The 57,671-nt window shown below is 51.6% G+C and carries 53 protein-coding genes (1 of these 53 running past the window's edge); 9 read left to right on the plus strand and 44 right to left on the minus strand.

All coding sequences use genetic code 11. The features are described from left to right. Positions 1-104 precede the first annotated feature (104 nt). From AWJ19_RS18805 to AWJ19_RS18835, 7 genes are all read right to left on the minus strand, one after another. Positions 105-4,586, minus strand: a complete 4,482-nt coding sequence (locus AWJ19_RS18805) for a hypothetical protein (protein ID WP_068726047.1) — start codon at positions 4,584-4,586, stop codon at positions 105-107. Beyond that, positions 4,573-5,331, minus strand: a complete 759-nt coding sequence (locus AWJ19_RS18810) for a DUF6063 family protein (RefSeq protein WP_068726048.1) — start codon at positions 5,329-5,331, stop codon at positions 4,573-4,575. Before AWJ19_RS18810 ends, AWJ19_RS18805 begins: the two co-directional genes overlap by 14 nt. 11 nt (positions 5,332-5,342) lie before the next feature. Next, on the minus strand, positions 5,343-6,851 hold the full coding sequence (locus AWJ19_RS18815; RefSeq protein WP_068726050.1) for a hypothetical protein: 1,509 nt from the start codon (positions 6,849-6,851) through the stop codon (positions 5,343-5,345). Positions 6,852-7,073: 222 nt separating this feature from the next. Beyond that, on the minus strand, positions 7,074-7,709 hold the full coding sequence (locus tag AWJ19_RS18820; RefSeq protein WP_198536600.1) for a hypothetical protein: 636 nt from the start codon (positions 7,707-7,709) through the stop codon (positions 7,074-7,076). Between the two features lie 174 nt (positions 7,710-7,883). Then, positions 7,884-8,480, minus strand: a complete 597-nt coding sequence (locus tag AWJ19_RS18825; RefSeq protein ID WP_128083647.1) for a GNAT family N-acetyltransferase — start codon at positions 8,478-8,480, stop codon at positions 7,884-7,886. A gap of 205 nt (positions 8,481-8,685) precedes the next feature. Next, complete coding sequence (gene thrS, locus AWJ19_RS18830) at positions 8,686-10,599, minus strand: threonine--tRNA ligase (protein WP_068726053.1); 1,914 nt, start codon at positions 10,597-10,599, stop codon at positions 8,686-8,688. Between the two features lie 436 nt (positions 10,600-11,035). Further along, on the minus strand, positions 11,036-11,710 hold the full coding sequence (locus tag AWJ19_RS18835; protein ID WP_068726055.1) for an HAD family hydrolase: 675 nt from the start codon (positions 11,708-11,710) through the stop codon (positions 11,036-11,038). 142 nt (positions 11,711-11,852) lie between these two features. Between AWJ19_RS18835 and AWJ19_RS18840 the strand changes: the two genes are divergently transcribed. After that, positions 11,853-12,338: a DUF6803 family protein gene (locus tag AWJ19_RS18840; protein ID WP_068726057.1), complete on the plus strand. Its 486-nt coding sequence runs from the start codon at positions 11,853-11,855 to the stop codon at positions 12,336-12,338. Positions 12,339-12,440: 102 nt separating this feature from the next. On the opposite strand, the gene AWJ19_RS18845 is transcribed toward AWJ19_RS18840, so the two are convergent. From AWJ19_RS18845 to AWJ19_RS18875, 7 genes are all read right to left on the minus strand, one after another. Beyond that, the gene (locus AWJ19_RS18845; protein WP_068726059.1) at positions 12,441-12,866 is read right to left on the minus strand and encodes a MaoC family dehydratase; all 426 of its coding nucleotides are present in this window, start codon (positions 12,864-12,866) and stop codon (positions 12,441-12,443) included. Positions 12,867-12,942: 76 nt separating this feature from the next. Continuing rightward, the gene (locus tag AWJ19_RS18850; RefSeq protein ID WP_068726060.1) at positions 12,943-14,301 is read right to left on the minus strand and encodes a glycoside hydrolase family 64 protein; all 1,359 of its coding nucleotides are present in this window, start codon (positions 14,299-14,301) and stop codon (positions 12,943-12,945) included. 239 nt (positions 14,302-14,540) lie between these two features. Then, a complete protein-coding gene (gene msrA / locus AWJ19_RS18855) occupies positions 14,541-15,053 on the minus strand; it encodes a peptide-methionine (S)-S-oxide reductase MsrA (protein WP_068726061.1) in 513 nt (170 codons plus the stop codon). A gap of 82 nt (positions 15,054-15,135) precedes the next feature. Further along, the gene (locus tag AWJ19_RS18860; RefSeq protein ID WP_068726062.1) at positions 15,136-16,170 is read right to left on the minus strand and encodes a Gfo/Idh/MocA family oxidoreductase; all 1,035 of its coding nucleotides are present in this window, start codon (positions 16,168-16,170) and stop codon (positions 15,136-15,138) included. 40 nt (positions 16,171-16,210) lie between these two features. Further along, on the minus strand, positions 16,211-17,299 hold the full coding sequence (locus tag AWJ19_RS18865; RefSeq protein ID WP_068726064.1) for a Gfo/Idh/MocA family oxidoreductase: 1,089 nt from the start codon (positions 17,297-17,299) through the stop codon (positions 16,211-16,213). A gap of 19 nt (positions 17,300-17,318) precedes the next feature. Continuing rightward, the gene (locus AWJ19_RS18870; RefSeq protein ID WP_068726065.1) at positions 17,319-18,083 is read right to left on the minus strand and encodes a sugar phosphate isomerase/epimerase; all 765 of its coding nucleotides are present in this window, start codon (positions 18,081-18,083) and stop codon (positions 17,319-17,321) included. A 26-nt stretch (positions 18,084-18,109) separates the two neighbouring features. After that, positions 18,110-19,273 (minus strand): Gfo/Idh/MocA family oxidoreductase, encoded by a 1,164-nt coding sequence (locus AWJ19_RS18875; protein WP_068726067.1) that lies wholly within the window; start codon positions 19,271-19,273, stop codon positions 18,110-18,112. Between the two features lie 377 nt (positions 19,274-19,650). Between AWJ19_RS18875 and AWJ19_RS18880 the strand changes: the two genes are divergently transcribed. Continuing rightward, entirely contained in the window at positions 19,651-20,604 is a 954-nt protein-coding gene (locus tag AWJ19_RS18880; RefSeq protein ID WP_241781804.1) for an AraC family transcriptional regulator, read from the plus strand. 30 nt (positions 20,605-20,634) lie between these two features. On the opposite strand, the gene AWJ19_RS18885 is transcribed toward AWJ19_RS18880, so the two are convergent. Then, complete coding sequence (locus AWJ19_RS18885) at positions 20,635-21,750, minus strand: YeiH family protein (RefSeq protein ID WP_068726070.1); 1,116 nt, start codon at positions 21,748-21,750, stop codon at positions 20,635-20,637. A gap of 176 nt (positions 21,751-21,926) precedes the next feature. On the opposite strand from AWJ19_RS18885, the gene AWJ19_RS18890 reads away from it, so the two are divergent. Continuing rightward, on the plus strand, positions 21,927-22,814 hold the full coding sequence (locus AWJ19_RS18890; protein ID WP_068726072.1) for a LysR substrate-binding domain-containing protein: 888 nt from the start codon (positions 21,927-21,929) through the stop codon (positions 22,812-22,814). A gap of 36 nt (positions 22,815-22,850) precedes the next feature. On the opposite strand, the gene AWJ19_RS18895 is transcribed toward AWJ19_RS18890, so the two are convergent. From AWJ19_RS18895 to AWJ19_RS18955, 13 genes are all read right to left on the minus strand, one after another. After that, positions 22,851-23,531, minus strand: coding sequence for an ABC transporter ATP-binding protein (locus AWJ19_RS18895; protein ID WP_068726073.1), 681 nt, complete (start codon positions 23,529-23,531; stop codon positions 22,851-22,853). Continuing rightward, positions 23,528-24,646 carry an ABC transporter permease gene (locus AWJ19_RS18900; RefSeq protein WP_068726075.1) on the minus strand — a complete coding sequence of 373 codons (1,119 nt, stop codon included), beginning with the start codon at positions 24,644-24,646 and terminating at the stop codon, positions 23,528-23,530. The genes AWJ19_RS18895 and AWJ19_RS18900 overlap by 4 nt, the downstream gene beginning before the upstream one ends. A 69-nt stretch (positions 24,647-24,715) precedes the next feature. Next, positions 24,716-26,092, minus strand: a complete 1,377-nt coding sequence (locus AWJ19_RS18905) for a HAMP domain-containing sensor histidine kinase (protein ID WP_068726076.1) — start codon at positions 26,090-26,092, stop codon at positions 24,716-24,718. Further along, a complete protein-coding gene (locus AWJ19_RS18910; RefSeq protein WP_068726077.1) occupies positions 26,089-26,766 on the minus strand; it encodes a response regulator transcription factor in 678 nt (225 codons plus the stop codon). Before AWJ19_RS18910 ends, AWJ19_RS18905 begins: the two co-directional genes overlap by 4 nt. Before the next feature lie 101 nt (positions 26,767-26,867). Beyond that, entirely contained in the window at positions 26,868-27,677 is an 810-nt protein-coding gene (locus tag AWJ19_RS18915) for an SDR family oxidoreductase (protein WP_068726079.1), read from the minus strand. Between the two features lie 105 nt (positions 27,678-27,782). Continuing rightward, a complete protein-coding gene (locus AWJ19_RS18920; protein ID WP_068726190.1) occupies positions 27,783-28,232 on the minus strand; it encodes a MarR family transcriptional regulator in 450 nt (149 codons plus the stop codon). A 77-nt stretch (positions 28,233-28,309) separates the two neighbouring features. After that, positions 28,310-28,552 carry a DUF3977 family protein gene (locus AWJ19_RS18925; protein WP_068726081.1) on the minus strand — a complete coding sequence of 81 codons (243 nt, stop codon included), beginning with the start codon at positions 28,550-28,552 and terminating at the stop codon, positions 28,310-28,312. A 73-nt stretch (positions 28,553-28,625) separates the two neighbouring features. Next, a complete protein-coding gene (locus AWJ19_RS18930; RefSeq protein WP_068726083.1) occupies positions 28,626-29,816 on the minus strand; it encodes a metallophosphoesterase in 1,191 nt (396 codons plus the stop codon). A gap of 176 nt (positions 29,817-29,992) precedes the next feature. Beyond that, complete coding sequence (locus AWJ19_RS18935; protein WP_082707992.1) at positions 29,993-30,403, minus strand: hemerythrin family protein; 411 nt, start codon at positions 30,401-30,403, stop codon at positions 29,993-29,995. 200 nt (positions 30,404-30,603) lie between these two features. Beyond that, a complete protein-coding gene (locus AWJ19_RS18940; protein WP_068726085.1) occupies positions 30,604-31,467 on the minus strand; it encodes a TIGR02452 family protein in 864 nt (287 codons plus the stop codon). Positions 31,468-31,486: 19 nt separating this feature from the next. Further along, on the minus strand, positions 31,487-32,386 hold the full coding sequence (locus AWJ19_RS18945; RefSeq protein WP_068726087.1) for an NUDIX domain-containing protein: 900 nt from the start codon (positions 32,384-32,386) through the stop codon (positions 31,487-31,489). A gap of 170 nt (positions 32,387-32,556) precedes the next feature. Then, positions 32,557-33,420 carry a cation diffusion facilitator family transporter gene (locus AWJ19_RS18950; RefSeq protein ID WP_082707993.1) on the minus strand — a complete coding sequence of 288 codons (864 nt, stop codon included), beginning with the start codon at positions 33,418-33,420 and terminating at the stop codon, positions 32,557-32,559. Between the two features lie 325 nt (positions 33,421-33,745). Beyond that, complete coding sequence (locus AWJ19_RS18955) at positions 33,746-34,249, minus strand: ferritin (RefSeq protein ID WP_068726194.1); 504 nt, start codon at positions 34,247-34,249, stop codon at positions 33,746-33,748. A gap of 116 nt (positions 34,250-34,365) precedes the next feature. On the opposite strand from AWJ19_RS18955, the gene nagZ reads away from it, so the two are divergent. Next, entirely contained in the window at positions 34,366-35,721 is a 1,356-nt protein-coding gene (gene nagZ, locus AWJ19_RS18960; RefSeq protein ID WP_068726091.1) for a beta-N-acetylhexosaminidase, read from the plus strand. A 76-nt stretch (positions 35,722-35,797) separates the two neighbouring features. On the opposite strand, the gene AWJ19_RS18965 is transcribed toward nagZ, so the two are convergent. The 6 genes from AWJ19_RS18965 to AWJ19_RS18990 all read right to left on the minus strand — a co-directional run bounded on the left by AWJ19_RS18965 (position 35,798) and on the right by AWJ19_RS18990 (position 42,667). Then, positions 35,798-36,895 (minus strand): efflux RND transporter periplasmic adaptor subunit, encoded by a 1,098-nt coding sequence (locus tag AWJ19_RS18965; protein WP_198536601.1) that lies wholly within the window; start codon positions 36,893-36,895, stop codon positions 35,798-35,800. Between the two features lie 51 nt (positions 36,896-36,946). After that, entirely contained in the window at positions 36,947-38,326 is a 1,380-nt protein-coding gene (locus tag AWJ19_RS18970) for an FtsX-like permease family protein (protein ID WP_068726093.1), read from the minus strand. Continuing rightward, a complete protein-coding gene (locus AWJ19_RS18975; RefSeq protein WP_068726094.1) occupies positions 38,323-39,036 on the minus strand; it encodes an ABC transporter ATP-binding protein in 714 nt (237 codons plus the stop codon). The genes AWJ19_RS18970 and AWJ19_RS18975 overlap by 4 nt, the downstream gene beginning before the upstream one ends. A 35-nt stretch (positions 39,037-39,071) precedes the next feature. After that, entirely contained in the window at positions 39,072-41,462 is a 2,391-nt protein-coding gene (locus AWJ19_RS18980; RefSeq protein WP_157890048.1) for a hypothetical protein, read from the minus strand. Further along, positions 41,435-41,650, minus strand: a complete 216-nt coding sequence (locus AWJ19_RS18985) for a hypothetical protein (RefSeq protein ID WP_068726097.1) — start codon at positions 41,648-41,650, stop codon at positions 41,435-41,437. Before AWJ19_RS18985 ends, AWJ19_RS18980 begins: the two co-directional genes overlap by 28 nt. Positions 41,651-41,833: 183 nt before the next feature. Further along, complete coding sequence (locus AWJ19_RS18990; RefSeq protein WP_068726098.1) at positions 41,834-42,667, minus strand: AraC family transcriptional regulator; 834 nt, start codon at positions 42,665-42,667, stop codon at positions 41,834-41,836. 143 nt (positions 42,668-42,810) lie between these two features. Between AWJ19_RS18990 and AWJ19_RS18995 the strand changes: the two genes are divergently transcribed. The 3 genes from AWJ19_RS18995 (at position 42,811) to AWJ19_RS19005 (ending at position 46,834) form a co-directional block, all read left to right on the plus strand. Next, positions 42,811-44,865, plus strand: a complete 2,055-nt coding sequence (locus AWJ19_RS18995; protein WP_068726100.1) for a beta-galactosidase — start codon at positions 42,811-42,813, stop codon at positions 44,863-44,865. Between the two features lie 914 nt (positions 44,866-45,779). Next, the gene (locus AWJ19_RS19000) at positions 45,780-46,517 is read left to right on the plus strand and encodes an AzlC family ABC transporter permease (protein WP_068726101.1); all 738 of its coding nucleotides are present in this window, start codon (positions 45,780-45,782) and stop codon (positions 46,515-46,517) included. Next, positions 46,508-46,834 carry an AzlD domain-containing protein gene (locus AWJ19_RS19005; RefSeq protein WP_068726103.1) on the plus strand — a complete coding sequence of 109 codons (327 nt, stop codon included), beginning with the start codon at positions 46,508-46,510 and terminating at the stop codon, positions 46,832-46,834. Before AWJ19_RS19000 ends, AWJ19_RS19005 begins: the two co-directional genes overlap by 10 nt. Positions 46,835-46,891: 57 nt before the next feature. On the opposite strand, the gene AWJ19_RS19010 is transcribed toward AWJ19_RS19005, so the two are convergent. The 8 genes from AWJ19_RS19010 to AWJ19_RS19040 form a co-directional block, all read right to left on the minus strand. Further along, a complete protein-coding gene (locus AWJ19_RS19010) occupies positions 46,892-48,049 on the minus strand; it encodes a DUF4129 domain-containing protein (protein ID WP_157890049.1) in 1,158 nt (385 codons plus the stop codon). 182 nt (positions 48,050-48,231) lie between these two features. Next, positions 48,232-48,942, minus strand: a complete 711-nt coding sequence (locus AWJ19_RS19015) for a DUF58 domain-containing protein (RefSeq protein WP_241781805.1) — start codon at positions 48,940-48,942, stop codon at positions 48,232-48,234. Between the two features lie 2 nt (positions 48,943-48,944). Then, a complete protein-coding gene (locus AWJ19_RS36775) occupies positions 48,945-49,313 on the minus strand; it encodes a hypothetical protein (protein ID WP_241781806.1) in 369 nt (122 codons plus the stop codon). Between the two features lie 3 nt (positions 49,314-49,316). After that, positions 49,317-50,294 (minus strand): MoxR family ATPase, encoded by a 978-nt coding sequence (locus tag AWJ19_RS19020; protein WP_068726110.1) that lies wholly within the window; start codon positions 50,292-50,294, stop codon positions 49,317-49,319. Between the two features lie 94 nt (positions 50,295-50,388). Next, complete coding sequence (locus tag AWJ19_RS19025) at positions 50,389-51,480, minus strand: GerAB/ArcD/ProY family transporter (RefSeq protein ID WP_068726114.1); 1,092 nt, start codon at positions 51,478-51,480, stop codon at positions 50,389-50,391. Between the two features lie 22 nt (positions 51,481-51,502). Continuing rightward, the gene (locus tag AWJ19_RS19030) at positions 51,503-52,654 is read right to left on the minus strand and encodes a Ger(x)C family spore germination protein (protein ID WP_068726116.1); all 1,152 of its coding nucleotides are present in this window, start codon (positions 52,652-52,654) and stop codon (positions 51,503-51,505) included. Then, positions 52,651-54,099, minus strand: a complete 1,449-nt coding sequence (locus tag AWJ19_RS19035) for a spore germination protein (RefSeq protein ID WP_068726118.1) — start codon at positions 54,097-54,099, stop codon at positions 52,651-52,653. The genes AWJ19_RS19030 and AWJ19_RS19035 overlap by 4 nt, the downstream gene beginning before the upstream one ends. Before the next feature lie 37 nt (positions 54,100-54,136). Then, positions 54,137-55,000 (minus strand): DUF421 domain-containing protein, encoded by an 864-nt coding sequence (locus AWJ19_RS19040; protein WP_068726119.1) that lies wholly within the window; start codon positions 54,998-55,000, stop codon positions 54,137-54,139. 203 nt (positions 55,001-55,203) lie between these two features. On the opposite strand from AWJ19_RS19040, the gene AWJ19_RS19045 reads away from it, so the two are divergent. Next, positions 55,204-55,410: a DUF1657 domain-containing protein gene (locus AWJ19_RS19045; protein ID WP_068726121.1), complete on the plus strand. Its 207-nt coding sequence runs from the start codon at positions 55,204-55,206 to the stop codon at positions 55,408-55,410. An 86-nt stretch (positions 55,411-55,496) separates the two neighbouring features. Here the strand turns inward: AWJ19_RS19045 and AWJ19_RS19050 are convergent, their stop codons facing one another. Further along, a complete protein-coding gene (locus AWJ19_RS19050) occupies positions 55,497-56,570 on the minus strand; it encodes a Gfo/Idh/MocA family oxidoreductase (RefSeq protein ID WP_068726123.1) in 1,074 nt (357 codons plus the stop codon). 12 nt (positions 56,571-56,582) lie between these two features. Beyond that, the gene (locus AWJ19_RS19055) at positions 56,583-57,470 is read right to left on the minus strand and encodes a sugar phosphate isomerase/epimerase (protein WP_068726125.1); all 888 of its coding nucleotides are present in this window, start codon (positions 57,468-57,470) and stop codon (positions 56,583-56,585) included. A gap of 124 nt (positions 57,471-57,594) precedes the next feature. On the opposite strand from AWJ19_RS19055, the gene AWJ19_RS19060 reads away from it, so the two are divergent. After that, positions 57,595-57,671: the beginning of an AraC family transcriptional regulator gene (locus AWJ19_RS19060; protein ID WP_068726127.1), read on the plus strand. The gene runs 811 nt beyond the window's last position; 77 of the gene's 888 nt are visible here — the first part of the coding sequence; its start codon is at positions 57,595-57,597; the stop codon falls past the right edge of the window.

Raw genomic sequence — 57,671 nt, forward strand, 5'->3', positions numbered from 1 at the left:
CTCCGGTAGAATACCGGAAGCAGCTTATAGCCTAGGGTCTTTTTTCAGTGTCTATAAAACAGGGGCTTGACCAATCTGCCAGACGGGTCTTATTTCGGTTACTGCTAGAATAGCGACGCCGGGATCATCTTTCTGCCGCCTTTTACCAAAGTAGACTCCAGCATTTCTCCCTTATCACCGCCAAAATAGAGCTGCCAGTAGACGCCGAACCGCACACTGACATCATTCTTCACCAGCTCCGGCGGTGTCACGATCAGCCACTGGAACCTTAACGCCTTGGAAATCTCAAAGACGGGATCAAGCACGTTGTTGGAGACCATCTCGCCGAACGGGTTGTCGTACAGGAAAACGGTCCAGCCCTTGTTCTCACGGTTGACCCGCTTATGGGTCATGATCATCATCGCCACCAGCAACTGCACTGACTGGCGCTGGCCGCCGCTGCCGACTGCTTCGTCAAGTGCACCGCGGTTGATGACCTCCCAATCAGAGTAGTGGAATTCCTCCGGTGCCGCATACAGGAAGTAATTCTCTGTAACCGGCTTGTATACCTGAAGCACAGGGAAGCGGTTCTGCATGGCTGCGTAGACGAGTTTTCCGTCATTGATCAGCTCCTTAACCGCAGCCGCCGGAACCTGCTCGATCTTCGGATATTTCTCCAGAAGGCTGCTGATGCAGCGGTTGAAATAGTCGCTGACCAGCGGCTCGATGTCATCGGTTGTCTTGGGCACGGTGATATGCTTATAATTCAGCCGCACCAGCGGAAAAGCGTGGCCGTTCTCGTTGTGAATAATCATCCGCCGCTCCATGCGCTTCAGGATATCTGTAATCTGTACGACCCGCTTGGCCGCGCGTCCGACCCACAGCTTGCGCGAGAGCTCCATGCTCTCTTTATCGCTGCGGATGCTCTCAATCTGGTCGCGTGAGCTCTGCAGCATCGAATCCAGCACCTGCCCGGCAATATAGAAGTCCTCCCAGTGGACTGTGTTCAGCCGCTCCTGGATTTTGGTCTCCAGCTCACTGTTCCAGCCGCACTTGGCCAGCTTGGCACTCAAGTCATTTTTCTCTTCCTTCACTTTACGGGTAAGCTCTGTCCGCTGTGCACGGCTCTCTTTACTCTGAAGCAGCCAGTCAGCGACCGTACGTTCACAGCTTTCCCTCACCTGAAGCTGTACTTCCTCCGGTACATCACGGAGCTGAACTCGGCCCTCAACATGCGTGTCCAGAATCTGTCTCTGATTGCCCAGAGTCTGCAGCCATTGATCCACAGCAGAGAGCCGTTGTTTGCATAAATTTAACTGCCGTTCATTCTCACGGGTATCCTCCGTAATCTCCTGCTCCTTGACAGAGAGCGTGTCAGTCCATATTTCAACGGGCCGTTCATGCTTCTCTTTAATCGTCTTTTCCGTTTTGCGCAGTTCCTTCTGCAGGTTCTCAAGGATCGTCTGGCAGCGGATGTAGGATTCGCGGACGCTCTGGTAATCCTCCTCCAGATAAACCGTCTCATTCTTTTGCCGCGCACGCGCTGCAGCTATTGCTTCTGGTGAATCCTGCGGCTCAGGTGCTTGTTGCCAGTCGCGGTCCACCTGATAGACAGCAGCTTCAAGCTCACTAAGCTGTTCGCCTGCACGCTTGATGTTCCCCTGCCGCGTACGGATTTCCAGCTCATTGTGGGTCAGGGATTGCTGAAGGCTCTCCACTGTACTTAGCAGCTGCAGCATTTTATTCTGTGCATCGGGGTTAAGCTCAGCCTCAGCCCAGTCCGTTTCAGCCTTGCGGTCATTAGGGAAAACAAGCTCCGGGAACCAGCTCTGCAGCCTTGGAAACAGCGAATAACGGGTATCCCCAATCCATTGCTCCCGCTGCTCTACGGTGCTGTCCATTTCTGCTTTCAGCTGAACTAGCCCCTGGTCTTTAACGGAGATTTCCTTATTCAGCGTCTGCCTGCGTTCTACTGCTCTCTGCTTGTCCTTGTAATCCTGCTCCTGCTTACGGGTCCGTTCTTCCCACTGCTGCAAGGCCTGGGCTCTTTGCTCCAGTCCGGTCTTTTCCAGTTCGTATTCATTAAGCTCCTTCTGAATGGAAGCAAGCAGTTCTTCATTCTCACTGATCTCTGTCTTTAGACCGGCCACCGCTGTATCCAGCTCATTCACGACCAGCTCCAGCTCACGGAGCTTGGCTTTTAAGCTTACCGTATGCTCACCCTGGAATAGCCGCTCGAACTCCTGCCGGGCTGTCTTCAGCTTCGACAAATAATTCTCCGCGTCCTGAAGCTCTACTTCCCGCTCTTTCAGCCGGGAGGCAATACCGCGCTTCCAGTCCTGAAACTGCTCCGGCTGCAGAACCATCTGCGGTCCCTGATTCGCCAGCAGCAGGAACGGTTCCGCAGCAGCTACGCCCATTTCTTCGCGGATAAAGACCGGCACGGCCGATTTGAGGATGACATTCCTTAATGCATCCGGTGGTATTTTATCTGCTTCACGCTGAGTAACAATTAGCCCGTAAGGGAGCAGCGGATGACGCCCGAGCTCTTCTTCACGGTGCAGATAACTCAGGTCATTCAGGTAAGAGCTGCCGGGCATGGAGCTGATTTTGAGTGCATCCAGTCTGTCCTTGACTGTAAGCACATCTGCATTAGGCAGCCAATAAGCTTCCTGCTGCAGCTCTACGTCCAGCTGCTGGTGATAGAACTCCCTGCGCAGCCGCTTGGTCTGCTGCTCTGTATCTTCCAGCCTGCGGATGAACCGCTCCTGAATCAAGGCTTTTGCTTCAAACAGAGCTGTTGCCCCCAGCACCTGATGCTCTTCGTACAGCTCAAGCAGTACAACAAGCTGGGACCACAGCTGCGATTCCCGGCCCATCTGCGCTTCCAGCTGATTGTGCAGCCCGTCCGTTTGGCGCTGTTCAGCGGCAAGCTTAGCCTGAAGCTCCGCCAGGTTTGTGCGCAGACTGAGCTTGCGGGCTTCAGCCAGCAGACGCTGGCCGCTGCGTTCAGCAATCGAATCAGCTATAGCAGTTGTAGCCATAAGCGTACGCTGCAACGCCGGCCCAGGCGCGCTGGCCGCTTCCTGGCCATGCCGCGAGGCAACTACACCCGCTTCCTCGCTATACTGCCGGATGTAACCCGTAAGCTCATTAATCCGGCTTTCCAGTCCCCCCAGCTCCAGAACATAGCTCTCCCGCTCTTTACGCAGCCCGGCTTCTTCAGCCGAAAGCGCCTGCTGACGGCTTGCGAAGCCGCAAAGCTGCTGCTGCCACAGCCGGAAGACCTGATCCCACTGCAGGCGCAGCTCTTCCTTGGCATTCTGGATAACCTCCTGGCGTTCCTTCATTTCAAGTGAGCCTTCAATGGCTTCAATTTCCTTCTGCCACTGGCCGATTTCCCGCTTATGCACCTGGCGTTTAGCCAGATATTGCGCTACTTCCAGACGTTTTTCCTGCTCTTTTGACTCATCAAGCCGCGAGCGCGCCCGCCCCTGATTATCGATGATGGCCTTGAACTCTTCCTGCTTCGTGTCATGCTCCTCTTTGCTGCGCAGGTAGCTCAGATTATCCGCCTCAAAGCGCAGCTGCCGTCCCTCAGACTGCAGCCGGACCAGCTCGTCGGCCTGTCTGCCCCGGTTGTCCTCGGCTGATCTCAGCTCGTCATAAATGACCGTGTAAATCTGCCGTCCAAGCAGCTCTGTCTCCTGAAAGCTTCGCTCCGCTTCAGCGCCCTGCTTGACCAGCTCATGCAGCGGCGCAGCCAGCGCCGTGAACTCGGCGAAAGCCTTCTCCCGCTGCTCCAGCATCGGAAGCCGCTGCGCAACCGTTGCTGTGTCGGTGAACATCCGCTGAAGCGATCCGTCCTCCTCACGCGCCCCGTCATTCAGGCTGGAGCCGATCTCAGGAATAATGAGCTTTTCGAACAGATTGTGGTTCGTGAAGGCATCATTTTTCTGAAAATAACCCTTGATCCCGCCCTCTTCACCGTTAATCTTCTTCATATTGCGCCATTCCCCGATGTGGATATCCCGTCCGGCCAGGAAAGCGTAATATTTCTTCAGCTCTGATTGGCTGCTGCCGTAGTAGATGATCTCGCTGCGCCGTTCCCTTACGAACTGCTGAATCGTCTCAAAGCTTGCAGGGCCGCCTTCATCTGCATTGTAAAGCGGCAAGGTGGATAGCGTAAGGTCAGCATGCTCATCGTATTCCGTCAGCGTGTACAGCAGGTAATCGACCTTAATCTCAAGCTGGTCTGCCGAGCTATTGGCGGTCATGGCGATCCCGGTGGTAATGTATTCATTACGGTCGCCGGAATCCAGCTTCCATTCAATGGCGACGTGGAAGGTGTAAGGCTTCAGCTGTTTTTTATGGTTATGGAAAAAGGCTTCAACCTGATTCTCATTGTCCTTCCCCCACGAAGTCTTTGGAATCAGCAGCTGAAAAATCGACTGCAGCAGCACCCCTTTTCCGCCGCCGTTCATAAGGGTAATCAGTGTATTGGCCGGGCCTTCCTCGTTGCACAGGTCAAGCACCATATCGTCGTATTTCTTGAGCATTTTCTCATATTTAAGTCCGGCGATCCGGATCCGTTCAATGCGCGGCATGGGCGTCACCCTCCTTCTCCGCCAGTGTGCTGCCAATAAGCGCCTTCAGTTCCTTGTAACGGTCTACATCATGGTACAGATAGCGCATCCGTTCGTACAATTCCTCCCGCGGGAAAATCCGTTTTTCACTCTCGGAAATGAATACCAGATGCTCGTCCTCCAGCAGCTTCATCCCTTCATGGATTAAGCCGATCCGTGAACCGGAGCCTCTGGAGAGTGTGTCGGCATCCTCCTGGCTTTTGGTCTGCATATACAGGCTGGCCCATACCTTGTACATCGCCTGAATATCGAGCCGCCACTGCTTGCTGAACTTGCCTTCCTCATCCATTTCATACCAGGCCTTCAGAACGGCGGATACCTGATCAGCCAGCTGGATATAAGACATACTGTCCTGTCCGGGTTTAAAATGCTGCTCGTCCTGATCCATTTCTGCCAAAAAAACTAGAATGATGACGTTGATAATATGTAAATGTGTCTTGCGCTCAATCCGTGAATATTTATTGCGCAGCTGCGTGAAGTTAGTCGCAAAGCCCGATCCCAGCGGATTAACCAGCAGATGCAGGCGGTGCCCGGAGTTCATGATCCGGCAGCCACCCTCTTTAGCCAGATATTGCAAAGCATCATAAGCGCCGTTATCCTGCAGGCACTCGGCCGCAGCCGGATCATCAAGCGAAATGACTTTCCGCCGCAGCAGGTCAAAAAACAGCCGTGACGCCTGCTGCAGTTGTTCCAATGTATAACTCATGTTCGGACCACTCATCTTTCTTCTATAATAATAGTGTATGGACTCATCTCTAGCCCCGGCCACTTGACCGCCGGCTGCTGCCCCGTACCGGTAATTTTAGTTCTTAATACTTTACCCCGCATAACCTCCAGTTCAGGGTGACTGTCCAGCAGGTATTGAATAAGCCTCTGACATTCGTCCGTTCCGGCCGGGCTCTCCGCACCAGACTCTTGTACCTTCACTTCAGCATGAAAAAACTGTGCCCACAAGTCCACCGCATTCTGGTTATTCGCCCAGCCAAGCTTTTCTTCTTCGGTAAAAGCTTCTGCAGCAAAGGTGAACCTGCCGTCCGCCGCAAGCCCCGTAAATACGGGAAGCCACAGCCGGGCAACCTCTGCCCAGGGTATCGTCTTGGGAATATAGGATACTTCCGGTTCTTCCCCGGTATCCTCCGGCTCATCCAGCCATTCTTCAGGCATAAATCCGGTTTCCTGCTCTTCCCATGCCCAGGCGAGCGGATATATGAAATCCTGCTGCGGTGCGAACAATCCGCCTACCAGCAGTTCAAGACTGTCACCGGCCGGCAGTCCGTCGCTTTTGACCCATTCCTCCCATACATTGGTCCGGAAGTTAAAGCCGGAAGCCCCCCAGAACAGCTCAGGGAAGTTCAGGCGCAGATTGGTTTCCGCCTCAAAAATGCCCAGGACCACCTCAGCCAGCTCATCATGAACTTTCCGCGACAGCTCCACCCGCTCAGACAGCAGCCGCAGCTCGTTGAAATCAATGAGATCCTTCTCATCATTGGCCAGGCGCGCCAGCGAGCGGTGAATATTATCAAAGTGTCTGCGTTCCTCGTCAAACTGCTGGTGAATCTCCTCCAGCCGCTGGTGGCGCATTACGCCGTATTCACTGAACATATGCTTCGGATTACGGCGCAGCGCGTTCCGGTATTCCTGCTGCTGCTGGGTCATTTTACGTACCCGGGAGATCAGCTCGTTCACATCCTGCAGCGCCCGCGTTACCCGGCCATGTTTGATATGCATCTGAATCTCCAGCAGCTTGATGCTGATCTGGAACTCCTCGATGATCTCATGGCTCATGAAGATCAGCTCCATCGCATACTCGGAGAGCCGGTAGACCGTCGTGCCGCTCTCTTCCCAGCTGCTGCGTGTGGCATCCTCATCCACGGTAAAATATTTATATTTCTGCATCGTCATCTGCCGCGTGTGATCATCATAATATACCGCCTCAAAATCACCGCCGTTGCCGCTCCAGAGCAGCCCGTCCACCAGCCGTTCCACCGATTCGGCAGTTCCCAGCCCGGTAATTCTGAAGCGTTCCAGCGAGCTCCATGCCAGACCGATAATATCCTCCTTGGACCGCTGCTCATTTGACTCCAGCTCCAGGTAATACACCTGAAGCAGCACACTCAGCGCAATCATTTCCTTATACGGCTGAAGCTCACCGAGATTCATCCCCGCGCCAAGGCTCCACAGCGGATTAAGCCGCTTGTTCCGTTCCCCAAAATCAGACCAGTTCATAATGTTTAAGCCAACCCCGCCATCACTTCGTAATTGGTGACAAAAAAACATAACCCATATCAGCCCCGGATAGGGAAATATGGGTTAGCAATCACAGATAACTAACATTTTCCTTGCGAATATATGTTTCTATTATAGCAATGAAATAAAGAGTTGGCTATGATCCTTACGGAGGATTCCCCGTTATGACAATAAGGCTACCACTTATAATATCTTTTTTTGTTATTGCATTACATAAAGAATTTTTATCTCATTAACAAGACCTTCTTTTACTTCAAATAGCAGGTACTCAACTTGTTCATTATTCAGTACATATGCACAATTATAAGGGTCATTTCTACCATCAAGAGCTAACTCTAAATCAGGATAAGAATTCTTTACTTCTTCAATTTTATCTCCAATTCTAACTCCCTTAGATGTTTTATAGTCTTTTTTGTTAACGACCATTTCCATGATCCAAAAATCTTTACCATTTTCTTTAGGAGAAAAAAGTTTGATTTGAAGTCCATCATATTCCAATGTTTTAATATAAGACCCTTTGAGTGTATCCGCCTCATTACCGAGTTCTTCAATATTCTGCGAAAGTGGTTCGCCTAATTTTTTTTGCAAATCAACTTTATTATCCCAGTCTTTAAGACTGATCATTGAATTATTAATAATTAATGAATAGTCATTAGTATCATTATCTTCAATTGATTGTTCTGTATTGTCCTCATTTGTCTCTTTAGGTGTCTCCTCTGATATATTATCGCTGGTACTGATTGCATTTTGATTGGGATTAGGTTCAGATACCGTACATCCTGTAAAAGCAGATGTGAGAATGATGAAAATCAAAGTTATCAAAATTCTTCTCATCATTATCCTCCTCGTAGTTAATGTATAGTTCTATACGCATTATCTACTTTTTTTGTTGCGTCAAACTGCTTGATAGCTGTTCCCGTTCTGAATGTGATAAATGTTAAGACATCGACGACATTAAAAAGGACACCGCTGGTAGCGGAGCCCGTTGTAGTCCATACTAGATTGACGGCTTTATTTATATTTCTCCTGCAAAAGATACTGCAAATTATCCTTTACCCCCGGCCATTCCTCATCAATAATGCTGTACAGCACATTGTCCACTGGAGTACCTTCTGAGGTAATCCGGTGTTTACGCAGAAGACCTTCTTTTGTGGCACCTATGCGTTCAATAGCTTTTTGTGATCTCAGGTTGCCGTGAGCAATCGTAAAATTCACCCGGATCAGGCCAAGCTCCTCGAAGCAGTGCTGCAGCAGCAAGGCTTTGCCTTCTGTATTCACCGGTGTTCTCCAGTATTCAGGCGCAATCCAGGTGCAGCCGATTTCTGCATTACGATGGGTATGGTCAATATGCATAATCCGCGAGGTCCCGGCTATCCGTCCGGTTGAACGGTCCAGAATGACAAACGGCAGATCATGACCCTTTTCTTTGTTCGTTAGCGCTGTATCAATGAGCTGCTCTACCTGTGCGGCGGAGGTGATTTTTCTCCAGGTAAATTCCCAGATTAACGGGTTGCTAAGAATTGCTGTGAGTTCCGCCCTATGCGCTGCTTCCATGGGAACCAGTTGAATGTACGTGCCGTTTAATGGTCTGATGTTCTCCGAGATCACACAATTGCCTCCTAAAATGCGGATAGGTTCAAAGCACGCTGCACAACTAAACACCGATCTCCTGTTAAGACCAGCTTCCTCTAAATTGTAAACGATCTGCCCGTCCTCGGTCTGTATGGTTTTGATAAAAAAAGAGCCCCGTTTATGTAAAAACGGAGCTCTTTTCTGGTCTGTCTCTTGTGACTGTATATTAATGAAGAAACTTTTATTTCCGCTCTGCAATTTCTGCGGCGATCTGCTGCACCAGCTCATCTATACTCATCAGACCGGCATCTCCGCCGTCCCGCTTCCTTACTGTAATTGTGCCGGAATTGCGCTCATTGTCACCGAGCACAAGCATGTAGGGAACCTTTTCCAGCTGGGCTTCACGGATCTTCAGTCCAAGCTTCTCATTCCGCACATCAGCCTCTACCCGGATTCCGGCAGCTGCCAGCGCCTGCTTCACCTCAAAGGCATAATCTGCATGATTCACTGATACCGGCAGCAGCTTCACCTGAACCGGAGACAGCCACACCGGAAAAGCACCGCTGAAATGCTCAGTGAGAATCCCGATGAATCTGTCGATCGAGCCGTATACTGCGCGGTGAATAACTACCGGACGGTGCTTCTGGCCGTCTTCGCCGACGTAAGTCAGATCGAATTTCTGCGGCATCTGGAAGTCCAGCTGCACTGTACCGCACTGCCAGCTCCGTTTCAGCGCGTCAAGGATGTGGAAGTCAATCTTCGGCCCGTAAAAGGCACCGTCTCCTGCATTGATGCGGTACGGCAGGCCGCGGTTTTGCAGCACCTTTTCCAGTGCAGCTTCCGCCTGGTCCCAGAGTGACTCCTCTCCCATGTAATCCGCCGGACGAGTGGACAGCTCCACCTTGTATTCGAAGCCGAACACATTGTAGATATGGTCGATCAGATCCAGCACCTGGCCGATCTCAGCTTCAATCTGCTCCGGCAGCACGAACAGGTGGGCATCATCCTGGCAAAAAGTGCGGACACGCATCATCCCGTTCAGCGAGCCGGAGGATTCATTGCGGTGAACCTGCCCGAATTCAGCAAGCCGGATCGGCAGCTCACGGTAGGAATGTAGGTTATTTTTAAAAATCAGCATATGCCCAGGACAGTTCATCGGCTTCAGCGCAAATTTTGCCTCATCCGCCTGAGTGAAATACATATCGTCCTTATAGTGGTCATAGTGACCGGATTGCTCCCACAGCCGGTTGTTCATCATCAGCGGTGTACGAACCTCACTGTAATCCCGCTCGCGCTGCAGCCCCCGGCTGAAATCCTCCAGCTCTGTGCGGATAATCATCCCTTTAGGCAGATAGAACGGCATGCCCGGTGATTCCTCGGAGAACATGAACAGCTCCAGCTCCTTGCCGAGCTTACGGTGATCCCGTTTCTTTGCTTCCTCCAGCATGTGCAGATGCTCATCGAGCTGGGCTTTTTTCAGAAAGGCTACGCCATAAATCCGTTGCAGCATCTTGTTGTTCGAATCTCCGCGCCAGTAGGCTCCGGCCACACTCATGAGCTTAAACACCTTGATTTGGCCAGTTGAAGCCAGATGCGGCCCACGGCACAGATCGGAGAATTCACCCTGGTCATAAATGCTGATGACAGCATCCTCCGGCAGATCACGGATCAGCTCCAGCTTGAGCGGCTCATCCAGGTGTGTGAATAGGTTAACGGCCTCATCGCGGCTGACTTCCCGGCGGACGATCGGCAGATTTTCCTTAACAATGGCATTCATCTCCTGCTCGATTGCCGCCAGATCCTCGCTCGACAACGGCTGCTCGATATCAACGTCGTAGTAGAAGCCGTCTTCAATGACCGGACCGATGCCCAGCTTCACCTTTTTGCCGCCGTAGATCCGTTTAATGGCCTGGGCCATCAGATGTGCAGTGCTGTGCCGGTGTACGTCCTGGCCTTCCTTGCTGTCCAGTGTCACAATTTCAACCCGGCTGTCCTGTGACAGCGTATAATGCAGATCCACAAGCCGTCCGTCTACTTTTCCTGCTACCGCATTTTTCTTCAGGCTGGAGCTTATGGATTCAGCAACAGTGCTAATGTCAGTGTTACACGAATACCCTTTTATTTGTCCATCCGGTAAAGTTACTTTAATCTCCATGATTACGGCCTCCGTCTCATTAAGGTAATTGAACAATTGAACGCAAAAAAACGCATCTCTCCCGAAAAGGGACGAGTGCGTTCAGCTCGTGGTTCCACCCTAATTTGACCTGCGCTGTAACAACCCTCTGCTGTCAGACGGAAGCTAAGTCGCATGATCCTCATGGTATCCGGTATCGGGGATAAGACGGTGGCATTTACAGCCGCCCTGACAGCAGGGAGGGTTCAGTGCCACGGCTGCAAAGGGGTAACATCCTGCCGGTCTCTGTAAGAAGCTCTCACCACTCACTTCTCTCTCTGGTCAGTCCTTGGAGGATATCATGTCTTTGGTCATTGCCTTGGTTATGATATTGCTTGGTGTTGCTGGTTACATATTACTCAATGACAATCTTAAAAGTCAATAGCCAATGTAAAAATAATTCAAACGCCCGGTAAGTTTAACCGGCAGCCGCTACACTTATCCGTGTAATAATCCCGCCGATTTCCTCAACGGTGGAAGCGATGTAATCCGCGCCGCTCGCGGATAATTCCGTTTCAGAGCCATAGCCGATCAGTACACCGATTGAGGCTACGCCGCAGGCTTTTGCCCCGATAATATCATGTTCCCTGTCACCGATCATTACGGATTCCTCAGGCGTAATTCCACCCTGCTCCAGCACATGCCGGATTACCTCAGCTTTTTTGGAGCGGGTGCCATCCAGATTGCTGCCGCCTATATACCGGAAATACCCGTCCAGCCCGTAATGCTTGAGAATTTGTTCTGCGAACACGGTAGGCTTGGACGTAGCCACATATAAGGAAAATCCCCTGGCTTGCAGAGCCTCCAGCAGCCCGGGAATCCCGGGAATGACAGCATTTTCGAACATCCCCACTGTACTGTAACGTTCACGGTAATGCACCACGGCCTGAGCTGCATGCTCCTCCGGTAATCCCTGAATCTGCACAAAAGAATCATACAGCGGAGGCCCGATATAGGGCAGCAGCAGGTCCGGATGCTCCACCGTTATTCCGAACTTGTTCAGTGCATATTCCACACACCGGGTAATACCCTCTTTCGGATCGGTCAGTGTGCCGTCCAGGTCAAACAAAATATGTTTTAGCTCTCCATTCATCTCTCTCTGCTCCTCCCGCAATATGTATTAACCAGTGCTTAACCGCACAACTTGTTCCATCATACCCCTGTTTCTACATACTTTCCACACACTTATCTATTAATATTTCAGTGTAAGTTAATTTGCTATTGGAGGAAGTAACATGACAATGACACACTACATGTCTCTGCTAGCGGACAATCAGCCATGGAACCTGATACTTTTTATGGCAATTCCCGTTATTTTTGCAGAGACGATTACGGTCACCGAGTTTTTTATTCTGTTTACCAAAAACCTGAAGGGCCCGCTCAGAACATTTAACCGCATATGCAGCATCCTTGCAGGTCTTTATTTTACAGGTATCTTCCTGTACTTGTTCCCCACTGCGTTTGTACCGCTCACTGTGAACGGTGAATGGCATACCTGGGTTGACGTCGTTGCTGTAGGCTTTTACCTGAGCGGAGTACTGTTCCTGCTGCCGCTGGCACTGCTTGACCTTGGCCTGATTGCACGCAAACGTTCGGAAGAGGAGAAGCTGAAGCTGCATTTCCTGCTGGTCAGCGGCTTTCTGGTCGTCGCACATATCGCCATGATCTTCGGTATGATCAATCCGGAAATTGTGAGCGGCATGGCTGGAATGAATCATTGATTTTATAAAAAAGAGCAGTCCGATCTGAAAGATCCGGACTGCCCTTTTTATTCTTGGCTAAGCAGAAATAATACGGTCTGCATGTTCAGTTTCTCCCGGTACCTACTTCTGCACCAGCACCGACAGCTCGCCCTCAAACACCTTAATCTCCGCCTGATTAAACGTTGACAGCTTTACCGTCACAAGACCCGTTTCATTTTTCTTCTCGGCCAAATCTATTACTTCCACAATGCAATATAATTCATCTCCCGGTAACACGGGCTTAATAAACCTGATGTTATTCATCGCGGTTCCGGCGATTATATCCTCACCGTAACTGCCGGTTTCAACCCAGAGCTTAAAGGAAACGGCCAAGGTCTGAATCCCCGATGCGATGATTCCGCCGAATCTCCCCTGCTTTGCTCTTTCTTCGTCCAGATGCATATACTGCGGATCAAATTCAGCAGCAAAGCTTTTAACATTCTCGGGAGTTATGCTTAATGATTTCGTTCTAAAGGTCTGGCCTATACTAAATTCATGAAACTTCATTCTTCCACCTCTTGGTTGTCTGTGTATGTAAATAGTTTAGATCAAGGTGATAGAATGAATCAATAGAGACACAAATTTACCAGGCTACACGGATAATCAGGCCTTTCGGATTGCCGACCTCCAGATAAGCCGCCTGGCCGTTGACATCATCGTACGGGAAGCCGTAAGCCAGCCCGTTAATGCTGTGGTCATGCCAGAATTTTGCGTAATAGTTGGCCGGAGCGGCATTATAGTAATTCGCCACGTTATTCCAGTTGCTGGTAGTATAGACATGGCGGTTGATCGCAGCAGCAGTAGCCGCATCAGTGAGCGCACCGTCACAGCGGAGAATATCCTGGGTGCTGTAGCTGGAATATCCGGCAAAATAATTGGCGTTCGCACCCCCGGCTGCAAAGGAACCGTAAATCGGTGCGACAATCCGGTATGGAGCCTGCAAGGTGGCAAGCGGTTTAAAGGCCGCCGGTACTTCATTTTGATACTTCGTGAAGATTCCAGCCCGTGTCTCTGACTCCAGTTCACCGACAGTCTGGTCGAAAGAACCGGTAGTATTGACCAACCGGTGCTGAATCGGAAATCCGAAGGCATCCACACGGGTAGTGTTACCGTGATATCCGGTAGCATCAACAGTAAATTCTATGAAATCAAAGTAGATGTTGCGGTTCGGATCAGTAGGATTGTTAATATCCGGTCCGGCGAAGCCATCGTCATAGGTTTTAATGTAGAGCGGTGTGCCGACGCTGAGGAACATCCGCCCGGAGGTGATTTTTGGAAGATTGACCCAGGAGGCCTGGCTGACGGTATGATAAATATTGGCATAGTTAACCCCGTTTTTGGTCAGGTGCCCGGAAGCATCATTAAGAGCATTAGAAATGGGTAGCAGATTGCCGCTAAGATCGAGATAGCTCCACTTGCCATTGGCCGGATTGATTCCGATAACTCCCCAGTAAATCTGGCTGTCGGGATAAGCGCCGCCCGTTCCGTTCATCACTTTGAGTGACATGGAACCGTTCGGAGCAGTGGGTATGGAGGATGCCGCTATGGAGTAAATGGAGTTAGAAGAATTGGGCGGTGTGGTTGGTGTGGTACCTGAGGCCGTGTAGCTAAACCAGCCTGTATCGTATGCCGGAGTGCCGTTGTTGTATGTGAAAAAATAGCTGATCGCTGTACCGGCGGACACACCGGTTACAGCCTGCTCATAGCGGGCGGAGCTGCTGTTGTACGTCATCCGGTAATTTAGCTGAGTACCGTTGTTGACTTTGTAGTGCACATCCACCCACGAGGTACTGACAGTTGATTTGAACCAGATCGTTGCCGTTGTTCCCGAAAGGCTGACTCCTTGGGTGTAATCGGCAGCAGCAGCTTTGGAACCGAACATTGGCAGGCAGGAGAGCAGGAGCACAAGCGCGAGCGTAAGCATTGACCATTTTTTCCTCATCGCAATTCCCTCCATTTAATGGGTTAAAATCAATCACGCACCAGTTATGGTTGCGTTTTCAACACTGATTATAGTCTTGGTCAGGCCTGTTTAGTAGGCACGGAATTTCGGATTTCACACCCAAAATTTGGGGTGAAACGTTTTTATTCCGGATGCTCTCTGCCTGTTTGCTGCAAAAAAATCAAAAAGCCCTATTTCTCCAGAAGGCAGGAGGAATAAGGCTTCGGAGATTTATTAAATTACCAGTGCTTTGAAATAAACGTATCACGCCCGGATTGCTCGCGGTCCTCTTTATAATGCTTTGGATTCTTTTTGTGATAATCCTGATGATATTCTTCAGCACGGTAGAATACCGGAGCCGGAAGAATCTCGGTTACCACAGGGCCTTCAAATCTGCCGCTAAGCGCAACCTGCTCCCTCGAGGCTTCTGCCGCCTGCCGCTGATTGTCGTTATAGTAGAATATGGCTGTCCGGTACTGGCTCCCGCGGTCTTGAAACTGTCCGCCGTCATCGGTCGGATCGATCTGCGGCCAGAACAGCTCGAGCAGCCGCTCATAAGGGAAAACCTCCGGATCAAAGGTAATCTGTACGACCTCGTAATGTCCGGTTGTTCCTGTCTTGACCTGTTCGTATGTCGGATTCTCCACATTCCCTCCGGCATACCCGGATACGATTCCGTGAATTCCCGGCAGCTCCTCAAACGGGGTTACCATACACCAGAAGCAGCCTCCTGCAAACATTGCCTGTTCCATAAGTCTATTCTCTCTCCCTATCTCACTCATCTGCAGATCTTAATTGCACATGTTATGAAGATAAGGCCAAATAAAAGGAAAGTCAATTCAGGTGATTCCCGCTGGCGGTTACAAGCGCGCTCCGGCGGTCTGATGAACGGTAGATGCCGGCAATGATCTCAAGAGCCTTTATTCCTTCCCGGCCGTCCAGCCAGAACCTCCGGCCCTCCCGGAGATGAGTATAAAAATCATGGATAAGCCACTGGTGTCCGCTTCCCCAATAGGACTTGCCACCATTCGTAACCGTACCCGGCTCACACAGCAGCTGTTCGCGGCCATCTTGCCACAGATACAGGCAGTCACGCCGCTGCAGCAGTGTGCCCTGCTCAAATACCAGCTCCAGCTCAACGGGGGAATTGACCGGATATGCATTTGTCCCGTAGAACAAGCCTCTGGCCTTATTGGTAAAAGTGATGCAGGCATGGGCGCTGTCCTCCACCTCAATAACGCCGTCCAGCACATCTGTACTTACAGAGCCGCTTACAGCAGAGATTTCTCCGCCGAACCACTGCAGCAGATCAAGAGTATGAATGGTCTGATTAATCAGCACGCCTCCGCCTTCGGTGGCCCATTTGCCCCGCCACTCGCTCTCCGAGTAATATTGTTCACTGCGGTGCCAGGTTACAACACCCTTCAAGCACACTAGCTGCCCCAGCAGGCCGCTGTCAATCACCTGTCTGATCCTCCGCGAAGGTTCATTATAACGGTTCTGGAACACTATACCGAGCTGTCCCTTGCTGCGGTCAGCCATATCTATCATCCGCCGGGCAGAGGGAACATCGGCGGCCAGCGGCTTTTCAGTTAAGACATGTTTGCCTGCATTCAGGAAATCGATGGCCATCTGGGCATGCAGATAGTGGGGGGTGCACAAATGAACCACATCAATATCCTTCCTTTCCAGAAGCTCCCGGTAATCCTGTACAATATCACATCCATATTGGCTGCCAAAAGCGGCTGCCTGCCCCGGATGAATATCTGCAGCCGCCAGCAGCTGTGCTCCTTCCATTGTTGCAATTGCCCGGGCATGCAGCGGAGCAATGGCTCCGCAGCCGATGATTGCTGCTCCGAGAGAAGTCATGTTAACACCTTCCGTTCCTTATCCGCTTATATTCCATTAGCTATTTCAGGCTATCCGGTGTAAGATTCAGCGCTGAAGCCTGGGCTATCAGGCATAGCTCCGCTGCTTTGAACACATGCTCCTGGGTCATTGCATGTTCTGTCCGCTGAATGCAGTCCAGAATCAGTTCACCGAAGAAGGGATATCCGACCTTGCCGGCAACATGCTCGTAATGCTCTCCCTCACTGTCTACCCAATAGACATGATCTGATTCCGTGGAGCGGCCGATATCAATGTATTTCCGCAGCTCGATGTATCCTTCGGTTCCCAGGATAACAGTACGGCCATCCCCCCAGGTTCCCAGTCCTTCAGGAGTAAACCAGTCTACACGGAAATATTGCGTAGCACCGTTATCACCGGCCAGGGTAACATCCCCGAAATCCTCAAGCTCGGGATACTCCGGATTGTTATAGTTAGCGACCTTGCTGTGCAGCACCTTGGCATCACGGCAGTCTGCGTAATAAAGAAACTGTTCAATCTGATGGCTGCCGATATCACAGATAATTCCGCCGTATTTATCGCGCTGGAAGAACCAGTCCGGCCGGCTTGGCGCATTCAGACGGTGCGGCCCGGTACCCATTACCTGGATGACACGGCCAATCGCCCCCTGTTTAACCAGCTGTCCGGCGTATACTGCGCTCTCTACATGCAGCCGTTCGCTGAAGTAGGTCATATACTTGCGCCGTGTCTTCTCAACCTGTTCCCTTGCAGCGGCAAGCTGATCGAGGGAGGTGAACGGAGCCTTATCAGTAAAATAATCTTTGCCGTGCTCCATGACTTTGATTCCCAGCCCTGCCCGTTCGGAAGGAACCGCAGCCGCTGCCACAAGCTTGACCTCCGGGTCCCCGAGAATCTCCTCTGCACTGGCTGCTACTCTGACTCCCGGATACACACTGGTGAACGCTTTAACCTTGGCTTCATCCGGATCATATACCCACTTCAGCTCTGCTCCTGCCTCAATCAGCCCGTTGCACATGCCATAGATATGTCCGTGATCCAGCGCGATAGCGGCAAAGGTGAATTCTCCCGGCCGGACTACCGGACGTGCTTCATATTTGGGTGCGTACATCATTCCGTCTTTGCGGTTCATCTTCTGTTCTCCCCTCAGGCTACAAGAGCTTTTTTAAATAGTTGAAGCTGATGGCCAAGCTTTCAAACGGATCACGCCGGCAGATATCCTGTTCAACCACATACCATTCCACCCCGGTCTCACGGCAGGCTTCAATAATATCCGGATAGTTCATGTTCCCTTCGCCAATCTCAGCAAAAGCCGCCTTTCGTTCAACAATTGCCATATCCTTGAGATGTACAACCTGCATTCTTCCCTCTACCTTGCGTACCCAGCTGACCGGACTGCCTCCACCTGCCTGGACCCAGTAGAGATCAAGCTCGAAGCCAACAGCATCTGCATCACTTTCACTCAATAGCACATCCATTCCGGTTACGCCGTCAAAGCGCTCAAATTCAAAATCATGATTATGATAAATGAACTGCAGCCCGTGCTGCTCCTTCAGTTTGCGGGCTATTTCCGAAGCCTGAACGGCAAAGCTGCGGTAGCCCTCCTGGCTGGTCTGATACTCTGCCGGAAGGGATCCCAGCCCGATGTACTTGCAGTTCCACAGCTTATGTTCAGCGGCAAGCGCATCCAGATCGTTTACCATCCGGTTCCAGGGAACATGTGTCGCACAGATCACAAGCCCTGCTTCATCTGCGTATTCTTTGACCAGTTGCGGATCTATGGGACCGATACCTGATATCTGTACAGCCTTATAGCCTATTTCTTTCAGCTTCTGAAAGGATTCTCTCAAGCCCTCCGGTGTTTTGGTAAATTCACGGAGAGTGTACATTTGCGCAGCAATGGCAGATAAGTTCATATTACAGGATCGCTCCTTATTGTAGTTTAGTGGGTTCCTGTTACATCCAGCGCTTTTCCCTGGCTTGCTTCCTTCTTGAATGTAGAGTTGCGGACCTTCTCCATCAGGTGTTCATGGAATAGATCAGCATCAATCGGCAGCTCTACCCAGTTATCGGTCCAGGCGGATAAATACATCGCGTTAGACAGCGTCAATCCGCGTATTCCCTCTTCACCCGGAGCAATCAAAGGCTCGTCATTCAGAATAGCGTTCGTAAAGTTACGCAGAATTCCCTGATGACTGCCTCCGTTACTCTTATCAACAGGGATTTCACATTTCCAGCATTCCGGCTGGCCGAATCCTCCGGTATAGGTGGCATTAAACTCAGGCTCCGGTGTGCGCAGCCGCCAGAACGTCAGGCTGCCGTCTTCCACAACGATTTTGCCGTTGTCTCCGGTAATTTCAAAACGGTTGGTTCCCGGCGCTTCACCCGTAGTTGTTATGAACAGGCCGGTCGCACCGTTCTCGTACTCTACATAAGCCGTTACATCATCCTCTACCTCAATGTCGCGGTACTTGCCGAATTGGCAAAAGGCCCGTACCCTCTTCGGCATCATGCCGGTTGTCCACTGCCACAGATCAAGCTGATGCGGGTCTTGATTCAGCAGAACCCCTCCGCCTTCACCTGCCCAGGTAGCCCGCCAGCCGCCGGAGTTGTAATAGCTCTGGGAACGGTACCAGTCTGTAATAATCCAGTTGGTGCGGCGGATCTCGCCAAGCTCGCCCGAAGCAATAAGCTCCTTCAGCTTCTTGTAGAGCGGATTCGTCCGCTGGTTGTACATAATGCCGAATTTGCGGTCACTCTGCGCGGCGGCATCGTTCATTTCCTGTACGGCCTTGGTGAATACACCTGCCGGCTTTTCGATCAGCACATGCAGGCCGTGCTTCAGGGCTTCAATAGCCAGCGGCGGATGGTCATAATGCGGCGTTGCAATCAGGACAGCGTCAATGCTCCCCGATGTAAACAGCTCTTCTGCAGTGCTGAACCGCAATACGTGCTCAGGCAGCTGCTCCGCTGCCCATTCCAGCCGCTCAGGGCTGATATCGCAGACTGCAGTTAATTCAGCGCCCTTCACTTCATTCAACAGACTGAATGCATGGGCCCGACCCATATTGCCGACTCCGATAATGCCAAAGCGAACCTTATTCATCTGGAAAATCACTCCTGTATTTGTTTATGAACTGAGAATAACCTTAATCCCGGCGGAATGACATGAGCGGAATTAAGGTGTTTTTGTATATAATTAAGATGTAATGAACAAATGAAAGCGGTATAATGGTTAAATAACGCTAGCCTTCAAAAATTGTACACTAACCTGCGAAGAACGCACTCCAGAGAATATTTGGACTTCCGGCCACTGTTAGGTTTGGATTTCCTGATTTTGGACCGCAGATTGCGGTAGAAATCCAAACCTAAAGGCGGACGCTGCCGCTCCTCCAGTTCCAAAATTCTCCTCCGCTGCTTCCGCCTATAGTGGATAATCTTTTCTGGCAAAACAAGTTAACCATTAAGGAGAGGAAGAAAGGAATGCACACTTCCGGCGAAGTGAACGGAAAGCTGAGAGGTAAAACAAAAGATAAGCACAACAGCGCTGTCCCTAAATTGAGCGGAAACATGAACAGCCGGCTGAGCGGAACCCAGACAGGCAATCTGACCGGAAGGCTTCTGCAGAATCTGACGGTGCGGGTGACGCACGCCCAGCTAAGCAGCAAATATCCGGGCTGGGACCGCAGCAATGAGACCCCCTCATTCAACCGGCTGTATTTCATAGACAGCGGAGAAGGCAAGGTTATCATTAACGGCGAGACCCATTATCCTCATGCAGGTCATTTGATGATTATGCCTGCGGGGACAACGCAAACCTCCATGACCTATCCGCACAATTCGTACGTCCGCTATTATTGCCATTTTGATGCACAAATCGGGGAATGGCCTTTGTTTCACAATGCGGGCAAGCTCTATATCTGTGAAGCGGCTGACCCTGATGCAGTCCGGGCAATTTTTACAGAATTGATCGCTTTATTTCAGGATGACAGCTTCCTGTCTACGCTGCGCAGGCAGGCCAGTTTACTGCAGCTGCTGGCCATCTGTCTGGAGGGGGGCGGTTATGCCAATTTTCTGGACGATGTGTCGCATACCGGGGATCACGGCAAGCTCGCCAGTGTGCTGGGCTATATTGAAGAGCATCTTCATGAGCCTATGGAGGTGGAGGAGCTGGCCGGACTGGTGCATCTTCATCCGAACTATTTTATTCCCTACTTCAAGAAGTTCATGGGGATGCCTCCGATGCATTATGTGCAGTACAAACGGATGGAGCAAGCCAAGCGCCAGCTGTCAGGCACCAAATCCAGCATAGGCGATATTGCCGAGCAGGTGGGCATGGACCTGGCTCATTTTTCCAAGGTATTCAAAAAACAACAGGCGTATCGCCGTCAGCCTACCGCAGCAGTACGCGGTAACGGATATATCTGCTGGAACTGATTCATCTGCACTTACTGATACCAATTACGATTATTTCAATCCCATTACATGAACAAGCACATATCCAAGCAGGGACAGCAGTATTGATCCTGCCAATCCGGCTGCAAAGGGCTTGCGGCCTAACCGGCCGAAGGTTGTAAGGTCAATGCCCAGTCCGAGACCCGCCATCGCCATGGCAAGCAGCAAATAAGCCAGCACCAGCAAATCAGCTGTTAGCTTATCGGGAAGCAATCCCAGGGTGTTCACTCCGCTCATCACCAGAAATCCGCCGATGAACCACGGTACGGGAAAGTTGCGCGGTGTGTTCTCTGCGTCGCTGCTCTGGCCGTCTTTACAGTGCTCCGCAGCGGACTGTTTACGCAGCCTGCGGTTTTCCCATAACCCTAATCCCAGCGCTACTGGTGCAAGCAGCGCTACCCTCGTCAGCTTGACAATAACCGCCAGATCAGCCGCCTGCTGCCCTACTGGAGCCGAAGCGGCGAGTACATGCGCGACCTCATGAAGCGTTGCTCCGGCAAATATGCCATATCCTGCTTCACTGAGTCCGAGCAGCGGATAGGCGGCAATGTAGACCAGTGTAAAAATAGTGCCAAGAACAGCAACCGTCGCAGCACTTACCGCTATTTCGTTATCGTCTGCCTTGATCTGCGGGGCAACCGCCGCTACGGCAGCCGCTCCGCATATGGCGGTTCCGCAGGCTGTCAGGATACCGAGCCTCCGGTCTATATTCATTGCTCTGCCCAGCAGATACACCGTGATCAGCGTGAATACAATATGAATTACAGCAATCGCCAGCACTTTAGGTCCGGCTTGTATGATGTCCGTTATATCAAGTCTCAAGCCCAGCAGGATAATACCGGCTCTGAGCAGCTTTTTCGATGAAAATTGGATACCAGGTGCCGCTCCCTCCGGTACACCGGCTGCTGCACGCAGTATAATCCCAAGCAGAATAGCAAGCACCAGCTGGCCCATCACGCCCAGTAAGGGCAGCATCGCCAAATATTTCGCTCCAATTGCAAGGGCAAGTGTAAGCAGCAGCCCTTCAGCCCCGCGGAATCCTGCATTCTTCCATCCCTGCTTCCTTCCCTGCTCATGCTTCCTTCCCTGCTCATGCTTGCTTAGCTGCTGAAATAAATGAATATGCATAGCTTTCACTCCCTATCCGCCTTATCACTGAGCGGCTTCTCTGCCCCAACTATACGTCCGGACAGCAGAAAAGGGAAATACCGGTTTGCTATCTCAATCATTACAAATCCTTATGATTGGATGGAATCTCTATGTTATTATTGAGATACTTCATCTTGATGAGCGGGGGGATAATCATGATTGTCGATGCATTGCGGGTATTTGTAACGGTCGCGGAGCAGCGGCATTTCTCCAGAGCCGGAGAGTTGCTGAACCTCTCACAGCCCGGCGTCAGCCTGCATATCCGTAACCTGGAGAATGAGCTGGGCAGCAAGCTGCTGCACCGTTCTCCCAAGGCAGTTCGGCTCACTGAAGCCGGTGCCGTGCTCTATAAACACGCCAAGCAGATTCTTGCCCATTACGAGGAGGCTGCTCAGGAAATCCGGCTGCTGCGGGATGAGGTTACAGGCAGTCTTATCCTTGGGGCCAGCTTTACAATCGGGGAGTATCTTTTACCTGGCAGACTGGCTGATTTCGCCAGGCAGTATCCGCAAGTGAACCTGCAGGTTACGATTGGTAATACCGAGGAGATTATTGCCGCCGTCAAAGGCAATCAGCTGGATATCGGTTTCATCGAAGGTGAAACCAGTGACACGGAGCTGGACATTATCCCCTATATGAAGGATGAGATGATCATTACTGCTGCAGCGGGCCATCCGCTTGCCGGGGAATTGATTGTGGATACCGGGATGCTGCAGAATCAGATCTGGGTGCTGCGGGAGACAGGTTCCGGCACGCGGGCATACAGCGATCATTTTCTGCAGGAAGGGCGGCTTACCGTTAAACGCTCTTATGTGTTTAACAGCAGCCAGGGAGTCAAGGAAGCGGTGGCCGCCGGTCTGGGACTTTCCCTGTTATCACGCTGGATTGTGCGCAAAGAGCTGGCCAGCGGGGAAATGGTCGAGCTCCGGACCAGACAGAAGCTGCCGGAAAGGGATTTCCTGATCATCCGCCGCAAAGAACACCAGACCGCAATGGCAATCCGCGTCTTTCTGGAAAAGCTGCTGACAGCGGAAAAAGCCTGATCCCGGCGTATCAAGGGATCAGGCTTATCATCAGATTTACTTATGCTCCACTAGAGCACCGTTCTCCAGAAGCAGCACACGGGTGCACCATTCCAGCATCCGTTCGTCGTGGGTGACCATGACTGCGGCTTTGCCTTCGCTCTGCACCTCATCCGCGATCATCCGTACGACCTCCCGGCCGCGCTCGAAGTCCAGACTCGCCGTCGGCTCGTCCGCGAACAGGATCGCCGGCTTGTTCATCCAGGCTCTGGCAATCGCCACACGCTGCTTCTCACCCCCGGACAGCTTCTCAGGATAGTGGCTGCGGCGATCCCAGATACCAAGCCGCTGCATCAGATGGGCTGCCCGCGCCTTTGCCTCCTTCGCCTCCAGCTTCGCCAGCCTGGCAACATACAGAAGCTGTTCCTCAACTTTCAGGTAAGGCAGCAGCTGCGCGCTCTGGAACATAAAGCCGATTTTTTGCAGCCTGAGCGCTGTCAGCTCCTTTTTATCCTTATTGTTAAGGGACTCTCCGTCAATGTAGATTTCACCGCTGGTTGGCGTCAAAAGTGCTCCCGCTGCAGAGAGGAAGGTGCTTTTGCCGGAGCCGGAAGGTCCCAGAACTGCCACGAACTCCCCTTCGTGAACCGTAAGATCAAGATTGTCCAGTACAGACATCGTCTGTCCGCCGTCCCCGTAAGTCTGGGTAACCTGCTTCATCATCAACATGGTACTCATGCTCCAGCCCTCCCTATCGCTTCCAAGGCATCTACCTTTGCTACTCTCGCTACCGAAATAAGCGCTCCAAGCAGTGACATCCCTACAAACAAAACGCTGGTCAGCAGAATGGTCGAACCTTCCAGCTGGAACGGCATCGAATCCGGAAGCCCCATATTCATCCCGAAGGTCAGCAGCAGGCTGACAGTCAGACTCGCTACGGAGAGGATCAGCACTTGGCCGACGACACTCCAGGCAAGATAGGACATTTTGGTCCCCATCGCCTTAAGAATACCGAACTGGCTCGTCTTTTGGATAGTGATAACATAAAAGAACACAGCGAGTACAAAAGCCGCGATGACAAACAGGAAGGCAATCATCATTTGCAGGGAATTCTGTTCTGCGGCATAGCCCGGAATACTCTTAATCGCCTGATTTTGCGTAATTGTCTCAACATGATCCAGCTTGCCCGCAATCTCGGCCGCCTGTGCCGAAGTTGCTTTTAGCGCTATAACATTATATGGAGCTGACTGCTGATCAGAGCCCGGCGGTACATTACCGCTCTTCATCGACTGCCAATCTGCCGTTGTAATATAGACGACTGGCATGTGGCTGTAGGAGCTGTCATCTACAACCCCTTGTACTTTGAAGCTCATTCCTGATGCCTGATCTGTTATCGTACTGCCGACGGTAATTCCCGACTCTGTAAGCTTCGAATCAACAACAGCGCCGCCCTGCGAAGAATTGGTTAAGGAGCTTCCTTCCACGACCTCAGGCGCGAGCATCCCGTCCATATCTACCGCAAAAAAAGTGATATCCGCCTTCGTATCAGCAGCCTCTGCTGTAACGGTGCTTGTCTGAACGGCAAGCGCAGCGGCATTTTGTGTGCCGGTAATAGACTGTGCTGTACTCAGATCTGTCCCGCTTAACTGGGAACGTCTGAAGGTATGCTCAGCATCGTCTTGTAACGCAAAGTAGTTGGCCGGCATATTTTCGACAGCAGAAATATTGGCATAGGCAAGTCCGCGGGCCAGTCCGGTTACGAACAGCACCAGAAACGAAACCAGCAGCATGATTACCATAATGAGACTGTATCTTGCCTTGGAGTGCCTCATCTCCCTCAAAGCCAAAAACATAGTACCACTCCCTCATCTCTGTATGACAACAGTGTAGAGGGCGAAAATGAACGGAGTATGAATAAACCATTACAGATGCGGCAGTGTCACCGTAAAAGCAGTACCTGCGCCAACGGTACTTTCCACCTCGATGGTGCCGTTATGCGCCATGACAATCTTTTGGGCGATCGAAAGACCGAGGCCGGTGCTGCTAGTACCCGCGGTGCGCGCCTTATCCCTTTTATAGAACCGGTCAAAAATCATCGGCAGCTCGGCAGGGGGAATCCCCTCTCCTGTGTCCGCTACTTTTACTGTACAAACCCCGTTAGCCGCCGATGCAGAAATGGTAATGGTCCCGCCCGCCGGCGTATATTTGACCGCATTGGATACGAGGTTCATCCACACCTGGTATAGCAGATTGGAATCGGCCGTAAGGGTAATCTCCTCCACATGCAGTCGTACTGCCAGTTCCTGTTCGGTCAGCCGCCATTCCATAATCTGAATGACCTGGCGCAGCTGTGCCCGGAGATCGACCTTCTGCTTCTGCAGCGCATTTTCGTCATAGTCCAAGGAGGAGAGGGTCAGCAGCTGTTTGCTCAGCACGGACAGGCGGCGGCTCTCCTGGTCAATAATATCCAGATACTCCATTCGCTGCTCCCCGGACAAACCGGTATCTTTAAGTGCATGGGCGAAGCCCTGAATCGAGGTCAGCGGGGATTCAATCTCATGTGAGACGTTGGCGACGAATTCCTGCCGTGCCCGGTTGGTCCGCTCCAGCTCCCTGCTCATGATCATAAAATGGGAAGCCAGCTGCCCGATCTCATCGCGCCGTCTTGTATTCAGCCGGATGTCATATCTGCCTTTGGAGATTCGTTGAGTGGCCGCGGTAAGCCGGGTAATCGGTTTAACGACATGCAGCACGGCTACAACAACAAACCATAAACTGAACAGAATGCTGAACCCGATCAGCATGGCAAAAAACATCCGCAGCTCGCCAAACTGCACCTGCGCATCCGGACGCATGAACAGCGCATAGGTCAGCCCGTTCAATTGGACCGGAACGCCGATGGTATTGGTAAGCTGATTATCGAAAAATCCGGTAATAAACGCGCTGCCCGGAAACTCAGCGACTCCATGATAGACACCGCCGCCCAGCACCAGCTCCAGCTTCTCCTCCGGCAGATCCTTTTCCCGGAAAGGCAGACCATAGAAGCGCTCATCGCCTTCCCCGTTGGTCAGGTACAGCTTATAGCCGAGCGAAGCCGTACTAAGCAGGTACTCCCCGGCACTGTCCGGATGATCCTGGATGAACTGCTGGAGACCGATGGCCATTTTGGTAAGCTTGGCATCGTTCTGCGGCTTGATCCGGGCCTGATAATACAGATTGGAAACAAGGAAGCCAAGCACACTGCTCATTACGATCATGGAACAGAACAGCAGGCACATTCTTATATAAAGGGATTTCATCCGTTCACCATATCCACTTTGTAGCCGATTCCGCGCACGGTCCGGATCACAAAGTCATTCTGGTAATCCGCAAACCGCTGGCGCAGCCGCTTGATGTGCACATCCACTGTCCGCTCATCCCCCTCGTAATCCGCTCCCCAGACCAGCTCAATCAGCTCACTGCGCGAAAACAACCGCCCCGGATACTGCGCAAGCTGTGCGAGCAGCTCGAACTCTTTTACCGGCAGCAGCAGTACCTCGTTTCCGTCACTGATCTCGTAATTTTTACGGTCAATCAGGATGGAGTTGAGGCGGATTTTATCATCCGAAGCGATCGAATACCGGCGGAACAGTGCCTTGATGCGGAACAGCAGCTCCTCCGGCTCAAATGGCTTGGTCACATAATCATCTGTCCCCCGCAGATACCCCTGCTCCTTGTCGCTTAGCTGCTGGCGAGCAGTGAGCAGAATAATGGGAATATCATAAGTTTCCCGTATGTACTGGCACAGCTCCAGTCCGTCCATCTGCGGCATCATCACATCCACAACCGCCAGATCCACGGTGCTTGCTTTCATCAGTTCCGCCGCCTGAAGCCCGTTTTCTGCCTCTGCAACAGCATAGCCCTCCCGCAGCAGTACATGCCGCAGCAGTGTGCGGATATTCATATCGTCGTCGGCAACCAGTATCCTTTTCATCGGCAATCCACTCCTGTATCCAAATCTAGCTGTCCTATATCGTAGCAACAATGCTTACGGATGACAACCGGACATCCTCTCTCTGTTAAATATGACTATCTCTATTCCGCTAAAATAAAATCCGCTATGCTCTTATTGAGCGGAGTAACGGGCTTTCCAATCCACCTCTCCAGATCGCCTGTTGTAGAGGCGGTGTTTATGCCGGCGAGATAGTTATAAATCCAGTGGCGAATTCCGGGGTCTTCACGGTGAACAACCGTTTTGCCAGCCCATTCGCTGAGCGCCTCAGCCAGATCATGAAAGGTCCAGGCCTGCGGTGCTGTTAATTCATAACTTGGATGATCATGCTGATTACTGAGAAGAACCTCTGCAGTTGCCTGTGCCAGATCACGGCGCGTAACCGAGTTGAAACGCCATTCTCCGGGGGGTGTGACCAGGACACCGCTGTTGATTGCCTCCTGTAAGCCGAGCACATTCACGAAATCCAAATACAATGCATTACGCAAAAAAGTGTATCTTAGTCCGCTATCCGCAATTGCCTGCTCTGTGAGGGTATGAACATTGTCCGGGCTTCCCTGATGTGAAAAAGCAAAGCCGGTATAAAAGATATGCTCCACACCGGCTCTGCGGGCGGCATCAATTACGCGCTTATGCTGGACAAGCCGGACAGCATCTTCCTGATGCGGGCTGGAGATTAACAGCAGCCGTGAGATATTGCGGAAAGCCGAATCAAGCGATTCCGGAACGTCATAATCCGCCATTCGTATTTCCACACCGGACTGCTGCAGCTCAGCAGCTTTATCCGGAGTGCGCACACCTGCAATGAGCTGTCCTGCCGGTATCTTTTGCAGCAGCTCCGTTATAATCATCCTTCCAAGCTGACCTGTTGCCCCGGTAATCATTATTGTCATTCATTCTCTTTCCCTTCTACAAAAAATAATAGTTATTTTAATTAACCCCTTAACTATCTGCACAAAAAGACAGGGAAACCATTAGCGGCTTAATAACCGCCTGGTCTATGCCCGGTTCAGCTTGCCCAGCAGCAGCAGCAGCTGACGAAGCTCCTGCTCTTCGAGCCGGCTCATCCGCTCTGCAACCGCAAGCCGGTTGTCCGGCAAATGCTCCAGCAGCAGCGCTTCTCCTTGCTCCGTAATCGTAATAACCGTCTTACGGCCGTCCTCGGCATGACCGGTACGGACGATATAGCTTTCCTTCTCTAAGGGTGCGAGCAGTAAGGTAATATTGGCTTTGCTGACGCCGATCTTCTCAGCCAATTCGGAAGGCAGCATACTCCCGCCATGCTTCGCAATCTCCACCAGAATCCGGACCCTGGCTCCGTTCAGTCCATGAGCCTGCCAGTATTTTTCCGATACAGCTACTGCACTCGCAGTCGTTTCTACCAGTGCAAAAAAAGCCTCAGTCGTGAACGGCTGCTCCAGCACAAGCTTGTGTAATTCATCCTTCACCGAAACCAGCTCCATTTAGTTAATACCTTAACTACTTTAATATACGTTCAACTGCCTCCCTTGTCAAAAGAAAAGTGTTAATTCATATAACTGCTGATGCCGAAGATGAGCTTGAATGCCTTCCGGCTTTTCCGGGTTCTTTTGAAACCTGATCTTACATCAAAAATAAATACCGTTCTACCCGCCCAGCATCTTATGTAAACGGAATGCAGCTTTACCGGCCCAATGATTCCCCGCTCCTCAAATTCAGTACCATCGGCAAGCTCCGTCTCAGTACGGATCAGCCAGCGGTTTCCGAGGCCAAACTCAATGTACTTCAATCTATCCACTCCCTGAACATGGTTAACCCCCCGCTCTCCCGTAAGATTGCAGGGGGTCTGTTTAAAATGAACCCTACACCAGCACTGTCTTCGCCGACAGCGGCTCTTCCTGATAGCTCTTGCTGCCTTCAAGCAGCACCTCCAGCCTGATCAGCTCCGAGCGGCTGGCCAGCCGGATTGGAGGTCCCCAGGTACCATAGCCGGATGACACGATAACATGCAGCTTATCTTTGAGCAGATAGCCCCAATCCAGTTCGAACAGGCGTCTCGTAATCCAGTGGTTCGGCGCGATCTGGCCTCGGTGGGTATGACCGGATAACAGCACATCCACACCCGTCTTCGCGGCAATGTCAAAACCGGTCGGCTGATGATCCATCATCAGTATCGGACGCGTATGATCAAGCCCCTCAAGCAGTGCCTGAACGCTCATTCTGCCGCCTTGCATCGACTCTGCTGTTTTGTCTTTTCGTCCGGCAATGTATACACCGCCTGCTTCAGCCACTTCATCCTGCAGCACCCTGATACCGATGCCTGCCATCACTTCCGTGTACTGGGCTATTGAACCGCCGTAATACTCGTGATTACCAAGAACGGCGTATACACCATAACGTGCCTTGAGCTGCTTCAGTTGCAGACTCATACCGTTTCGGATAAACGGCTCGATGCTGTCGTCCAGCACGTCACCGGCCAGCAGGATAATATCCGGCTCCATCCGGTTGATCTCAGCCACCATTTTGCGCAGATGGCGGTTACCGACGATGTTGCCCAGATGAAGATCGGATGCCACAGCAACAGTGAGCGGTGCACTGGTCCCGATGGACTTATCGATCCGGACCGGATGGGTCCGTACGACTGTACTCCAGGCATTGCGCGAGCCCCAGATCAGGAACACAGCCAGCAGCAGCACCAGCGTTATCCCGGCTTCGGCTGTAAATGCACTACGGTCAAAGCCCATCAGACCCAGCACCCAGTAGAGCAGATCGGTCAGCGGCAGCACAATAACAGCGAATTCCATGCAGGCCAGATAATAAGAGCCGATTACCTTAAACAACCTGGCGGCAGGCTTTACTGCCTTAGGCCAAGGAACCATTCCGATCATGTAAGCAAAGGCTATAAGCATAAACACCGTCCAGTACACACCTGCCAGGATACCCGGCACTACATCCTTCAGCCAAATCCAGAGATGATAGCCAATGTAGAAATTAACCAGTCCCAACACCAGCAGCATTACGGCACCAGACAGCAGCATACGCAAATTTTTCATTATTTCACTCCTTTAGCGTACAGCTTTTCTATACGTTACGTTCTAATTCAAATCATAACACAGAATATTTGCCAGGTATAAATTCTGCCCGCTGACTCTGATAAAATGCTTTCCAGACATCTGCTGCATATAAAAAAAGAAAATGCCTCACGGCATCTTCAAGTTCAATTATGTATTTATACCGCTTTGCCCTTGGCGGCAATACAGTCGCCGATCAACTGATCGCATTTGCTGATGTGGTTAAGCAGCCAGTCTGTCAATGTGCGGTTCAACTTGATTGTTGAGAGGACAGATACGCCCTTCGTCTTCACCGTCTCCTCAAGCTCCAGAACAGTCTGCACAAACTCTGCATGTGTCTTCTGGTGCTCCGCCAGCTCAGGGAAGTCAATGTCCACCATTAGCTGCTCTTCACTGCTGAAGTGCTCCAGCGTATACTCTTTAAGGAATCTCAGTGTCTCTTCGATTTGTTCTTTGCCCTTCTGATTGGTGCATGCCTCAAAAAATTCATTAAGCTTCTTCAGCAGCTGTCTGTGCTGGCAATCGATTGTCTCCACACCGATGTCGTACGATTCCTTCCAGTCGATCATAACTCACCTTGCCCTTTTCCAAATTTTCCAAGTAGACAAATACACCCCTTATTTTCTACTTTTCCGGACAAAGGTTCTGTGAACAACATCACAACTTTCAGACACGGATTTACATTTTCATACAAAAAAGCGCAAGAGCTGCTCTTGCGCTTGACCTATCTGATATTCTTCAGGTAGCTGTTTCAAGACCTCCGTTAACCTTATAGCAGCTTAAGCCGGAAAGCATTAATAGCCGCCTGGTCCGGTGACAGGTCAAGAATTGCAAATACGATGTGTTTAAAAAGCGTCCGGTAGCCTTCCTCCACCAGCACCTGCCGGAAGTATCCGGCAACCTCAGCCGGGTCATTGCGGAACACGCCGCAGCCAAATGCCCCGAGTACTATCTCACGGTGACCCTGATCTGCCGCAACAGCCAGAATATAGCGGATCCGCTCCAGCATCACCCCGGCAATCAGCGGTATTTCCTGCGGGTCCCGTTCCTTGACCACTCCTGCGTTAACAGCAGGTGCAGTAATCATGGACACGGTATAAGGCTTATCCAGCAGCAGATCACGGCTGTCGCGGAATACGGGAACACCCGGAGAATGGATCATATAGTGGGAATATAAGCAAGATTTGCGGCTGCGGTTATAATCGTACATTTCCTTCATTTGAGAGATCGCCGGATAGAGGGCGGATGCACGTGCAAGGCTCTCCTCCTGGGCTTGGCTGCCCCCAAGGAAGCCGCCGCCCGGATTTTTGGCAGAAGCAAAATTCAGGCATACGATGTGTTCATGATCTTCCCGTTCCACCAGACGCTGCGCTGCTTCCAGCGTGGACTCGGCCGTTACTGAGATGTTCGGCTTATCCGCAGGGTGATTACGGAGCTGCTGTGCTGTGCGTTCATTCAGCATCTTGAGCTCCGCGGGCCTATATAACTGTGAACCGGAAATGGCCGCGCTGACTGCTTCGGCAATATCTGCCTGCTGTCCGGATCTGTTGATATAATGGCCTGCAGCAATAATATCTAAAGTTTCTTGAGCAACTAATGCACGTTTATTTCTTCCGTTATTGGAGTTATTCATCACTCTCAGCCCCGATCGGTTATTCTTTATTTACGTTATACCGGTACAGCCTGGAGGGCCGGTGACCGGCATCTTTGGTATATTCATCCGTCTCCGTCACACTGTCGGCGATCTTCCTGCGGAAGGCTGCGGCCAGCAGCTCTTTGCCAAGGATAATTTCGTAGACCCGCTGCAGCTCTGACAGAGTAAACAACGGCGGCATCAGATTAAAAATAATGTCCGTATACTCCACCTTGCCGCGCAGCCGTTCGATAGCATACTGCACCATCAGCAGATGATCAAAAGCGAGCCCTTCACTCTCGATAATCCGGCTGTGTGCTTTACGGACATGCCCTTGGACAGTCTCGGTATGGCTGACAGTACCTGTAAGTGTGGTTTGCTCATTTTGCAGCGTTATCCGGAATCTTTTCTCCAGCTCATATCCCTGTTCCAGTTCAGTACGGTTTGTTGCCATTAATTGATGTGTTACCTCGAACCAGGCGGCATCAGCCGCATCATCGCCTGCCTGCACATTCAGCGTTGTCCGGTCAACCAGCGCCATATAGGAGCAGCTGATCACACGCATGCGCGGATCACGCTCCACATCACCCCAAGTGTATAGCTGCTCCATGTAGATGTTGTCGATATTCGTCTCTGTATACAGCTCTCTTCTGGCCGCGTCCTCAATGCTCTCGTTAATGGAAACGAAGCCTCCCGGCAGTGCCCACTGCCCCAGATAAGGGTGCTGTCCCCGCTTGATCAGCAGAAGCTGAAGTGACTTCTCGGACAGCTTCCGGTAGTTATTCTGCTCCTGTTCCATCACGGTAAAAATCAGCATATCCACGGTCACGGACGGGCGCTCATACACCCCCGCATCATAGTTTTGCAGAAACTGTTCCTCTGTTTGCCCCTGGGCATCAGTTATGGGTTGCTTGTTCATATAACGCTCCTTCATCTATTTTAGACGTACGGATAACTTATTGTTTAATTGTTATTAACATAATGATATTATATGCACAAGCGTAATGGTAAAGTCAAGCTTCTAATGTTTATTTTTGGCAAACAAAAAAACCTGATTGCTCAGGCTTTCCGCTTAAACCATTCTATAACTCACACCGGTTCGATATGTACCAGCACATCAGAAACCCGGTGCCGGCCTTTCAGCTGATCCTCGATCTCTTCCGTGATATCGTGGCTCTGTATGACATTGAGACTGGATTTTACAAGTACCGTTGTATCAACCAGCACGTTGTTGCCGTGTACTCTCGCTTTAATGTCTTTGATGGATTCCACACCGGCAATCCCCGCCACCGTCTGCTTCATCAGCTCCAGTTGCCCTGCATCGAAGCCGTCAGTCAGGTCATGGGTAGCTTTACGGAAGATGTCCCAGGCCGTTTTGCAGATCAGCAGGCCGACGATAACTGCAGTTACAGGATCGAGCCAGGGCAGGCCGAATTGCGATCCGATGATCCCGATAAAAGCGCCCATGCTGACAAGCGCATCCGAACGGTTATCCTGAGCCACTGCCTGCATGGCATTACTGTTAAGTCTGCGGGCCAGCTTGATGTTATACAGATATACAACCATCATGACCACGGCACACGCGGCTGCGGTCCAGGCGGCAATCAGGTCAGGCGTCTCCAGCACCGGCTGGATGAACTTGTTCACGCCCTGGTACAGAACTTGAAACCCTACAGCAATCATGATGAAGGAAGCAATCAGTGCGGCAACCGTCTCCGCTCTGAAATGCCCGTAGCTGTGATTGGAATCCGGGGGTCTTCTCGAAATTTTGAGACCGATCAAAATGGCAATGGATGCAATAATATCGGTGCTGTTGTTAAGCCCGTCGGCAAGCAGCGCCTGTGAGCCCGAGAAGGTCCCGATCAGCAGTTTGACAGCAGATAACACTATGTATGCCAGCAGACTGAGCCAGGCCCCTTTTTCACTTTGTTTGATGTCGCTGTAGTTTTTCAAAACAAAAGAACCTCCAAAACAATAGTATTGTTCCATACTACACGCTGGCATCCGGGTGGGTCTAGAGAAACAGTGTTGCCGGCCGGCGCAAGAGTTAACCTCTCTAAATAGAGTTGGATACCCGGAAGTGTGTTGCTGTATGCAACAACCTTTGCATTAGTTCAACTTTTAAAGATTAGTCTGGCTTGCGATTACGATAATCAAGGGTGTACTGTAACTTTTTCATCTTTACTGAGTCTATTACATATGTAAAAAACGGGACGTATTCTGTTAAAGAATACATCCCGCATTTGGCTATAGTATGGCGATGATCTGGTCCTGCAGCTTATTCCGCAGGCGGCGTAAAGGAACGGGCGGCAAATTCCGCATCCAGCATGTAGAAGGCGTTGCTGTCCGTCTCAATCCGTTTGAGCTTGGCGATAATATTGCTGAACAGCGCTTCTTCCTCCACCTGCTCATCAATGAACCACTTCAGGAAATAGATGGTTGCATGCTCGCGCGCATCCAGCGCCAGGTCAGCCAGATGATAGAATTTCTTGGTATTCTGCTGTTCATGGGCATAGGCATGCTCAAAAGCATCCAGCATGGAGGTGTAGTTGTTGTTAGGCTCCGGCATTGCTGCCAGTGTGGCGCGGTAATCACGGTCATTGAGGAATTTGTAGATCTTCATGGCATGGAACCGTTCCTCCTCTGCCTGTACCAGGAAAAAATTAGCGAAGCCGTCCAGGCTCTCACCGGAACAATATGCAGCCATTGCCAGATAGACATGAGCGGAATAGAACTCAAAATTCATCTGTTCATTAAGTGTCTTCATCAAATCTTCCTTCATGAACACGTCACCTCATCCTTGTAAAATGAATTGCTTGTTAAGCCTATGTACTGCTTATTCCCATACATCTTATCATCCCGGGATGTGAATCTGCAAACGAAAGGAAGGCCCCTTATATGATTAATACCGGCCGATACACCTCGATAATTACAGCTATAACCTTGATGCTGCTAACCGGCTGCAGTACGGGTAACAGCGCAGCGGACGGCCCTCCGCCGTCACAAGCGTCTGCCGCTCCTGTCTCACCCGGAGCAGCTGCCGGCGGCGGGTCAGCGCCTGCCAAGTCCCCTACACCGCAGCCTGCCGCCCCTGAGCCCTCTGTAACACCGTCAGCAGCTCCTTCACTTTCTCCGCCCGCGTATGACAGCGGCAATGACAATCTTGTAACGCAGATTGCCGGAATGACGCTGGAGCAAAAAATCGGACAAATGCTTCTGGCCGGTATTGATGGTACCAGGCTGGACAGTGAAGCCAAGCGGATGATTGCGGAAGACGAGATCGGCGGAATCATCCTCTATAAAGACAATATCAGCAGCCTTAAAAGCATGATCTCCCTGATCAACGCACTGAAGCAGAGCAATAGCGCAAACAAAGTGCCGCTGTTCATGAGCGTCGATCAGGAAGGCGGCAAGGTGAGCCGGATGCCTGAAGAATATGCTGCTATTCCGGCTAACAGCAAGGTCGGAGCCGTAAACAAAACGGAAAGTGCCGCGGAGATGGGCAGTCTGCTGGCAAGGGAAGTCCTGTCATCCGGCTTTAATATGAATTTTGCCCCTGTGCTGGACATCAACAGCAATCCTGATAATCCGGTCATCGGTGAGCGTTCCTTCGGGAATAATGCCGAGCTTGTCTCACGGCTTGGCATTGCCGAGATGAAGGGTCTTGCATCTGAAGGCGCCATTCCTGTTATTAAGCATTTTCCAGGTCATGGCGATACCTCTGTGGACTCTCACCTTGAGCTGCCCGTCGTGAACAAAAGCGTCGCAGGGCTAGCCAAGCTGGAATGGCTGCCGTTTCAGGCTGCGGTCAAGGAAGGAGCGGATGCCGTAATGGTAGCCCATATTCTTTATCCGCAGCTTGATCCGGACAAGCCAGCCTCCCTCTCTGCTGAGATTATCGGCGGCCTGCTCCGGGAGCAGATGGGCTTCGGCGGGGTTGTCATTACGGACGATCTGACAATGGGCGCCATTACGGATCACTATACGCTGCCTGCGGCAGCAGTAGATACTGTCCTTGCCGGCAGTGACATCCTGCTGATTGCACACGAATATTCCAATGAACGGAAGGTGCGGGCCGCACTGCTGGAGAGTGTCCGCAGCGGAGTGATCCCGGAATCACGGATCGACGAAAGCGTGTACCGTATTCTGGCGCTCAAAGAAAAATATAAGCTGACTGATAAGCCAGTTGCCGTCCCCGATCTGACTGAACTGAACAGTGATATCAAGGCATGGCGCAAGACGTTGGCAAAGTAAGTCCGGTAAAGCATAAGCAAATAACAACAAAGGGAGCTGCGGCATCAACAGCCGCAGCTCCCTTTTGTATTGGAATCTATTGCAGAACGACCGTATCTCCGGCCTTCAGCCCGCTTAGAACCTCCGTTTTATCCGAAGTCTCCAGCCCGATCTTGATCTCCTGGCGTTCATAAACCCCGTCACCTTTATCCAGCATAACAAAGCTCTGTTCGCCTTCATGTATTACTGCCATGCTGGATACCACCACCGCATTCTCCCGGCGCGAGGTCTCGATATCTCCGCTCAGGCTTAACCCGCCGATCAGATGCTCGTCAGGCTGCAGCGATATGACCACATCAAATTGCGGAACCTGTCCGGCCGAATTCTGTCCGGTCGTGTTGGTCGCAAACTTGGAGACCTCCGTCACTTCTCCGCTCAGAATCAGATCCTTCATCGCCGTCATTTTCACATTAACTTTCATACCCTGCTTGATCTTGAAAATGTCCTGCTCCCCGACTGAAGCAATGAACTCCAGCTTGTTCAGATCGACGATTTTGCCGATATACTGGTTGTCTGTCACCGTCTGCGGCCGTTCAGTGCTGCTGTCATACAGGAAAATCCCTGTAGCCGGCGCATGATAAACGGCAGTGTTCAGCTTAGCCTTCTTATCCTTGAGCTCCTGCTGCTGGATTTCTGCGTTGACCTGATTCAGCTCGTCATTCAGCCGGGCCGCCTCCTCGGCAGCCAGTGCCTTGAGACGTTCTGCCTCCGTACCGATTGGAGCTGCACTCTCATCCTCCTGCTGGCTGACAAAAGCGTTTAGCTCCGCCTCAAGCTCAGCCTTGCGGATCGCCGCCTCCGTCTGGGCAATTTCATTCTTGAGTGTAGACTGGTCCAGAGTAAACAGCACATCCCCCTTCTTGACCTGCCCGCCGTTCTCCACCTTCCACCCGGTTACCTTGGAGGCAAACGGTGCATAAACCAGCGTCTCCTCCTGGTACTGGGATTTCCCCTTGACCTGAACAGAGCTGGTCATTGTTTCCTGGGTCACCGGGAAGCTGATCACCTGCGGCGGCTCCATCACGATTTCCGCTTCCTCGGCCTTAAACATTTTGCCGTACAGCATATATCCTGCGCCTATAATGATTACTGCGATAATAATCCATTTCAGGCTCCGCTTGATTATTCTTTTCATTGTGGGCTTCCTTTCAGCTTGAAATACATTAACTATAGCTTATGCTAACCGCTAATCCCGTTTAATCGCTGTAAGCGCGTCGGTTCTGGATGCACTGATTGCCGGGTAAATCCCTGACAGTACGCCCGTCATTATTGCAAAGGCCAGTCCTACCGGAATGGTCGTTAACGGGATAAAGAAGTTCAGGCTGTCACCTGCTGTACCAACCAGCTTATTAAGCCCCATGATAATCAGATACGAGAACAGCACACCCAGCAGTCCCCCGAGAAGTCCGAGCAGTGCCGCTTCCGTAATGAACATGTTGCGGATTTGCCCCATGTTGGCGCCCAGCACCTTCATAATGCCGATCTGCCGTCTGCGCTGATGCGTGGACATCGTCATGGCTACAATGATGGAGATTGACGCGATCACCAGAATGAATACACCGATGCCGAGAGCAGCCATTTTTATCATATCGAACTGCTCCTTGAGCATCTCCTGCTGATACAGATTATCCATGGCATTCAGATTCAGCTTCTGGATCATGGCTTCCACTGATTTGATGTTGTCTGTACTGTCCACCTTTACCGTAACGGTTTTGTAGCTGTTCTCTTCTACATTCGGTGTCATGCCGTTATTATTGCCGAAAGACAATTGCTCGGTCAGCTGGGCAGCTGTTTCAAGCGATACGTACATGATCTTTTCGTAAGAGGCCCGCAGGTCATCTGTTCCTTCCGCCGTAGCCAGGATACCGCCTACCTGAAGCGCCGAACTGAGCTTGACTTTACCTTCAGTGGTTGAATAATCTGTGGCCTGAAGCTGAACCTGCTGCCTGTACATCTCTGAAGGAAGCACAGACAAGCTGTTGTACTGGTTCATGAGGTCCGAATTGAACGGGTCAGCCCCCATCTGCTCATACAGCTTCTGCCGGGTCTCGTTGTCGATAAGACCGAGTGTCGCGCCATAATTAAGCACTACCATGCCTGGAAGATCAGTAACACCGCCCTGCTTGAACTTAAAGCCGAACTCCTTAAGCGTCCGCAGGTCTGTTGCTTTAACTTGAACATCGGCAATTTTATTATCAACCGTCAGCATCTGCATATAGCCTGCGTCTTCAAAGGGGGCGGCTGCCACAACATGATTCAGGCTCTTTATAATTTCGAGCTTTTGGGCCGTGAGCTTGCCGGGGTCAAGGTTTTCATTGTTCTGTGTAGCCCCTCCGCTGCCACCGCCCTGGGAGGGAATACCGCCGCCCGGAGTAACGGTGATTTCATCCATTTTGAAATTCCGGTTCACTTCATCTGTTACATAAGTCTGGGCGGACTGGCCGATGCTGAGCGCCACAATGATGGCTGCACAGCCGATGGAGATCCCTGTCATGCACAGACCGGTGACCACCTTGCGCCGTTTGACCTGATCCCAGGCCATCCGTGAAATATCCCTGATCTTCATCCCGTACCTCCTTCTGCGGACTCCGCATCTGCTGCTGCCGGAGGATTGTTGATCAGATAGCCGTCACGCAGGGAGAAAGTGCGCTGCATCTGCTCTGCAACCTCCAGTTCATGTGTGACAACAATAAAGGTTGTCTTCAGGGACTGGTTCAGCTTCAGCAGAATGGCAATAATCTCTTCCTCCGTCCGGGTATCCAGATTCCCGGTCGGCTCATCCGCGAAGATAACGGAGGGCTCGGTAATCAGCGAACGGGCGATACTGACCCGCTGCTGCTGGCCGCCGGAGAGCTGAGAAGGGAACAAGTCCGCTTTGTCCGGGATGCCGACCTGCTCCAGCAGCGCCAGCGCCTTTTGCTTGCGGACCGAGGGGGATACGGACTGGAAGACGAGCGGCAGCTCAACATTTTCACGCACCGTAAGGCTTGTAATCAGCTCGTAAGCCTGAAAGATAAAGCCGATATGCTTGCGGCGGAATTCAGCCAGCTTGTTCTCGCCCATCTGGACGATATCATGGCCGGCAATGTAAATATGGCCTTCCGTCGGCTTCATCAGCCCGGCCATAAGGTTCAGCATGGTGGATTTGCCCGAGCCGGAGCTGCCGAGCAGCGCGACCATCTCACCTTTGTTGACTGTAAAATTGATGTCGTGCAGAACCGTTGTCCATTCATTGCCGGTTTTAAACGAATGCTTGATATTTTCAACTCGCAACATGGAAGCTGCTCCTTTAGTGGACTTGGAATAGATCCTTATTTCTCTGTCTCTTTATCGTCATCTGCAGGCTTCGGCAGCGGTTCAAACCGCATTGTGAAGAGCTGGCTGCCCAGCTCCTGCCGCTCGCCCTGGAACTCATCATAGACGGTCAGCCTGTACGATCCGCCTGTGATCTGCTTATAGAGATTTTTAGTGAAGGACAGAGAATAGGTATGGTTGTTCCCTTCGAGCAGCTCTGTACCAATTGCCAGCACTTTGTCCTGGGATTGGCCGAACGGATCTGTGATCCGCAGTACCAGCTTATGCTCGGACTCTCCGGCATCATAGCTGTTTTCCCGCGTCAGGTTATAGGTGATGTTCAGATTAACCGTATCGCTGGCTTCCACATGGCGTCCATCGGAGCTGAGCACATTTAATGTATAAGGATAAAGGACAATATTCTGCAGATTGGCTGCCGGTACAACCGCCTTTGGAGTAAGCGGAAGCGAAGCTACATTGATAAATCCGGTCGGCTGTTCCCCGCTTTCACTCAGCTTGCTGCCAGTCACGCCTGATCCGAGATAAGCTGAAACTTCTGTTGTGGCCACTGTTTTGGGCAGCTTGGCCCACAGTGTGATCAGCTGCTTGCCGCCCGGTGTCGCCAGGTTGTCTGACTGGTTCACCTTGGCTTCGTAGAATTGTCCGTCAGCTGTTTTGAAATACGCCTGCAGGCGGGCCATCTTGCTCTGCCGTTTCTCGGCGCTGCTCATCAGAACCTCGGTGTACAGGATGTTGAAATTGCTGCCTTCATAGACTGTCGTTTTGTTTTCCTGAACGGCGGCATTTTTGCCTTTACCTGTAATAACATAGCTGTCTCCGCGTTTAAGCTGGTTCACACTGCTTATGAAGCTGGTTGTGCTGAAGTCCAGGAACGGAATACTCTCCGTTTCCGATTTGACAGACAGATTAACACGCACGTTGTTGAACTCATCCGTATACGGAATTTTGGTCAGCAAGGAGATGTCTGTATACTGGCCCGGTGCAAGCACCGCCGCTTCCTTATCCATCAGCAGGTCGGTTGTTGCCGCCAGATTATCGGTATCCAGCTTCAGGGCGCCCTTGAGATCAGGAATCGTAAGATTAACGGACTGGTTATTGGTAATTCTTACTTTGGCCAGGACAATATCATCATCCTTCCACGGGTAACGCTGCAGCGACTGCAGGCTGTAGGAGAATGTTCCGTACTGGTTCGTAATCCCGTACTCCTGACCGCTGCGCACATCGGCCCGCAGGGTATACGGAATGGTGAAATAGGCAACCGGAAAAACAAGCTTTGCAGACGTATCGACGGCAGCCTCACCTGCTCCTGAACCTGAGCCTCCGGCATCTGTACCGGCAGAGGTTGTAACGGCCTCTATCATCTGCAGCTGCAGTGAGGACTGCTCCACCTGAAGCGGAATTTCAGCAGTCAGCGGAACGACCTTAGTCTCAAGCGGCTTCAGGGTAAGACCGCTGAGGCCCTTGGCATTAACCGGGAACGCTGTGCCCTTGGCCGATTTGACTGACAATTCATAAGCAGGCATTGTTACCGCCTTGTTGCCGGTATTTTTAAGCTGCAGATGGAATGACCATACTGCCTTGTCATCCTCTGCATAAACAGCGGCTCCGGTAAGCTTGGTATCTACTGTATTGCTGTTTACAACCATTTTTTTGACAGCCCCGCTTGCCACTACAAGATCCGGAGTGGTTGCCGCCGGCAGTTTGAAGGAAGATTTGGCCAGTTCAAGCTTGAGTGTTTCATCCTTCTGGGTAAACTGCAGCTTCATATTCGCCGTATTCAGATAAGCAGGAATTTCGGTCAGATAAAAGATAGTCCTTTTCTCCTGCGGCTGTATCTTATAACCAGTCTGGGAGCTGCTCAGGGCAAGCTCAAAGGAGGTTCCGCTTGCTGTAACCAGATAGGCCGAGTAGCCTGTATCACCTAGTACTTTGCTGCCTTTATTGGTAATGCTGATACCAACCTTGGCGTATACTTTGCCTCCGTACTTATAGAGCTGCAGGGAGTCGGCGCTGGCCGAGACCGGGATGTCATTCATCTTTGTATTGATGCTTTTGCCCAATCCCGCTGTTGTAGTATACGCTGCCGGAATAGCGAAGGAACCGGTATGCTTGAGGTATCCCTTGCTTTTGGTGTCCCACACATACATGGCGATCTTGACACCTGAGAGGGACTTGGTTTGGCCGATATTCACATAGTATGTAATACTCATGCTGTTCTTCGCAGCAATCTTTTTCTTCGTCGCATCTGCGGTTACCGGATTGCCAGGAATAATGGAACCGCCCGGTGTGACGACACGTGAAAAGTAACGCTGCAGATTCACAGTCGAGCTGCTGTTATTGGTAATCTTCAGGGTGTAGGTCAATATATTACCGCCGACTGCGTCCAAATATTAACATCTTCAACTGTTGCGGTTACTCCCGCCGACATTGTAACCGGACTTATCTTGACTGCTGCTGTAGCTGACGCTTGCGTACCAGCAGCCTGAACAGCAGGCACCGCCAGGCTTCCTGCCAGCTGGGCGACGGTCAAGGTACCCAAGAGAAGGGCAACCGATCTTTTTCTGAACTGTCTCATTGATTTCCTCCCAGAAATATTTGCTAGAGTTATTATAGTTGCTAACACACAGGGATTTGTATCCAATTTGTAACTCTTCCAGTCACGTTGTAACCTTTTATACGCAAATATGCCCTTAAACAGCGCGGTCAGCGCTGTTTATTGAACAAGGTTTGTTAACATTTCCCTTCGCTCCTGCCAAATCTATGAACGGAAAGAACGGCGGTATTGGCTGGGAGGCAGTCCTTCTGCTTCTTTGAATACTTTGATAAAATAGCTGGACTGCTGGAAGCCGCTCTGGAGCGCGATTCTCTCAACAGGAAATTCCGTAGAGACCAGCAGCAGCTTGGCTCTGGCCAGCCGGCATTCGCTTAAATAGCGGTTAGGCGTCTTCCCCATGGTGGAGCGGAACAGCCGCAGAAAATGATAGCTGCTGTAACCTGCAAGCCGTGACATGCTTTCCAGTGTCCACGGCCGCTCACATTCATTATGGATAATGTCAGCCGTGCGGCGTATCGAATGGCGGATTTCAAGCGGAACCGATCCGTGCAGAGGCTCGGAGTTCTGCAGCAGGGTGACAAGAATTTCATACAGCACAGCTGACAAGCGGGGCTCGTTCTGTGTCTCGTAGGCTGCACTGAGGCGGTACATCTCCTCAAACAGATGTTCAAGTCCGGCGTTCAGGTCGAATGTGAAAAAGTATCCCTGCGATTGGTCAGCTTCCTCCAATAATGGCAGTGAAAGCGAAGTGCTGAAGTGAACCCAGCGCACTTCCCATGGCAGCACGGGATCTGAGCCATACTGCTGATAAGCACCCCGGGGGTAGAGAAAACCTCTGCCTATACCCATAGGTATCCTAATTCCATTCTGAAACACATACCCCGAACCGTCAAAAACCAGATGCAGATTGTAGCTGTTCAGCATCCCTTCGCTCCTGCGCTCCGCATGCTGCGGGAAATCGCTATAATGCCCGATAAATTCCGGATAACAGACATAATGGGCATAAGCCGGAGCCGGTAGCACCCGTTGTTTCATCATTGCCTTTCTCCTTTTTGCTTTGGATCTTCACCACGCAATATAATCATATAATAGCAAGATTATGTTATATAAGACAGCTCAGTGCGGCTATTACAATAGATTTATAGATTGTATAAAGCATCTTTTTACATTTGGAGGTTATGATGAAGAAACCTGTTGCTGACCAGAAGTTCGAGCTTGGCGTTTGTTATTATCCGGAGCACTGGCCGGAGGAGATGTGGGATGACGATTACCGACGCATGGTAGAGACAGGCTTTACCATTGTCCGCATGGGCGAGTTTGCCTGGTCCATCTTCGAACCGGAGGAAGGCCGCTTTCAATTCGGGCTGTTTGACAGAGCCATTGATCTGGCGCATAGCCATGGACTCAAGGTGATCCTTGGAACACCTACGGCTACACCTCCTGCCTGGCTGACAGAAAAATATCCTGAAGTGCTTAACGTAACTCAAGAAGGTGTAACCCTGCAGCATGGCATGCGCCGGCATTATAATTACAGCAGTCCGAAGTACCGTGAGCTGTGTGCCCGGATCGTGACTCAAATGGCCGAGCGTTACAGCAGCCACCCCGGTGTTGCCGGCTGGCAGATTGACAATGAACTGAATTGTGAGATTAACGTATTCTACTCTGAAAGCGATCACACTGCTTTCCGTGAATGGCTGCAGCAGAAATATGGCACGCTGAATAAGCTGAACGAAGCCTGGGGCGCGGTTTTCTGGAACCAAAGCTATACCAGCTGGTCCCAGGTATTCCTGCCGCGTCCTACACCTGTTCACGGGCAGCCTAATCCGCATCAGGCACTGGACGAAAAACGTTTTATCTCCGACAATGCCATTTCGTTTGCCAAGGTACAGGCCGACATCCTCCGGGAGAAGGCTCCTGGACAATGGGTGACAACCAACGGCTTGTTTGGTCATCTCGACAGCCATGAGCTGAGCGATGAAATGCTCGACTTTTTCAGCTATGATTCCTACCCGCAGTTCTCCAGCATCTCCAATGATCTGAATGAGCGGAATCCGCTTGCTGACCGCAGCTGGAGCTTATCATTATCGGTAGTCCGTTCGATCAGCCCTAACTATTGCATCATGGAGCAACAGTCCGGTCCGGGCGGCTGGGTTAACCGGATGGATATGCCATCCCCTAAACCCGGGCAGATGCGGCTTTGGACATACCAGTCCATTGCCCACGGCGCCGATATGGTACTCTATTTCCGCTGGCGCACAGCCACTATGGGCAATGAGATTTACTGGCACGGCATCAACGATTATCATAATCTGCCGAACCGCAGAGTTCGGGAAGCTGCAGAGATCGGCAAGGAGCTTGGCGCTGCGGGCAAGAGCATTATCGGCACAACGGCCAAGGCATCCATTGCCATATTGCGCGATTACGATAATGAGTGGGACGGCGAATATGACATCTGGCACGGGCCGTTCATGTGGCAGAGCAACAAAGAGTGGTTCAAGGCGCTGCAGCATAAGCACATTCCTACAGACATAGTGTATATACGAAGCAAGACAACCGCTGAGGAATTGTCCCGCTATGAAGTGCTGGTCTATCCGCATCCTGCCATCATGACTGATGAAACGGCAGCTCTGCTGGATGCGTACGTGCAGCAGGGCGGCAAGCTGATCTTCGGCTGCCGGACCGGCTATAAGGATTCCCGGGGCCAATGCTATATGCGTGCATTCCCGGGAGCAGCCAAGGAGCTGTGCGGGATTACCGTTGAAGAATTCACTATGGTCAAAGGCAGACGCCTTCCGACAACAATAAAGTGGGCCCATGGAAGTGATGAGCTGACCGGCGCTGATTCCTTCAATGATATTCTGCATGTGGAAGCCGATACGGTAGAGGTGATGGGTACCTATGCCAGCGATTATTATGCCGGCAAGCCTGCGGTTACACGGAACAAACGTGGCCGCGGCGAGGTATGGTATTACGGGGCTGTATTCAATGAGGAAGCAGCTGTTAGAATTATAGACAGCCTGGAGCTTGCCTCTCCTGCTGCCGGATGGCTGGAGCTGCCGACCGAGGTGGAGCTGCAGGTCCGCAGCAGCGAGTCAGCCAGCCTGACCTTCCTGCTCAACTATAACGAGCTGCCTGTGGAAATTCTGCTCAAGGAGGCCCGTACAGATTTACTGACCGGCCGAACGCTGGAAGGTAAGTTCATTATGGACGGATTTGGCGTCCTGGTGCTGCAATAAACGGATCTCCAGACTGGACAGCTGTAACTTAGAGCCAATCAACTGCAACATTAGAACAAAATAATGAACCGCTCAGCACAGTACCCTTTACTTTAAATCGCACTGTGGCTGAGAGGCCTTCACATTTAGGCTTCACAGTGTCTTCCTCATTTACGCTGGACAGTTATTCCCACATTTAGGCTCCAACATTTAGTTGGATTTTCAACACCTAAATTCATCAAATCTCAGCGTTTCAAATGTTTAGTTGGAAAATCAGCACTTAGTTAGCCCGAAATGTCCCCTTAGGTTCGAAAATAGCTAAAATAAGTGTCGTTTTTCCAATTAGCCCTTCCTTCCCGGTCATTTTTCAAGGAAATAGATGACGAATTACCACTTATATAAATTGAACTAATGATTTTTTTGTTTTGGGATTAACCGTGACTCCAGAGAATGTTTGGACTTCCGGCCGCTGCCCGCCTGCAGATTTCTTGATTTATACCGCTGTTCGCGGTGGAAATCCGCAGACAAAGGCGGACGCTACCGCTCCTCCAGTTCCAAAATTCCCCTCCGCCACTCTTCCCCTAACTTTAATTTTCCAGTTCAATCTATATAGATTATATTTAGAAAGCCACGTATCCCCCGAATAGCACTTCCCATCCTTGAGCAGATCAGTATATTGTATCCGGTGCAGCTAAACAGGCGAATTTACAGTTAGCTACAGATCCCATGATAGCTGCAGACTCCATAAGCTGCAGATCCAGCGAATATACAAAAGGTCCCGTCCGCATGATACTTTGCGGCGGGACCTTTTTATACTTATAGTAAATCGCCCATGAAGATTCCCCTTGCCAATCAGCGAAATTTATAAGATATTAAGATAATGCGTTTTTCCTGCAATGCGTTAAATAAAGACAGGATGAAAGGAGGCCGCTCTCATGAAAACCGAACCCGCACAGGCGGAACTTGCTGTAGCTCCTGACGACAACGAAGAAAGCTTCCTCCAGGGAGTCAAAGATTGTATCCCTACTCTGCTGGGTTATCTGAGCATCGGCTTTGCCGCCGGTGTTGTCGAGAAAACCGCCGGACTCTCTCTGGCCGAAATCGCCTTGATTTCCATTATCCTGTACGCCGGGTCCGCCCAGTTTATCGCTGCCGGAATGATTGCTGCCGGCAGCACGGCGACCAGCATTATTATTACCATCCTGCTGGTCAATCTCCGGCATCTGCTGCTCAGTGCAGCCCTCTCGCCTTACTTCCGCCATCTGACACCGCTGCGCAATCTGCTGATCGGCACACTGCTGACGGATGAAACCTTTGGTGTAGCAATTCAGAGAAGTGCACGCAAGAAGGCCATCAGTGAGAAATGGATGCACGGCCTGAATATTACCGCTTATCTGAACTGGATCCTTGCCAATCTGGCTGGTGCAGTGCTTGGGCAATGGATTTCGAGTCCGGAGGAATGGGGCCTGGACTTTGCCCTCCCGGCTATGTTCATCGGACTGCTGGTGCTTACGCTTATCAGCAGAAGCAAATATGCCCTTGATATTACGGTCGGCCTCATTGCCATGATTATTGCAGTCGGCCTGTCCATCCTCTGGTCCCCCAGTATCGGGGTCATTGCCGCAGCGGTTATAGCCTCAACGATAGGAGCTGTGATGGAAAAATGGAAGTAAGACCTGATATATTCCTCATTATACTGGGGGCGGCGCTGGTTACTTTTATACCGCGGGTGCTCCCGCTGATGCTGCTCAGCCGGATAAGCATCCCCGAATGGGGAATGCGCTGGCTGAATTACATGCCTATCGCCGTCATGTCCGCACTGGTTGCCCAGGAGCTGTTCATCGACGGCGGAAAGTTCTCGGCTCTGAACACGAATGTGGAGCTGATCGCCGCCCTGCCGGCTTTCTGGGTTGCCATCAAAACCCGCAGCCTGCTGGGCACCGTCCTAACCGGTGTATTGGCGCTGATGCTGCTCAGGCTGCTGTTCTGATCCCGGTTTAATCGAAAGCCCTCTGCCCCGGAAGCGCTCAATGCCTCTCCGGGGCTTTTAGAGCTTCAGCTGCTTTTTGAGCTGGTCCAGCTGCCCGGACTCCTTGCCGGAAACCGAAGCCGGAGATTGTCCGTATCTGGCCTCATTATACAATTGCAGCAATTCTGCAGCCTGTACTTCACTATCGCTGCGTTCCCCCTTACGGGCCTGCTTCCGGTCCCCGGACCATTCCGCCACATCCGCTCCCGTCTCCCGGGGGGTCAGATGGCTCTTGATCCTGTAGCCTTCGGCCGCTCTGGCATTCAGCCAGTGGCGGTAGAGCCAGCGTACACGCTCATTACTGCCGTCCATAGCCTCCCAGCGGTCGCTCCTCCCCCCCAGCTTCAGCCGGTTTTTTACAAACTTCCGGAGGCTGTCCATGGTCTGCTCCCAGGCAAATATGCTCTCCTCTTCATCCTTGAACCCGGTCTGTTCCCGGGCGTTCTCCCTCCGCAGTATAGACAGGATAGAATCAACTGCACGGCGGAAGATGCCGCTGCTGTTTCTGTACAGCCATCGCGCGCCAAAATAGAGTACTGCAAGCGCAATAACCGCCGCAAGTCCATAAAACACCACATCAAGAATCGCAGACAACAGTCCCGGCTCTTTAATTTCGGTCTGAAGGAATTCCTGGGTTGCCGGCATGTCCTGCCTTCTGATGGGTACTTCTTCTGATTTCGAGAACAGCCTGGACAGTAAACCGAATATCAGGTAGAACACGCCCATTAGCAGGGTTGCAATGACCTTGAGCGCACCTGATGCAAGTAAGGCTGCTGCGGCAACAAACAGCACCAGGGACAGCCGGTTATACCGCTTCATCCCGAAGGGCAGCCGTTCAGTTCCGGCTGCGAAGGAATTGTAGCGCATAAAATTGAGGTTGGAATTCAGCAGAGCAAGGATAAGACACCCGCAGCCGCACCAGGTCAGCAGAGTCAGGCTATGCTGAAGCTCGGGAACCCTTGCATATATAATAACCGCTGCGAAATACATCATAAGACCAATGGCATAAGTCTTTATTCCAAGTCCGCGGTCTGCCGCATTCATTCCCAGATAGGCGAACAAGGCGCAGACCAGCATAATCGGTAATGTATTAAATTCTGCTCCCCCCAGAATAAATCCGGCAGCAGCTCCAAGCGGCAGTGAAGCAAGAATCTGCATCCACCTGCGATTGACCATATGCCGCAATAACACCCCTGACAGGGATAATACAGGCAGAATCAAATACCACGGAAACGGAGCCTGCCCTGGCTGCAGATAAACTTCAAGGAAAATCCATAGCGGGAGAAACAGTAACCCCTCAATTAGACACGCCATCCACAACCCAAGAGAAAACTTCAGCCGCTTGCCGAATCCGCTGCTCATGCGCTGTCCCTTCCTTCTCCGGGAATATCCAGCCAGGCCACACCATTGCCGAGCAGCCGCAGTTCCTCAGCCGCATGCATAAGCTCGGCTCCGCGGTGGCAGCTGATAATCAGGTAATCGTTATCAGTCGGGCTGTTCTCGGCCTCAAGCTCCAAGAGCCGCGACATTGGCAGGGTGCGGTCCAGCTGCAGGCGTGCAAGCAGGCCAAGCACCTCCAGTAGGCTTCCCGCCTTGGCGGCGTTCACGGCATCCGGCTCACCATCCAGTCTTCCATTGGACATTAATCCGATTTCAAGGCCGTGTCCGTCTGCATACTCCGCCACTGTTGCCGCGTAACGGATCCCCAGCTCAATCCGCTCCGTATCTGTAATATTGCGCCACATGTTATCACTGTTCTCCACGTTCAAGCAAATGATCAGTCTGACATCGGCAGTGTGATCCTTTTGATGCACCTGCATCATTCCGGTCCGGGCGGTGGCTTTCCAGTTCATGGCGCCGAGCGAGTCGCCCGGCCTGTATTCCCGGGTGCCTGCGGTCAGGAACGGGTCCTCCACAATCCAGCGTTTGACAGGAAGCTCTCCAAGCCAGCTGTGGACAGGCAGCGGCAGCTCGTAGATATCCATCATCAGAGGATAGACAAGCAGCTCCAGCTGCAGCGGGAACTGCTTGCTGTTCCGGCTCATTCCGAACAGATCACCGGTCGTCATCGTTACCGATTCCAGGCGGAACAGGCCCCGCTGCGTACAGCGGATCTGATGCCGGCGCTGATGTGCCGGTATGACCGCAGATAGAACAGGCTGATATGGTTCTGGTAAATCTCGCCGCTGCTGACACCAAGATTGTCCTGGCTGCCGAATTCAAGCCCCCGGGCAATGCTGGATTCCAGCCTCAGCCAGGGGAGCGGCAGCAGCTTGCGGTTGACAATCTCCTCTACCATCTCTATCTGCTCACCCTGATAGACGGCAGAAACAGAGAAATAACGGGAATAGCTGAGTTTTTTTAGCGCATTACGCTGGTAAATCACAGAGACAATCACCAGCAGCGAAAGTGTGCTGATAATAAACCAGGGAAGGGACATGGGCTACGCTCCCCTTCCGCCTCTTGCCGCCGGGACCGGTTCAGCCGGAACCTCCACTTCGCGCAGGATTTGCTGCACCGTTTCAGCAGCCTGACCCTCCCGCGCGCCCGGGCCGCGCTGAAGTACCAGCCGGTGTGCAAGCACCGGCCCGGCCACTGCCTTAATATCATCAGGGATTACATAATCCCTGCCCTGGATCAAGGCATAGCCCTGGGATGCACGCAGCAGAGCGAAGCCTGCACGCGGGCTGGCACCGAGCTTGACGGCCGGCGCCTTGCGGGTTGCTTCCACAATCTGCATCAGGTAGGCCAGCAGATCGTCGCTGATGTTCACTGCTGCCGCCAGACGCTGTGCCTCCTGAATCTGCTTCGCATCCGCTACTGCAGCCGTGTCATCCAGCGGGTTGTCCAGGCGGAAACGCTGCAGAATCTTTACCCCTTCCTCAAAAGCCGGATATCCGGTCGTTATCCGCAGCAGGAACCGGTCCAGCTGGGCTTCCGGAAGCGGGAAGGTTCCCTGGCTGTCAACCGGGTTCTGTGTTGCAATTACCAGAAAGGGCGCTTCCAGCCCATGGGTCACACCGTCGATGGTAATCTGGCGCTCCTCCATGCATTCCAGCAGGCTGGACTGTGTCCGCGGGGTAGCACGGTTGATCTCGTCCGCCAGAAGAATGCTGGCAAATACCGGACCCGGACGGAATTCGAACTCACCGGTCTTCTGATTATAATAATTGATGCCGCTCAGATCGGAGGGCAATAAATCCGGGGTGAACTGGATCCGTTTGAACGGGCAGTCCAGGGAACGGGCCAGAGTTTTGGCCAGCAGGGTTTTCCCCGTACCGGGCACATCCTCCAGCAGCACGTGGCCGTTGGCCAGCAGCGCTGTGAGCAGCAGGTCAACTCCGGCCTCTTTTCCGACTATAACCTTTGAGAGATTGTTACGGATTGAGCCGATGAGCTCGCCAGCCTCTTGAATATTCATGAAGCATTCCACCATCCTATCGTCTATAAGGTATGTACTAAAGCTTAATCATACCAGAAAGCGCATCCAAATTATAATAAATAAGTCGCAGCATTCAGCCTGCAGGCTTATTTATCTTCGATTTCAGGAAGGCTGTCATAGCGTAGTAGACGGGAATACATTCAACAGCCAGCCAGATGGCCGCCACAACGTATGAGTTGAAATCCTCGTGGTATCTGGTGATGTTGCGGGAATAGAGATAGGCGATGAGGACCGAACACAGGGTAAGGCCCGGAACCATCAGCTTCTTCCCCTTCTGCTTGGTCAGATACAGGGCACATTTGCTGGCCGCATAAATTAGAAAGGAGCTGTGAATGAACATGGAAGCGGACCAGATACCGATCAGGATAGGGTCCAGATTTCCCAGAATATCGTCATGGGAAGAACTGCGCACCATATCGAGGTAAGGATACTGCAGATCTTTTCCCAGATGCGGCCCGAAATTAAGCATGGTGAGTGCCCACCCGGCCACCACAAGTACAGTCAGTACCAGTTCAGCAAGGAGAACCTTTTTCAGCATATTATTGTTAATTTTCAGCTCAGGCGCTACAAACAGGAACACCACCCATTCTGCAAACCATGAGGTTACAGCATATGCATCCCTTATTGTGATCCCTGGATCAAAGTAGTGGATAAACGCAGGCAGCATCTGAAAATTGGCATTCGGCAGAAAAAGATATAGAGAAAAGAATGTGGTGACAATAAGGAGCAGGAAAACACCGTCAGCCATATAAACGATCGTAGCCAATCCTTTGGCGGCCGTGTAAGCAATGACTATCCCCAGCACAAGCTGAATTAAGAGCGGAGGGGTTCCCCGCATATAATTCGATCCGAAGAACAGCACAAAATTTTCAATGTCCAGAGAAGCATAATAGACGGACCAGCATAACAATATGAACACCATCAATCGATGACCCCACTTCCCCATGTACTGGTCACCGAACTGGACCCAGCCTTGGCCCGCCTTCAGCTTACCTACCTTTATCATAAAAAATAGCAGGATTACCGACAGCGCGCTGCCGATCAGCACCGATATCCAGCCCTGATATCCTGAACCGGTAATGATAATGGGTATCAGAAAAATGGACGTTTGGGAGTTGAAATAGACCAGGCTGAAACGGAACATTTGCCAGTTTGTTGTACGCATAAGCCCTCCTTCTCCCGACCCTTTATTTGCTTGCCCCAAAATCAACAATGCTTATATCTGTCGTCACAATGATCTCTGCGCGGGTATAGTATTCATTCCAGCGTTCTTTTAGCTTCTTCCATTCCCTAGGGTGGTTCCACTCAAGCAGCATCCCAAGCTGTAGAACATCTGCTCCCGCTTCCTGAGTATGCTCTATTGCTTTCTTCACTTCTGAAGTAATCCGCTCCTCTAACTTGCGCCGGATCAGACTGCTGTGATCAATGGCCTCGTCCGTATTATTATCATCAAAAAGAGTGACACTGGCCTTTCCCTTCAATTTGATGTAGAAAACAGGCCCGTCTGCTGTAATCCGTACCTTTCTGGATACAGTATTATTATAGAAAAGAGCGCTCGCCTTTCCTTTGCTTTCCTGCTCGTTCCACATTACAGTGTACATAGGAAGTGTTACATGCCCGGACAGGTCTCCGGCGGCCCAGGAAAGCGCCCTGCTCTCATCGCTGTTTAAGGTTCCTGTCATTTTCATACCGCTGAAGAGCATCACCCCCTGCACCCCTGCCCACTTCACCGGCTCACCCTGATCTTTCTCCTCCTTCTCGCCAAACGACAGAAAGTTCATGGCATATCCCATATTGTTGGACTCCGCGAGCAGACAATCCCGTATGGTTGTAGCGTAAGTCAGGTTCAGCTCCGAAAAGTTTCTCAGCACCTGGGACGGCAGCTGCTCAAAGATTGCGGATAATCCGGCGATCTCCTTGGCCTTACCCGGAGCTGCCATGATGTAGGTACCTATCGGAATCTCCGGCTGCCGCTTACACCATTCAAGCAGTTCATGGATACCGTTTGCCGCATACTCTTTGCCGATGACAATCGCTTTGATATGTGAGATTTCCAGACGGCGGGAGAGATCCTTTTGAATCATGATTATGGCATCCGTAATTGAGTGCGCCGTTTTGGTTACTGTTGAATAGCTTTTTCCCTGGGCAGTTCCGGATTGTGTACCGGATACCAGACGGTTAGGCAGCGGCGAGCTGATGGATAGTTCAACCGTTCCGGGCTCCGCTCCGGCGTCTATATAGATTCCGAAAATAAACGTCAGCTGATCCAGCTCAATCTTGGAGCAGCCGGTCAGGTTGAGCAGCAGCAGCAGAGCCAGTCCCAGCTTGAGCAGCTTCATTTCGGTCTCTGCCTCCTGTCATTTGTACTGCCGGTAAAGGAGGTGCTCCGCTTGGTCATGAACGGGTTAGGAACACGCAGCAGAGTATCCTTCCAGTCCTCCAGAATCAGCGGCGCTAACGGCTGCAGGTACGGCGTTCCAAATGATTTTAGATGCGCCAGATGCCCGTAAATAATAAAGACAGCAACGATAACCCCCAGCAGTCCCATAGTGCCTCCAAACATCAGCAGCACGAACCGCAGCAGCCTGAAGGTTAGCCCCAGCTCCAGATGCGGAATAATGTACGACGCAATCCCGGTTATCGAGACGACAATGACCATCGGTGCAGACACGATACCCGCCTGCACCGCTGCCTGGCCGATGACAATACCGCCGATAATGGAAACGGTCTGTCCGACAGGCTTCGGAATCCGGGTGCCGGCTTCTCTGAGCGCTTCAAAGGTCAGCTCCATAATAAGGGCTTCCGTAAGCGCAGAGAAGGGAATGTTTTCGCGTGCAGCCGCAATGGTCAGCAGCAGGTCAGACGGAATAATCTGCGAATGAAACGTAGTGATCGCAACATATAAAGCCGGGAGCACCATGGAAATCAGCGAAAAGAAAAAGCGGATAAGCCTGATCCAGCTACCGGCGTAAAAGCTCTGATAGTAATCTTCCGACGACTGCAGCAGCGATAAAAGGGTCACCGGCGTCAGTATGGCGGAAGGCGTACCGTCCTGCATTATGCCGACACGGCCTTCCATCAGCGAAGCAGCCACGGAATCGGGACGCTCCGTATACTGGAAGACCGGAAAAGGCGAGAATTTGCCCTGCTTCACATGCTCGGCGATGGAGCTGATGCCAAGTACGCCGTCAATATTCAGATTAACCAGAACATCCTCAATCTCAGCAAGGATTTCCGGCTTGTAGAGGCCTTCAATATAGACTACATACACATCGGTCTTTGTGTATTTTCCGATAGAAAAGTGCTTGGTCTTCAGGTCAGCATGCTTGATCTTGTGGCGCAGCAGCGACAGATTGGTGGCCACATCCTCGATGAAGGCCTCCTGGGGCCCGATTACGACCAGCTCATTCTGCGACTCGGAGACCGCTCTTTTCTGATAATGGGTAATCTCGAAGTAGTACAGAAACGGCAACCCTTCTATGCAGAGCACCGCATTGCCGCTGACAGCCAGCTCCACCGCCCTGTCTATCTCATATACCTTGATATAGGGAATGGCAAAGGCTGATCCGTGATCCAGACGCTTTAGGAAGCCGGACCAGTCCGGCTCTGCATTGGCCTCGGACTTCAGCGGGGAAGCGACGAATTCCTGCAGGCTGAGGGTATCCACGATGGACGGGATATAGATCAGCATGCAGGAATGCCCGTGAATATTAATAGACTGGTATACAGCATCGCTGCAGCCTCGCAGCTGGTCCTGTATGGCATCCAGAACACTTTCCGCCATTTCTTCCCGCCTCCTCCGGATATATGGTGAATCTGACTTAGTTTGCCTGAATATAGGGCTTTAATTCCTGAAGCAGCTTCTGCAGTCTGACCGAACTCTCTCCGTACATCTGCTTCGCTTCCTCATTGCTGGTGGACAGGCTGAACAGCTCCAGATCCGCTTCGCATTTTTTGAGAAGGGCATAGAGCTGGGGCTTGTCCTGGGGCTGCGGCACCCGCACCTTATCGGCATACAGATCAACCGTAAGCTCCCCGTAGGAATCCACCTGCCCGAGAAAAACATTTTCCACAGTAAGACCCTGTTTTTCCAGCTCCCCCTTCAGCCAGCTGCGCGACAAGTTCAGCGTATCAAGGGGTTCATCCAGTATTTTGCCGTCCATGATGACAGCCTGCGACTCCTTTTCGGGTGCCACCTTAATCCCAAGATCCTTGGGCGTCAGCGGCTGATTTTCCTTTTTGAGCAGAACATTAATAGCACCGTCCGACTCCATAATGGCAAACTCAACATCGGCCACCGTAAAAACATCCTTTTTGCGCAGCTCTTCCAGCAGTTCATCTGTAGTCAGCTTTTCTTTACGCAGCTTATCCTCCATAATCTTGCCGTCCTTGATCAGTACGGTTGATTTGAAATCAATGAAATCTCGGGCTTTCTTGCTTTTAATCTGCAGATATTCAATTCCCAGAGAAAAAGCTACCCAGACAACTAGCGCAATCAGGCCCAGATGCCATGTTTTGTCTGTATCCAGCGAGATGTATGCTGCCAGACTCCCCACTGTAATTCCTGTAATATACTCAAAAAAAGAAAGCTGTGAAACCTGTCTTTTGCCAAGCAGCTTGGTCAAAAAGAACAAGACTACAACAGCAAATATGGTTCGTACAACAACCTCAAGCCATTCCGGCATGTTGATCCCCCCGTAAATTACAGTTATGTTCGTGCTTATGCCATATTCATTATTTGTCAAAAGAGGGGGGATTTACTCGCTGCTCTTCGAACTTCTGATATTTCTAATCAGAGCGTCTGCTTGAATTTTCCAGCATTACCCCCGGCTATACAGTCAATACTAGATGATAGCTGTTACTTATGAATGTGGAGGGATAACAAGTCATGACTGTTGCTTCGCAAGTAAAAACCTGCCTGTCTTCGCTAAAAAGCGCCCAGGCCAGCCTCGAGCAGTTCGCATTGGAAACCCAGAATGAGGAAGCCAAAACCCTGTTTACCAGTGCAGCTGAACAGACCCAGCAAATTGTTGTGCAGGTTGAAGGCCGGGTAGCCCAGCTGGAGAAGGAAGAGCCGCAGTACAGAGGTTTCTAACATTTTTCGGGGTGTAAAAAAGAGGCCGTTCCCTCCTGCAGCATCTGCAGAACGCGGGACAGCCTCTTTGTCATTATCATTTTCGGTTAAATTCCGGCTTCCTGCTGAAGCGCTTGACCGGAAGGGTTCAACAAGCTGGCGATTTCCAGCTTGCGGCCCGTCCTGGCGCTCTCCAGTGCACCGAAGACCATAGCCATACTGTAAATATTGTCACGGCAGTCTGTTTCAGCCGGGCGCTGCTCAATGAGCGACTGGAACATTTCGCGGAGGCAGCCGTGATGGAAGGTTTCTTCCATCGGTACCTGAGCTCCTTCGAGCCGCTCGTATTCACGCAGAAACTGTTCATTGGTTCCTTTGTCCCGGATCACCTCGGCATAAGGCATTCCCGTACCATCCCACAGGATTGCACCCCGCTCACCTTGAACCCGCCAAGAGGCCTCCCAGGAGGTAGGTGCACCTTCCGCACACCACGAGCCCTGATAGCAGAATACGGAGCCGTCCGACATCTCAAAGATACAGACAGCGGCGGCATTGCCGGCATACCAGGAGCCCGGAGGGTTGAATTCCTGGCAGTACACGGTAACCGGGTCTGCTCCGCTGATGAACCGTGCCTGGTCAAAGGTATGAATCGCCATATCCAGCAGCAGCGGGCTGTCCATGGCATCCCGGAAGCCGCCAAAATGCGGCGCCAGGAAAAAGCTTGCACCCACATAGCCAATCCTGCCAACCGTACCCGCTTCAATCAGCCGTCTAAGCGAGCGGATGCGCGGGTCATAGCGCCGGTTCTGCATAACCGCATGTGAGCGGCCGGTTCGTCCGGCAACTGCTACAATCTCGCTGCACTGCTCCAGCGATTCCGCCAGGGGCTTCTCACTGAACACGTTGCAGCCCAGCTCAAGCGCAGAAGAAGCAATGTGATAATGACTTGAGGGAAAGGTCACATCAAATACCAGATTCGCCCCAGTCTCCTTGATTGCCTGCTTAATATCCGTAAATGCAGCCGCGGCAAGGCCGTGCTTGCCGGCCATTGCTTCAGCTGCCTCCAGCCGGATATCGACCAGAGCTACAATTTCTGTATCCGGCCGCTTTAGGGCATAACTGATCCATTCATTAGACATTGCGCCGCAGCCGGCCACAGCCACCCGATATTGTACCGTCATGTTAAGCCTCCTTTAGACCGGATTGGGGACAAAGCTGCCTCCCCGGCAAGATTTCAGATAGTTCAGCGCATGAACCTGTCCGGTCATTTCCAGATGATCGCGGTAAACCGGGTCATGCCAGCCTTCAATGTCAATGGTGCCCTTGTATCCGGCCTGGCGAAGGATGCTGATCACATCGGTCCAGTTAGTATCCCCGAAGCCCGGAGTGCGGTGCCACACATAGTCCTTGGGTCCGTGGATGCCATATTCCTTCACGATGTCCCAGGCAATCGTTGCGTCTTTGCCGTGTACATGGAATATCTTATCCGTCCATTTGCGCAGCTGCGGAATGGGATCAATCAGCTGTACCATCTGATGGCAGGGCTCCCACTCCAGTCCGATATTGTCAGCCGGTACAGCATTGAACATCTTCTCCCAGGCAGTAGGGTTATGCGCTATGTTCCAGTCACCGGTCTTCCAGCTGCCGTCCATGGAGCAATTTTCAAAAGCGATTCTGACTCCTTTATCTGCAGCTCTTTTGGACAGCTCTCCGAATACTTCCGCAAATTTGGGCAGGGATTCATCAATGGACAGGCCGGTCAGCCGTCCGGTGAAACCGTTTACGATATCGGTCCCGAATAAATGGGCGTGATCAATCAGCCGTTCCCAGCTTGCCAGTGTATCTGCATTATCGCCGGTTCCGGTTAGCGGATTGCCGAACACCCCGATCGCTGAAATGACAAACTGGTGCTCCTCGGCCAGCTCCCGCACCCGCGCTGCCGTGTCTGCCAGATCCGTCTTGCCTGTAGTCTGCCAGAAGGTCAGGCTGTAGGATTCAAAGCCGTGGCGTGCAATCTGAGGAATCACTCTTACTGCGTCCCCTCCTCCGACCAGTGTACCGATTCTCAATGTATCTTCCATCTTGTTTACCACTCCAATATTGGTTTATAGTTAACTGAATAAACCAAGTATAAGGCTCATTATAAGCAAAATCTCTCCTTATCTTGTGCTAATATAGCTGAATCTTGTGGGAGTTGAACCCGGCATGTCCTATCCGAAAGAGCTCAAGGAATACCCCCAGCTTGAAGAGAAAACCTATCCCTTCCGCGTATTCTTCAACGG

Source organism: Paenibacillus sp. DMB5, from assembly GCF_001517085.1.
GTDB lineage: Bacteria > Bacillota > Bacilli > Paenibacillales > Paenibacillaceae > Paenibacillus_AQ.

Coding starts and splice junctions, on each gene's coding strand:
- AWJ19_RS19040 (WP_068726119.1), bottom strand. CDS start 55,000: ATGCCGGAATGGCTTGAGGTTGTTGTACGAACCATATTTGCTGTTGTA.
- AWJ19_RS18865 (WP_068726064.1), bottom strand. CDS start 17,299: ATGAACCGCAAAGACGGAATGATGTACGCACCCAAATATGAAGCACGT.
- AWJ19_RS18875 (WP_068726067.1), bottom strand. CDS start 19,273: ATGAATAAGGTTCGCTTTGGCATTATCGGAGTCGGCAATATGGGTCGG.
- AWJ19_RS18860 (WP_068726062.1), bottom strand. CDS start 16,170: ATGACTTCTCTCGGAGCAGCAATCATCGGCTGCGGAGCCATTGCTCCG.
- AWJ19_RS19050 (WP_068726123.1), bottom strand. CDS start 56,570: ATGACGGTACAATATCGGGTGGCTGTGGCCGGCTGCGGCGCAATGTCT.
- nagZ (WP_068726091.1), top strand. CDS start 34,366: ATGATTAATACCGGCCGATACACCTCGATAATTACAGCTATAACCTTG.
- AWJ19_RS18945 (WP_068726087.1), bottom strand. CDS start 32,386: ATGAACAAGCAACCCATAACTGATGCCCAGGGGCAAACAGAGGAACAG.
- AWJ19_RS19055 (WP_068726125.1), bottom strand. CDS start 57,470: ATGGAAGATACATTGAGAATCGGTACACTGGTCGGAGGAGGGGACGCA.
- AWJ19_RS19015 (WP_241781805.1), bottom strand. CDS start 48,942: ATGACGACCGGTGATCTGTTCGGAATGAGCCGGAACAGCAAGCAGTTC.
- AWJ19_RS18845 (WP_068726059.1), bottom strand. CDS start 12,866: ATGAAGTTTCATGAATTTAGTATAGGCCAGACCTTTAGAACGAAATCA.
- AWJ19_RS18900 (WP_068726075.1), bottom strand. CDS start 24,646: ATGTTTTTGGCTTTGAGGGAGATGAGGCACTCCAAGGCAAGATACAGT.
- msrA (WP_068726061.1), bottom strand. CDS start 15,053: ATGGAACAGGCAATGTTTGCAGGAGGCTGCTTCTGGTGTATGGTAACC.
- AWJ19_RS18915 (WP_068726079.1), bottom strand. CDS start 27,677: ATGACAATAATGATTACCGGGGCAACAGGTCAGCTTGGAAGGATGATT.
- AWJ19_RS18935 (WP_082707992.1), bottom strand. CDS start 30,403: ATGATCGACTGGAAGGAATCGTACGACATCGGTGTGGAGACAATCGAT.
- AWJ19_RS18930 (WP_068726083.1), bottom strand. CDS start 29,816: ATGAAAAATTTGCGTATGCTGCTGTCTGGTGCCGTAATGCTGCTGGTG.
- AWJ19_RS19005 (WP_068726103.1), top strand. CDS start 46,508: ATGGAAGTAAGACCTGATATATTCCTCATTATACTGGGGGCGGCGCTG.
- AWJ19_RS36775 (WP_241781806.1), bottom strand. CDS start 49,313: ATGTCCCTTCCCTGGTTTATTATCAGCACACTTTCGCTGCTGGTGATT.
- AWJ19_RS19010 (WP_157890049.1), bottom strand. CDS start 48,049: ATGGTCAATCGCAGGTGGATGCAGATTCTTGCTTCACTGCCGCTTGGA.
- AWJ19_RS18870 (WP_068726065.1), bottom strand. CDS start 18,083: ATGAACTTATCTGCCATTGCTGCGCAAATGTACACTCTCCGTGAATTT.
- AWJ19_RS19000 (WP_068726101.1), top strand. CDS start 45,780: ATGAAAACCGAACCCGCACAGGCGGAACTTGCTGTAGCTCCTGACGAC.
- AWJ19_RS18805 (WP_068726047.1), bottom strand. CDS start 4,586: ATGCCGCGCATTGAACGGATCCGGATCGCCGGACTTAAATATGAGAAA.
- AWJ19_RS18895 (WP_068726073.1), bottom strand. CDS start 23,531: ATGAGTACCATGTTGATGATGAAGCAGGTTACCCAGACTTACGGGGAC.
- thrS (WP_068726053.1), bottom strand. CDS start 10,599: ATGGAGATTAAAGTAACTTTACCGGATGGACAAATAAAAGGGTATTCG.
- AWJ19_RS19045 (WP_068726121.1), top strand. CDS start 55,204: ATGACTGTTGCTTCGCAAGTAAAAACCTGCCTGTCTTCGCTAAAAAGC.
- AWJ19_RS18940 (WP_068726085.1), bottom strand. CDS start 31,467: ATGAATAACTCCAATAACGGAAGAAATAAACGTGCATTAGTTGCTCAA.
- AWJ19_RS18815 (WP_068726050.1), bottom strand. CDS start 6,851: ATGAACTGGTCTGATTTTGGGGAACGGAACAAGCGGCTTAATCCGCTG.
- AWJ19_RS19020 (WP_068726110.1), bottom strand. CDS start 50,294: ATGAATATTCAAGAGGCTGGCGAGCTCATCGGCTCAATCCGTAACAAT.
- AWJ19_RS19035 (WP_068726118.1), bottom strand. CDS start 54,099: ATGGCGGAAAGTGTTCTGGATGCCATACAGGACCAGCTGCGAGGCTGC.
- AWJ19_RS18995 (WP_068726100.1), top strand. CDS start 42,811: ATGAAGAAACCTGTTGCTGACCAGAAGTTCGAGCTTGGCGTTTGTTAT.
- AWJ19_RS18885 (WP_068726070.1), bottom strand. CDS start 21,750: ATGCATATTCATTTATTTCAGCAGCTAAGCAAGCATGAGCAGGGAAGG.
- AWJ19_RS19030 (WP_068726116.1), bottom strand. CDS start 52,654: ATGAAGCTGCTCAAGCTGGGACTGGCTCTGCTGCTGCTGCTCAACCTG.
- AWJ19_RS18810 (WP_068726048.1), bottom strand. CDS start 5,331: ATGAGTTATACATTGGAACAACTGCAGCAGGCGTCACGGCTGTTTTTT.
- AWJ19_RS18835 (WP_068726055.1), bottom strand. CDS start 11,710: ATGAATGGAGAGCTAAAACATATTTTGTTTGACCTGGACGGCACACTG.
- AWJ19_RS18970 (WP_068726093.1), bottom strand. CDS start 38,326: ATGAAGATCAGGGATATTTCACGGATGGCCTGGGATCAGGTCAAACGG.
- AWJ19_RS18985 (WP_068726097.1), bottom strand. CDS start 41,650: ATGAGACAGTTCAGAAAAAGATCGGTTGCCCTTCTCTTGGGTACCTTG.
- AWJ19_RS18910 (WP_068726077.1), bottom strand. CDS start 26,766: ATGAAAAGGATACTGGTTGCCGACGACGATATGAATATCCGCACACTG.
- AWJ19_RS18890 (WP_068726072.1), top strand. CDS start 21,927: ATGATTGTCGATGCATTGCGGGTATTTGTAACGGTCGCGGAGCAGCGG.
- AWJ19_RS18955 (WP_068726194.1), bottom strand. CDS start 34,249: ATGAAGGAAGATTTGATGAAGACACTTAATGAACAGATGAATTTTGAG.
- AWJ19_RS18905 (WP_068726076.1), bottom strand. CDS start 26,092: ATGAAATCCCTTTATATAAGAATGTGCCTGCTGTTCTGTTCCATGATC.
- AWJ19_RS18880 (WP_241781804.1), top strand. CDS start 19,651: ATGCACACTTCCGGCGAAGTGAACGGAAAGCTGAGAGGTAAAACAAAA.
- AWJ19_RS19025 (WP_068726114.1), bottom strand. CDS start 51,480: ATGCGTACAACAAACTGGCAAATGTTCCGTTTCAGCCTGGTCTATTTC.
- AWJ19_RS18990 (WP_068726098.1), bottom strand. CDS start 42,667: ATGATGAAACAACGGGTGCTACCGGCTCCGGCTTATGCCCATTATGTC.
- AWJ19_RS18840 (WP_068726057.1), top strand. CDS start 11,853: ATGACAATGACACACTACATGTCTCTGCTAGCGGACAATCAGCCATGG.
- AWJ19_RS18820 (WP_198536600.1), bottom strand. CDS start 7,709: ATGATGAGAAGAATTTTGATAACTTTGATTTTCATCATTCTCACATCT.
- AWJ19_RS18965 (WP_198536601.1), bottom strand. CDS start 36,895: ATGAAAAGAATAATCAAGCGGAGCCTGAAATGGATTATTATCGCAGTA.
- AWJ19_RS18975 (WP_068726094.1), bottom strand. CDS start 39,036: ATGTTGCGAGTTGAAAATATCAAGCATTCGTTTAAAACCGGCAATGAA.
- AWJ19_RS18850 (WP_068726060.1), bottom strand. CDS start 14,301: ATGAGGAAAAAATGGTCAATGCTTACGCTCGCGCTTGTGCTCCTGCTC.